Source organism: Mycobacterium sp. TY814 (assembly GCF_030755175.1).
In the GTDB taxonomy this organism is placed as follows: Bacteria; Actinomycetota; Actinomycetes; order Mycobacteriales; family Mycobacteriaceae; genus Mycobacterium.
On the sequence record NZ_JAUFRY010000002.1, the window covers coordinates 1,610,546 to 1,665,597 of the forward strand.

At 66.9% G+C, this 55,052-nt stretch carries 58 protein-coding genes (2 of these 58 running past the window's edge); 31 read left to right on the forward strand and 27 right to left on the reverse strand.

The features are described from left to right. Window positions 1-913, reverse strand: partial view of a PE family protein gene (locus QXH22_RS20715; RefSeq protein ID WP_306276815.1) — the 5' portion only. It extends 4,274 nt beyond the left edge of the window; only the first 913 of its 5,187 coding nucleotides appear in the window; the start codon lies at window positions 911-913; the stop codon falls past the left edge of the window. A 599-nt stretch (window positions 914-1,512) separates the two neighbouring features. Here QXH22_RS20715 and QXH22_RS20720 point away from each other — a divergent pair. Then, window positions 1,513-1,875, forward strand: coding sequence for a hypothetical protein (locus QXH22_RS20720; protein WP_306276816.1), 363 nt, complete (start codon window positions 1,513-1,515; stop codon window positions 1,873-1,875). A 201-nt stretch (window positions 1,876-2,076) separates the two neighbouring features. Here the strand turns inward: QXH22_RS20720 and QXH22_RS20725 are convergent, their stop codons facing one another. After that, window positions 2,077-2,382, reverse strand: a complete 306-nt coding sequence (locus QXH22_RS20725) for an MTH1187 family thiamine-binding protein (RefSeq protein WP_306276817.1) — start codon at window positions 2,380-2,382, stop codon at window positions 2,077-2,079. A 44-nt stretch (window positions 2,383-2,426) separates the two neighbouring features. On the opposite strand from QXH22_RS20725, the gene dtd reads away from it, so the two are divergent. Together dtd and QXH22_RS20735 are read left to right on the forward strand one after the other, a co-directional pair. Continuing rightward, window positions 2,427-2,858: a D-aminoacyl-tRNA deacylase gene (gene dtd / locus QXH22_RS20730; RefSeq protein ID WP_306240389.1), complete on the forward strand. Its 432-nt coding sequence runs from the start codon at window positions 2,427-2,429 to the stop codon at window positions 2,856-2,858. A 16-nt stretch (window positions 2,859-2,874) separates the two neighbouring features. Then, the gene (locus tag QXH22_RS20735) at window positions 2,875-3,783 is read left to right on the forward strand and encodes a class I SAM-dependent methyltransferase (RefSeq protein WP_306276818.1); all 909 of its coding nucleotides are present in this window, start codon (window positions 2,875-2,877) and stop codon (window positions 3,781-3,783) included. 4 nt (window positions 3,784-3,787) lie between these two features. Here the strand turns inward: QXH22_RS20735 and QXH22_RS20740 are convergent, their stop codons facing one another. From QXH22_RS20740 to QXH22_RS20750, 3 genes are read right to left on the reverse strand one after another with little or no spacing between them, the layout of a single operon-like run. Next, window positions 3,788-4,708: a carbon-nitrogen hydrolase family protein gene (locus tag QXH22_RS20740; RefSeq protein ID WP_306276819.1), complete on the reverse strand. Its 921-nt coding sequence runs from the start codon at window positions 4,706-4,708 to the stop codon at window positions 3,788-3,790. Window positions 4,709-4,717: 9 nt separating this feature from the next. Then, on the reverse strand, window positions 4,718-5,743 hold the full coding sequence (locus tag QXH22_RS20745) for a zinc-binding dehydrogenase (RefSeq protein WP_306276820.1): 1,026 nt from the start codon (window positions 5,741-5,743) through the stop codon (window positions 4,718-4,720). 4 nt (window positions 5,744-5,747) lie between these two features. Continuing rightward, window positions 5,748-7,679 carry an NAD(P)/FAD-dependent oxidoreductase gene (locus tag QXH22_RS20750; protein WP_306276821.1) on the reverse strand — a complete coding sequence of 644 codons (1,932 nt, stop codon included), beginning with the start codon at window positions 7,677-7,679 and terminating at the stop codon, window positions 5,748-5,750. A 135-nt stretch (window positions 7,680-7,814) separates the two neighbouring features. Between QXH22_RS20750 and QXH22_RS20755 the strand changes: the two genes are divergently transcribed. From QXH22_RS20755 to QXH22_RS20765, 3 genes are all read left to right on the forward strand, one after another. After that, window positions 7,815-8,213: a hypothetical protein gene (locus QXH22_RS20755; RefSeq protein WP_306276822.1), complete on the forward strand. Its 399-nt coding sequence runs from the start codon at window positions 7,815-7,817 to the stop codon at window positions 8,211-8,213. After that, window positions 8,213-8,671, forward strand: coding sequence for a hypothetical protein (locus tag QXH22_RS20760; RefSeq protein ID WP_306276823.1), 459 nt, complete (start codon window positions 8,213-8,215; stop codon window positions 8,669-8,671). Before QXH22_RS20755 ends, QXH22_RS20760 begins: the two co-directional genes overlap by 1 nt. Before the next feature lie 111 nt (window positions 8,672-8,782). Continuing rightward, the gene (locus QXH22_RS20765) at window positions 8,783-9,913 is read left to right on the forward strand and encodes a nitronate monooxygenase (RefSeq protein ID WP_055578921.1); all 1,131 of its coding nucleotides are present in this window, start codon (window positions 8,783-8,785) and stop codon (window positions 9,911-9,913) included. Window positions 9,914-9,915: 2 nt separating this feature from the next. On the opposite strand, the gene QXH22_RS20770 is transcribed toward QXH22_RS20765, so the two are convergent. From QXH22_RS20770 to QXH22_RS20785, 4 genes are all read right to left on the reverse strand, one after another. Continuing rightward, window positions 9,916-10,134: a hypothetical protein gene (locus QXH22_RS20770; RefSeq protein ID WP_055578922.1), complete on the reverse strand. Its 219-nt coding sequence runs from the start codon at window positions 10,132-10,134 to the stop codon at window positions 9,916-9,918. Between the two features lie 65 nt (window positions 10,135-10,199). Next, window positions 10,200-10,475, reverse strand: a complete 276-nt coding sequence (locus QXH22_RS20775) for a hypothetical protein (protein WP_306240396.1) — start codon at window positions 10,473-10,475, stop codon at window positions 10,200-10,202. Between the two features lie 13 nt (window positions 10,476-10,488). Then, a complete protein-coding gene (locus tag QXH22_RS20780; protein ID WP_306276824.1) occupies window positions 10,489-10,896 on the reverse strand; it encodes a hypothetical protein in 408 nt (135 codons plus the stop codon). A 150-nt stretch (window positions 10,897-11,046) separates the two neighbouring features. Further along, the gene (locus QXH22_RS20785) at window positions 11,047-12,465 is read right to left on the reverse strand and encodes a PE-PPE domain-containing protein (RefSeq protein WP_371934287.1); all 1,419 of its coding nucleotides are present in this window, start codon (window positions 12,463-12,465) and stop codon (window positions 11,047-11,049) included. Between the two features lie 204 nt (window positions 12,466-12,669). On the opposite strand from QXH22_RS20785, the gene QXH22_RS20790 reads away from it, so the two are divergent. From QXH22_RS20790 to QXH22_RS20800, 3 genes are read left to right on the forward strand one after another with little or no spacing between them, the layout of a single operon-like run. After that, the gene (locus tag QXH22_RS20790) at window positions 12,670-13,965 is read left to right on the forward strand and encodes a cytochrome P450 (RefSeq protein ID WP_306240401.1); all 1,296 of its coding nucleotides are present in this window, start codon (window positions 12,670-12,672) and stop codon (window positions 13,963-13,965) included. 15 nt (window positions 13,966-13,980) lie between these two features. Continuing rightward, window positions 13,981-14,994 (forward strand): alcohol dehydrogenase catalytic domain-containing protein, encoded by a 1,014-nt coding sequence (locus tag QXH22_RS20795; RefSeq protein ID WP_306276825.1) that lies wholly within the window; start codon window positions 13,981-13,983, stop codon window positions 14,992-14,994. A 3-nt stretch (window positions 14,995-14,997) separates the two neighbouring features. Next, window positions 14,998-15,555: a YceI family protein gene (locus QXH22_RS20800; protein WP_306276826.1), complete on the forward strand. Its 558-nt coding sequence runs from the start codon at window positions 14,998-15,000 to the stop codon at window positions 15,553-15,555. 3 nt (window positions 15,556-15,558) lie between these two features. Here the strand turns inward: QXH22_RS20800 and QXH22_RS20805 are convergent, their stop codons facing one another. Further along, window positions 15,559-16,698, reverse strand: a complete 1,140-nt coding sequence (locus QXH22_RS20805; protein ID WP_306276827.1) for a hypothetical protein — start codon at window positions 16,696-16,698, stop codon at window positions 15,559-15,561. Window positions 16,699-17,272: 574 nt separating this feature from the next. Here QXH22_RS20805 and ag85B point away from each other — a divergent pair. After that, complete coding sequence (gene ag85B, locus QXH22_RS20810; protein ID WP_306240406.1) at window positions 17,273-18,253, forward strand: diacylglycerol acyltransferase/mycolyltransferase Ag85B; 981 nt, start codon at window positions 17,273-17,275, stop codon at window positions 18,251-18,253. 69 nt (window positions 18,254-18,322) lie between these two features. Here the strand turns inward: ag85B and QXH22_RS20815 are convergent, their stop codons facing one another. Next, the gene (locus QXH22_RS20815; RefSeq protein ID WP_306240408.1) at window positions 18,323-18,889 is read right to left on the reverse strand and encodes a hypothetical protein; all 567 of its coding nucleotides are present in this window, start codon (window positions 18,887-18,889) and stop codon (window positions 18,323-18,325) included. A 48-nt stretch (window positions 18,890-18,937) separates the two neighbouring features. On the opposite strand from QXH22_RS20815, the gene QXH22_RS20820 reads away from it, so the two are divergent. The 6 genes from QXH22_RS20820 (at window position 18,938) to QXH22_RS20845 (ending at window position 23,170) form a co-directional block, all read left to right on the forward strand. Beyond that, window positions 18,938-19,534, forward strand: a complete 597-nt coding sequence (locus QXH22_RS20820) for a chorismate mutase (RefSeq protein WP_306240409.1) — start codon at window positions 18,938-18,940, stop codon at window positions 19,532-19,534. 98 nt (window positions 19,535-19,632) lie between these two features. Then, window positions 19,633-20,058 (forward strand): transglycosylase family protein, encoded by a 426-nt coding sequence (locus QXH22_RS20825; RefSeq protein WP_306244180.1) that lies wholly within the window; start codon window positions 19,633-19,635, stop codon window positions 20,056-20,058. A 51-nt stretch (window positions 20,059-20,109) separates the two neighbouring features. Continuing rightward, entirely contained in the window at window positions 20,110-20,574 is a 465-nt protein-coding gene (locus QXH22_RS20830) for an SRPBCC family protein (protein WP_306240411.1), read from the forward strand. A gap of 23 nt (window positions 20,575-20,597) precedes the next feature. Beyond that, on the forward strand, window positions 20,598-21,428 hold the full coding sequence (locus QXH22_RS20835; RefSeq protein WP_306240413.1) for an SDR family oxidoreductase: 831 nt from the start codon (window positions 20,598-20,600) through the stop codon (window positions 21,426-21,428). A gap of 19 nt (window positions 21,429-21,447) precedes the next feature. Next, window positions 21,448-21,852 carry a lipoprotein LpqH gene (locus QXH22_RS20840; RefSeq protein ID WP_306244181.1) on the forward strand — a complete coding sequence of 135 codons (405 nt, stop codon included), beginning with the start codon at window positions 21,448-21,450 and terminating at the stop codon, window positions 21,850-21,852. Between the two features lies 1 nt (window position 21,853). Next, complete coding sequence (locus QXH22_RS20845; protein ID WP_306240414.1) at window positions 21,854-23,170, forward strand: cytochrome P450; 1,317 nt, start codon at window positions 21,854-21,856, stop codon at window positions 23,168-23,170. Here the strand turns inward: QXH22_RS20845 and QXH22_RS20850 are convergent, their stop codons facing one another. After that, window positions 23,171-24,076, reverse strand: a complete 906-nt coding sequence (locus QXH22_RS20850) for a dienelactone hydrolase family protein (RefSeq protein ID WP_306240415.1) — start codon at window positions 24,074-24,076, stop codon at window positions 23,171-23,173. A 64-nt stretch (window positions 24,077-24,140) separates the two neighbouring features. On the opposite strand from QXH22_RS20850, the gene QXH22_RS20855 reads away from it, so the two are divergent. Together QXH22_RS20855 and QXH22_RS20860 are read left to right on the forward strand one after the other, a co-directional pair. Then, on the forward strand, window positions 24,141-24,593 hold the full coding sequence (locus tag QXH22_RS20855; protein WP_371934271.1) for a limonene-1,2-epoxide hydrolase family protein: 453 nt from the start codon (window positions 24,141-24,143) through the stop codon (window positions 24,591-24,593). A gap of 12 nt (window positions 24,594-24,605) precedes the next feature. Continuing rightward, on the forward strand, window positions 24,606-25,964 hold the full coding sequence (locus QXH22_RS20860; protein WP_306276828.1) for a phenylacetate--CoA ligase family protein: 1,359 nt from the start codon (window positions 24,606-24,608) through the stop codon (window positions 25,962-25,964). Here the strand turns inward: QXH22_RS20860 and QXH22_RS20865 are convergent. The 3 genes from QXH22_RS20865 to QXH22_RS20875 are packed head-to-tail and all read right to left on the reverse strand — an operon-like array spanning window position 25,948 to window position 28,984. Continuing rightward, window positions 25,948-27,105 (reverse strand): amidohydrolase family protein, encoded by a 1,158-nt coding sequence (locus tag QXH22_RS20865; protein ID WP_306240417.1) that lies wholly within the window; start codon window positions 27,103-27,105, stop codon window positions 25,948-25,950. The two genes, QXH22_RS20860 and QXH22_RS20865, sit on opposite strands and share 17 nt — an antisense overlap. Next, a complete protein-coding gene (locus tag QXH22_RS20870; protein ID WP_306276829.1) occupies window positions 27,102-28,454 on the reverse strand; it encodes a glutamine synthetase family protein in 1,353 nt (450 codons plus the stop codon). Before QXH22_RS20870 ends, QXH22_RS20865 begins: the two co-directional genes overlap by 4 nt. A gap of 35 nt (window positions 28,455-28,489) precedes the next feature. Further along, on the reverse strand, window positions 28,490-28,984 hold the full coding sequence (locus QXH22_RS20875; RefSeq protein ID WP_306240419.1) for a carboxymuconolactone decarboxylase family protein: 495 nt from the start codon (window positions 28,982-28,984) through the stop codon (window positions 28,490-28,492). A gap of 123 nt (window positions 28,985-29,107) precedes the next feature. On the opposite strand from QXH22_RS20875, the gene QXH22_RS20880 reads away from it, so the two are divergent. Further along, a complete protein-coding gene (locus QXH22_RS20880; protein WP_306240420.1) occupies window positions 29,108-30,850 on the forward strand; it encodes a PPE family protein in 1,743 nt (580 codons plus the stop codon). Here QXH22_RS20880 and QXH22_RS20885 read toward each other — a convergent pair. The 3 genes from QXH22_RS20885 to bfr all read right to left on the reverse strand — a co-directional run bounded on the left by QXH22_RS20885 (window position 30,834) and on the right by bfr (window position 35,567). Next, window positions 30,834-32,885 carry an MDR family MFS transporter gene (locus QXH22_RS20885; protein WP_306276830.1) on the reverse strand — a complete coding sequence of 684 codons (2,052 nt, stop codon included), beginning with the start codon at window positions 32,883-32,885 and terminating at the stop codon, window positions 30,834-30,836. The genes QXH22_RS20880 and QXH22_RS20885 overlap by 17 nt on opposite strands. A gap of 96 nt (window positions 32,886-32,981) precedes the next feature. After that, entirely contained in the window at window positions 32,982-35,042 is a 2,061-nt protein-coding gene (locus tag QXH22_RS20890) for an MDR family MFS transporter (protein WP_306276831.1), read from the reverse strand. A gap of 45 nt (window positions 35,043-35,087) precedes the next feature. Further along, window positions 35,088-35,567, reverse strand: coding sequence for a bacterioferritin (gene bfr, locus QXH22_RS20895; RefSeq protein ID WP_306244184.1), 480 nt, complete (start codon window positions 35,565-35,567; stop codon window positions 35,088-35,090). A 276-nt stretch (window positions 35,568-35,843) separates the two neighbouring features. Between bfr and QXH22_RS20900 the strand changes: the two genes are divergently transcribed. After that, window positions 35,844-36,041, forward strand: coding sequence for a bacterioferritin-associated ferredoxin (locus QXH22_RS20900; RefSeq protein WP_306244187.1), 198 nt, complete (start codon window positions 35,844-35,846; stop codon window positions 36,039-36,041). Here QXH22_RS20900 and QXH22_RS20905 read toward each other — a convergent pair. Genes QXH22_RS20905 through QXH22_RS20920 form a run of 4 tightly spaced genes read right to left on the reverse strand, consistent with a single transcriptional unit; the run spans window position 36,038 to window position 38,887 of the window. Continuing rightward, entirely contained in the window at window positions 36,038-36,793 is a 756-nt protein-coding gene (locus tag QXH22_RS20905) for an enoyl-CoA hydratase/isomerase family protein (protein WP_306276832.1), read from the reverse strand. The two genes, QXH22_RS20900 and QXH22_RS20905, sit on opposite strands and share 4 nt — an antisense overlap. Before the next feature lie 10 nt (window positions 36,794-36,803). Continuing rightward, the gene (locus tag QXH22_RS20910; protein WP_306240425.1) at window positions 36,804-37,247 is read right to left on the reverse strand and encodes a TIGR03618 family F420-dependent PPOX class oxidoreductase; all 444 of its coding nucleotides are present in this window, start codon (window positions 37,245-37,247) and stop codon (window positions 36,804-36,806) included. 8 nt (window positions 37,248-37,255) lie between these two features. Then, window positions 37,256-37,960, reverse strand: coding sequence for an EthD domain-containing protein (locus QXH22_RS20915; protein WP_306276833.1), 705 nt, complete (start codon window positions 37,958-37,960; stop codon window positions 37,256-37,258). Window positions 37,961-37,969: 9 nt separating this feature from the next. Then, window positions 37,970-38,887 (reverse strand): hydrogen peroxide-inducible genes activator, encoded by a 918-nt coding sequence (locus QXH22_RS20920; RefSeq protein WP_306240427.1) that lies wholly within the window; start codon window positions 38,885-38,887, stop codon window positions 37,970-37,972. A gap of 103 nt (window positions 38,888-38,990) precedes the next feature. Here QXH22_RS20920 and QXH22_RS20925 point away from each other — a divergent pair, with 103 nt between their 5' ends. Genes QXH22_RS20925 through QXH22_RS20935 form a run of 3 tightly spaced genes read left to right on the forward strand, consistent with a single transcriptional unit; the run spans window position 38,991 to window position 41,404 of the window. Next, window positions 38,991-39,578 carry a peroxiredoxin gene (locus tag QXH22_RS20925; RefSeq protein WP_306240428.1) on the forward strand — a complete coding sequence of 196 codons (588 nt, stop codon included), beginning with the start codon at window positions 38,991-38,993 and terminating at the stop codon, window positions 39,576-39,578. A gap of 9 nt (window positions 39,579-39,587) precedes the next feature. Next, window positions 39,588-40,124 carry an alkyl hydroperoxide reductase gene (locus QXH22_RS20930; protein ID WP_306240429.1) on the forward strand — a complete coding sequence of 179 codons (537 nt, stop codon included), beginning with the start codon at window positions 39,588-39,590 and terminating at the stop codon, window positions 40,122-40,124. Continuing rightward, on the forward strand, window positions 40,121-41,404 hold the full coding sequence (locus QXH22_RS20935) for an alpha-amylase family glycosyl hydrolase (protein WP_306276943.1): 1,284 nt from the start codon (window positions 40,121-40,123) through the stop codon (window positions 41,402-41,404). Before QXH22_RS20930 ends, QXH22_RS20935 begins: the two co-directional genes overlap by 4 nt. A gap of 10 nt (window positions 41,405-41,414) precedes the next feature. Here QXH22_RS20935 and QXH22_RS20940 read toward each other — a convergent pair whose 3' ends face one another. After that, window positions 41,415-41,828, reverse strand: coding sequence for a DUF1810 domain-containing protein (locus QXH22_RS20940; protein WP_306276834.1), 414 nt, complete (start codon window positions 41,826-41,828; stop codon window positions 41,415-41,417). A gap of 33 nt (window positions 41,829-41,861) precedes the next feature. Between QXH22_RS20940 and QXH22_RS20945 the strand changes: the two genes are divergently transcribed. Further along, window positions 41,862-43,094: an alpha-hydroxy acid oxidase gene (locus tag QXH22_RS20945; protein ID WP_306276835.1), complete on the forward strand. Its 1,233-nt coding sequence runs from the start codon at window positions 41,862-41,864 to the stop codon at window positions 43,092-43,094. On the opposite strand, the gene QXH22_RS20950 is transcribed toward QXH22_RS20945, so the two are convergent. Next, entirely contained in the window at window positions 43,063-44,190 is a 1,128-nt protein-coding gene (locus QXH22_RS20950; RefSeq protein ID WP_306276836.1) for a phytanoyl-CoA dioxygenase family protein, read from the reverse strand. The two genes, QXH22_RS20945 and QXH22_RS20950, sit on opposite strands and share 32 nt — an antisense overlap. Window positions 44,191-44,280: 90 nt before the next feature. Here QXH22_RS20950 and lon point away from each other — a divergent pair, with 90 nt between their 5' ends. From lon to QXH22_RS20985, 7 genes are all read left to right on the forward strand, one after another. Then, window positions 44,281-46,602 (forward strand): endopeptidase La, encoded by a 2,322-nt coding sequence (gene lon, locus QXH22_RS20955; protein WP_306276837.1) that lies wholly within the window; start codon window positions 44,281-44,283, stop codon window positions 46,600-46,602. Window positions 46,603-46,829: 227 nt separating this feature from the next. Beyond that, a complete protein-coding gene (locus QXH22_RS20960) occupies window positions 46,830-47,324 on the forward strand; it encodes a hypothetical protein (RefSeq protein ID WP_306240434.1) in 495 nt (164 codons plus the stop codon). Continuing rightward, window positions 47,276-47,698 (forward strand): nitroreductase family deazaflavin-dependent oxidoreductase, encoded by a 423-nt coding sequence (locus QXH22_RS20965; protein WP_306240436.1) that lies wholly within the window; start codon window positions 47,276-47,278, stop codon window positions 47,696-47,698. Before QXH22_RS20960 ends, QXH22_RS20965 begins: the two co-directional genes overlap by 49 nt. A gap of 6 nt (window positions 47,699-47,704) precedes the next feature. Then, the gene (locus QXH22_RS20970; RefSeq protein WP_306240438.1) at window positions 47,705-48,034 is read left to right on the forward strand and encodes a TfoX/Sxy family protein; all 330 of its coding nucleotides are present in this window, start codon (window positions 47,705-47,707) and stop codon (window positions 48,032-48,034) included. Between the two features lie 42 nt (window positions 48,035-48,076). Then, window positions 48,077-48,712, forward strand: coding sequence for an endonuclease (locus QXH22_RS20975; protein WP_306276838.1), 636 nt, complete (start codon window positions 48,077-48,079; stop codon window positions 48,710-48,712). Window positions 48,713-48,719: 7 nt separating this feature from the next. Then, complete coding sequence (locus QXH22_RS20980; protein WP_306276839.1) at window positions 48,720-49,454, forward strand: DUF72 domain-containing protein; 735 nt, start codon at window positions 48,720-48,722, stop codon at window positions 49,452-49,454. A gap of 6 nt (window positions 49,455-49,460) precedes the next feature. After that, window positions 49,461-50,681 (forward strand): NAD(P)/FAD-dependent oxidoreductase, encoded by a 1,221-nt coding sequence (locus tag QXH22_RS20985; RefSeq protein WP_306276944.1) that lies wholly within the window; start codon window positions 49,461-49,463, stop codon window positions 50,679-50,681. Between the two features lie 3 nt (window positions 50,682-50,684). On the opposite strand, the gene QXH22_RS20990 is transcribed toward QXH22_RS20985, so the two are convergent. The 3 genes from QXH22_RS20990 to QXH22_RS21000 form a co-directional block, all read right to left on the reverse strand. Then, complete coding sequence (locus QXH22_RS20990; RefSeq protein WP_306276840.1) at window positions 50,685-52,769, reverse strand: hypothetical protein; 2,085 nt, start codon at window positions 52,767-52,769, stop codon at window positions 50,685-50,687. Between the two features lie 88 nt (window positions 52,770-52,857). Continuing rightward, window positions 52,858-54,345, reverse strand: a complete 1,488-nt coding sequence (locus tag QXH22_RS20995) for an acetyl-CoA acetyltransferase (RefSeq protein ID WP_306276841.1) — start codon at window positions 54,343-54,345, stop codon at window positions 52,858-52,860. Window positions 54,346-54,437: 92 nt separating this feature from the next. Continuing rightward, window positions 54,438-55,052: the final stretch of an aldehyde dehydrogenase gene (locus QXH22_RS21000; protein WP_306276842.1), read on the reverse strand. 819 nt of this gene lie beyond the right edge of the window; only the last 615 of its 1,434 coding nucleotides appear in the window; its start codon lies beyond the right edge, outside the window — the gene reads right to left on this strand; its stop codon occupies window positions 54,438-54,440.

Below are 55,052 nucleotides of genomic sequence, written 5' to 3' on the forward strand. Positions count from 1 at the left end.
CGTCAAATCCGGCACCACCAACTCCACCTACGCCACCGACGCCGCCGACGCCGCCTTGTCCACCGGCTCCGCCCGAGCCGTACAGCAGGCCGCCGTTGCCGCCGGTCCCGCCCATACCGGCCGTACCTCCGTTGCCCCCCGGACCGCCGATTCCGCCTGCCACCATGGCGGTGCCGGGGGTACCGGCCGTGCCAACAGCGCCCGCCCCGCCGGACCCGCCGGTGCCGCCGGCCCCGCCGCTGCCGAACAGCAGTGCGCTGCCGCCCAGACCACCGGTGCCGCCACTGCCTCCGATGGCGCCGACGCCGCCGGATCCGCCGGCGCCGCCGTTGCCCCACAGCCAGCCGCCGGTGCCGCCCGCACCGCCTGACCCGCCGCCGACACCACCCGCGCCACCGACTCCGCCATTGCCGAATAGGCCCGCGGCACCCCCGGCTCCGCCCGGCCCACCGGGTGCGCCGGAGCCGCCGGCGCCGCCGTTGCCCCACAGGATGCCGCCGCCACCGCCGTTTTGGCCCGTCCCTGGTGCGCCGTTGGTGCCGTCACCGATCAGCGGACGCCCCAACAGCAGATTGGTGGGTGCGTTGATCACGCCGAGCACGGCGTCTTCGATGAGTCCGAGGGGGGATGTGCTCGCCGCCTCCGCCGCGGAGTACGCAGTCCCGGCGTTGTTCAACGCCTGGACGAACTGCAATTGAAACGCGGTCGCGCGGGCACTGAGCGCCTGATAGTCCGCACCGTGACGAGTGAAGAGTGCCGCGATCGCCGCCGACACTTCATCCCCGGCCGCAGCCAGCACTCCGGTCGTCGACGCCGCCGCCGCGGCATTGGCCGCGGTCACCGAGGAACCGATTCCCGCCGCCTGCGATGCCGCCGCTGCCAACAATTCTGGTGCTGCAATCACAAACGACATCAGGGGACTCCCAACGGATACCTAGGGAAAGGAAGGTAGCCATTAGTATCACGCGTACAAGCCGAAAACGCGGTACATTCAGGTAAAGTTCGGCTGCGTCAGCGAGCAAGGCGACATCCCGGATAGTGCGAAGCCTGAGCACTGGCGATTCGTGGGTATCGCCGCGACCAGATGCAATATCGACCGTATCGCGACAGTATCTCAAAGCTGTTGTAGGGCAGGGTATTTGCCGAGTCGGGTTCACATGATGCGCTGGGCCTGGGATCCCCTGACGGCGATATTCGAGAGGCGCATCGGAATCCGCAGCCGATTCAGAACCGCGTTCTAAAAGCCTGGGCGTCAGCAGAATATTTGGTAACGCCGGTTAATTGTCACGCGCCAAATGAATTCATAATCCAGACACTCGAATTTCGGTGCTTTCGAGGTCAACGGGCCGATAAAGCATAATTAGTCCACACCTGATTCACATATACGCCAGCGGAACTGGAGAATGCAGTGTAGAAAATCTATTGCCGCAGGCAGAGCATGCGAGTCGTCATCAGCGCACGCAGGGGCGACGCCTGCCGCGCCGCCGGGTTCGTTGTGGCAGCCGGCGACCGTTGACGACGTCCGCGAGCTATGCGGTCGTCGGCGCGCCCACCGTCACGACGCCATCGACCAGCAAAGTCAATTCAGCCGGGCTGCCCGGGCTGCCCGGGACGCCCCGGCTCCCCAGGCTGACCCGGCTCGCCCGGCTGACCCGGCTGCCCCGGCTGACCGGGCTGGCCCGGCTGACCGGGCTCACCACCGCGGCCGGGTTCACCGCCGGCGCCTCCGGCTCCACCGGGCCCACCGGCGCCCCCGGGGCCTCCGTCGCCACCGCGACCACCGTCACCACCCCGCCCGCCGGCACCACCCCGGCCGCCCGCACCACCGGCACCGCCGGCACCACCGCGGCCGCCCGCACCACCAGCACCGCCTAGACCGCCGTCGCCACCGCGCGCGACATCTTCTGCCGGATCAGTCATGAGACTCGCACCAGCATGTGTGCAGACGACCTGGACATCCTGCGGCCTCCTGAGGCTTGACCCAATGTGATCGGGTTCACGCTACGCCCACCGGCCACGGGCTGGGCATTCCGGGCTGGGGTGGCCATCAGAACGATGGAGGGTCGCCACCCCGGCCTAGCCGTCGGAAAGGTACCGCTCGACGGATTGCACCTTCTGCGTCATCGCGTCGGTCACTCCGGAACGCATGTCCGCCTTGATCACGGTGCTGACCCGGGGCGCCCGCGCGGCCACCGCCTCCACCGCGAGTTGCACCACGGCCATCACTTCCGCCCAGCTGTCGCCTTCGATCACGGTGAACATCGAATCCGTCTTATTGGGTAAGCCCGACTCGCGGACCACCCGGACCGCCTCGGCGACGATCTCGCCGACGGCCTCCCCCACGCCCATCGGAGTGACCGAAAACGCAACCAGCACAGACACCTCACGAGCCTCGCACACGGACGAGCATGGCAGCATCAGGGGCCATGCGGGTTCTGGTGCAACGGGTCTCCTCGGCAGCGGTGGTGGTGGACGACCGGGTGGTCGGCGCCATCCGCCCGCCGGGCCAGGGTCTGCTGGCCTTCGTCGGCGTCACCCACGACGACGGACCTGAACAGGCTCGGCGGTTGGCCGAAAAGCTCTGGACGCTAAGGATTCTCGACGACGAGAAGTCCGCCTCCGATGTCGGAGCCCCGATTCTGGTGGTCAGCCAGTTCACCCTGTACGCCAACACCGCCAAGGGCCGTCGCCCGTCCTGGAACGCGGCAGCGCCCGGCGCGGTCGCCGAACCGCTCGTCGCCGCGTTCGCCGACGCGCTCCGCACACTGGGCGCTCACGTCGAGACGGGAACCTTCGGCGCGCACATGCAGGTCGAGCTGACCAACGACGGGCCGGTGACCGTGTTGCTGGAACTCTGAGGGGTACGTTCGCTGTATGACGACACCTGAATTCGGATCCCTCCGTTCGGAGGACGACCAGTGGGACATTGTCAGCGGTGTCGGCTACACCGCCCTGCTCGTGGCGGGTTGGCGCGCGGTACATGCGTTGAGCGCCCGGCCACTCGCGCGTGACGACTATGCACAGCACTTCATCACCGCGACTGGAGACCCTTACCTCACCGGGCTGCTCGACAATCCCGGCACCTCGGAGGACGAGACCACCTTCCCGCGCCTGTACGGCGTGCAAACCCGATTCTTCGACGACTTCTTTACCAACGCCGGTGAAACGGGCATCGAGCAGGCGGTGATCGTTGCAGCCGGCCTCGACACTCGGGCGTATCGCCTCGATTGGCCCACCGGGACAACGGTTTTCGAAGTCGATTTGCCAAAGGTCCTGGCATTCAAGTCACGGGTGCTCGACGAACTCGGTGCGCAGCCCAGGGCGCGCCGGGTCGAGGTCGCGGCGGATCTGCGCACCGACTGGACCGCTGAACTCGTCAAAGCCGGCTTCGACCCCGGGGTCCCGACCGCCTGGTCGGTGGAGGGACTGCTGCCCTATCTGACTGGCGACGCCCAGGAGGCCCTGTTCGCCCGCATCCACGAACACAGCGCGTCCGACAGCCGGATTGCGACCGGTGCATTGGGCTCTCGCCTGGACCACGACCAGCTCGCGGAACTGGAACAGGCGCACCCCGGCGTCAACATGTCCGGCGACGTCGACTTCTCCGCGCTCACCTACGACAACCCGGCGGATCCGGCGCAGTGGCTCCGGGACCACGGGTGGTCTGTCGAGCCGGTCCGGAACACGCTGAACCTGCAGGCCGGATACGGGATGACCCCGCCCGCCGTGGACGTGAAGATCGACAGCTTCATGCGCTCGCAGTACGTGTCGGCCACCCGTTGAGCGGTTACGACGCGGCGACGTGATGTCGGTAGTAGCGGCGACCGTGCACCCGCTGGTAATGCCACACCACCGCCGGCAGCGCGCCCCGCGGGTGCAACCAGAACCGTTCAGGGACAACAGAACTCGGCGAAACTCGGCCTACCGACACGTCAGCCACGACGACGCCCTCACCCTCGTCCGCAGCTGCCAGCACCCTGCCGTCGGCAGCCACGATCATGGTGCCGCCCTCGAAGCGGCCCGAGTAACCCAACGGCAGCCACGGCATGCGGCACCGCACGGCTCCCACGTGCGCCGCGTGCAGAACAGGAGCGCCCACGAAGCCCGCGAACGACGCCGCGGCCTCCCGCGCCGTCGCCGAATTGCGCCGTTCCATCCGGCGAAAGGCGGCGCGCGGCCACCAGTCGGGGATCGACCACCAGCCTGACCCAGTCATCGCCAGGTCAATCCGGCCCCGCAGGCGACGCGCGGTCTCGGTGCGCATCAATTCCCAGCACACCGCCGCGCCCACTGTCAGATCACCGACCTCGATGACCCCGTCGTCGTGGCCGCCTACGTAGAAGGCGTTCTCCCACATGGTCGGAAGGTCCTTGTCATGCCGCCCGACAACGCCCTGCGGGGTGACAACCAGATACGCATTTCGCACGTCTCCGTCGGTGTCCCGGATCAGCAATGAGCCGCCGATCATCACCTCGTGCCGGGCCGCCAGAGCCAGCAGCAGTTCAGTGGCTTTTCCGTCGGCCGGCAGCGCCGCATCCGCCAACTCGGGCCAGAACCCGACGCCGGTGGTGAAGAACTCCGGCAACGCGATGGTCTGCGCGCCGGCGTCGACGGCCTGCTCGACCAGACGTTCAACGGTGGCCAGATTGGCGTCGACGTCGGCCGGCACCGCCTCGAGTTGGATTGCGGCACAGCGCATAGACGCCATGCTGCCACACTAAGGCGTCAACAGGACCTTGACGTCGTCGCCGGAACGCGTCGCGGCGGTCGCGTAGCCCTTGGGGGCCTCATCGAGCGGCAGCGTCGTGGTGAAAATGCCGTCGACGGCTAACCGGCCGGACTGGAGCAGCGGGATCAGCTCCGGCCAGGTGCGCTGCACCGGTGCGGTGGTCCAGCGCACCGTGATGCTGCGGATCAGGCACGCCAGAGCCGGGAACGGAAAAGGCTGCAGATTATGCACACCGACCACCGAGACGGTGCCACCCGGCCGTACCGCGTAGAGGGCGTCGGTCAGGGACGCGTCCGTCGCGACGGCATCGATCACCGAGTCAGCACCCCGTCCGCCGGTGGCTGCCAGGATCGACTCCACTGTCGACGACGGCACCGGTGTGGCGCCCCAGTCAACCGCGCGCTGCAACCGTCCCTCGACCCGATCGACGGCGAAAACCGTTGCTGCCCCTTGAGCGAACGCACTGCGCAGCGCACAGAGACCGACCGCGCCAAGCCCGATCACCGCCACTGTGCCACCGAGTGGGATGTCGGCCCGCTGGGCCGCCGCCCAGCCAGTGGCCAGGTTATCGGTGAGCAGCAGTGCCTGTTCGGTACTGATGCCCTCGGGAATTCTGCGCACCTGGAAGTCGGCGGCGTGCACGGCGAGCAGATCGGCCTGAGCCCCGGGAAGCGCTCCGCCGCCGAAGATCTGCAGACCTGAGTGGCACATCACCGGGTCGTTGGTGGCACACCCCGGGCACGCACCGCACCCGGCCACCGAGGACACCATCACCTCGTCGCCGACCTTGACGGATCGCACGTCCGCGCCGGCCTCGACGACGGTGCCGATGGCTTCGTGACCCAGGGGTACGGGTTCGGCCAGCGGGTAATCGCCCTCATAGAAGTGCAGGTCGGATCCGCAGATGCCGGCAGCGCGCACCGCGACGATCACGCCGTCCGGTCCGGTGAGTGCGGGATCGGGTCGGGTGTCCACCCGGATGGCGCCGGGCCCATCGATGACTACCGTGCGCATGGCCTCACTTCTCCTGTCGCAGAACGAAATCCGACCACTCCGGTTCGCGCACCGCGGCCCAGTATTCGTTGAGCCGCCACGGGCTGACCGTGTGAATCTCGCCGTTGGCATTCTTGAAGTAAGAATGTTTGACGGCCGGGTGCGACCACACCATCTGCTTGATCTCGGCTTGGGTCCGCTGATGCCATCGCTCGGCGGCCTCGGCGGTGGGCTCCATCGCGACGATGTGTTCCTCGGCCATGTGCTGCAGACACAGGTTGACGTAGCGCATCTGCAATTCGGACTGGAAGATCAGGCTGCCACCGTGTGCGAGGTGTGTGCCCGGTCCGTAGATCAGGAACAGGTTGGGGAATCCGGGCACGGTAATGCCCAGGTGCGCGAACGGCCGGCTCCCCCACAGCTCGTGCAGGTCAATTCCGTTGCGGCCATTGATCTTCAGCGGCCATAGCACGTCGGTGTGCCGGAAACCGGTGGCGTAGACGATGATGTCGACGCCGTGGGTGACCCCGTCGTCGGTAACGATGCCGCCCGGCGTGATCCGCTCGATCGGTGTCCGCACCAACTCGACGTTGTCGCGCTGCAGGGTTTTCAGCCAACTACCGTTGTCCTGCAGCGTGCGCTTGCCGGTGGCCGGGTAGTCCGGCAGCACTTTGGTCAACAGTTCAGAGCCCTCGTCCACCTGGCTGGTGATCCACTGGCTGAACATCATTCGGGCGGCCGCGTTGATGTCGCTCACCGCATAGTCCTGGTCGGCGTAATTCGGGTCCCCGCGCGCCGCGTCCAAGCCTTTGTCGGCACCCGGCCAGAGCAGCAGGAACCGGTACCAGCGGCCGTAATACGGCAGGTGCCGCATCGCCCAGCGCACGCCGTCACCCACTTCGTCGTGGTACATCGGGTTGGGAAACATCCATTGGGCGGTGCGCTGGAAAACCGTGAGGTGCTTGACGGATTCGGCGATGGCGGGGGCGATCTGGAATCCGCTGGCTCCGGCGCCCACGAGGGCGACCCGTTTGCCGGCCAGGTCCACCGAGTGATCCCAGGCGGCCGAGTGGAACGACGGCCCCGCAAAGGACTCGGCGCCCTCGAACTCGGGAACATACGGCCTGTTCAACTGACCGACCGCCGTGATCACCGCTCGGGCCTGCACCGTGCTGACCGTGCCGTCCACTGCGCGTAGCGCCACCCTCCAGACCCCGGCAGCGTCGTCCCATTCGGCGCCGAGGACCTCGGTATTCCAGCGGACATTGCCGCCCAGATCGTGCTTGGCCATCACCTGGGTGAAGTAGCTCTGCAACTCGTGCTGCTCGGCGAAGAAATGGGTCCACTCGTTGTTGGGTTCGAAACTGTAACAATAGAAGTGGTTCGCGACGTCCACCCGGGCACCGGGATAGCTGTTCTCCCACCAGGTTCCGCCGGGGCCCGCGTTCTTCTCGATGATGGTGAACGGAATGTTGGCCTGCTTGAGCCGGATTCCGGCCAGAATGCCGGATTCGCCACAGCCGATCACGACGACCGGAAAATCCGACACGCTGTCGACAGGCAGTGTCGCCGGCCTGCGCGGGTCCACGCCCTCGAGGTCCATCTCCTCGCGCGCCAAGGGCAGATAGTCGTCGGGAACGTGTTCGCACGCCGCCCAATCCATCATCTCGCGGATGAGGTCGTCGCTCAGCGGCGGCGGTTCCGGGCAGCCGCGGTCGCGGTACTCGCTGAGCACCGTCAGCGCCTCGGCCCGCGCCCGCGCCTTGTCCTCCTCGGACATGAATCCCTGTACCTCGTTGAGGAACAGGCCCATCTGCTTGAAGTCTCGGATGAACCGCGGATCGCCGGTGATATGTACCAGCGACAGCAGCAGCGTCGGGATGCTGACGTCCTCGAGCGCAGCCGCGATGTCTGCGGTGGGCGTGGTGAAGGGTTCCCCGGCGTACCGGCTGCGCATCGCGAGCGATCCTTTCGACGGAATGCAATTACGCTACGCGTCGTTTCGTAATTGGCAGCCCTACGGTACCCGCGGTGTCGCGCCGCGGGCAAGGGCGTACCGGCCCTACTGAGCGCGGCGTGCGAGGATCTGCCGATGAAATGGCGCGACATGTCAGCGGGTCAGCCACGCCGGCGCGGCGGCCGGCTCGGTGAGACGGTCGTCAAGGTGGCACTGCTCACCGGGATCTGCGTGGGCGGCGCGGCGGCGTTGACCTCAGTCGTGCCGGCCAGCGCGTTATGGACGAGCCCGTTTGTCTGCCACCGCGGCTACGAGCTGGCCTACGCCACCGCGCGGTACACCCAGTCGTCCAAACGAACGAGCACCAGCGTGCACTTTCAATGCGTCGCCGCGGCGGACGGGTACGACGCGAATGTCGTGCTGATCGGCGCGTTGCAGACGGTGTTGGTGGCGGTGGTGCTGGGCGCTGTGCTGTTCGTTCTACGGGTGCGAGCACGGCGGGGGGACGCGACGATCGGAGAGGCGGACGTCTGATGGCACCGCTGCTGACGGCCTGCAGTGGTTTTCTGCTGGCCGTGCTGTGGATGGATCTCATCTTCGACGTGCAGACGCTCGGGCACGCCGGGCCGGAATTGCCTGAGACCGTATTGGAGTCGGTCGCGAGCTACTACCGCCGCGCCACCACCACCTCCCAACCGATGAGCCGGTTGATCGCCGTCGTGATGGTGATCTTGTTGGGCTCGCTGGTATTTCAGGCCGCAAACGGCCGCGACCCGGTATGGGTGTTGGTGACGTCGGGGGCCACCGCAGGCATTCCGGTGACCCTGGCTCTGATGCGCACCGTCCCGAACGCGATCCGGTTGGGCAGTCGTGTCGACCCGCCGGACGAGCAGAGCCGCCTCGCCCGTGCGGTGTGCCGCGATCACCTCATCTGCTTCGCCTGCATGCTCGGCTTTCTGGCGCTGTGGGTGGCCCGCGGCCTGCTGATCTGAAGGGGCCTAGTCCCTACAAACGGGACCTGGCTGGTCTCGTCGGCGATATTCGTATTAAACTAGAACACGTTTCAATTTCTTGCATCGGTCTCGCGCCCCACAGGAGTAGGCATGCACACCGCCCTATGCGATCAACTCGGTATCGAGTTCCCGATCTTCGCGTTCACCCACTGCCGCGATGTCGTCGTCGCTGTCAGCAAAGCCGGCGGGTTTGGCGTGCTGGGCGCCGTCGGCTTCACCCCCGAGCAGCTCGAGATCGAATTGAACTGGATCGACGAGAACATCGGAGACCACCCCTATGGCGTGGACATCGTCATCCCCAATAAGTACGAAGGCATGGACGCCCACCTGTCAGCCGAGGAATTGGCCGACACCCTGCGCAAGATGGTGCCGCAGGAGCACCTGGACTTCGGCAAGAAAATCCTTGCCGACCACGGCGTTCCCGTCGAGGACAGCGACGGCGACAGTCTGCAGCTGCTGGGCTGGACGGAGGCTACCGCCACCCCCCAGGTCGAGGTCGCGCTCAAGCACCCGAAGGTGACGATGATCGCCAACGCGCTGGGCACTCCCCCGGCGGACATGATCAAGCACATTCACGCCGAAGGCCGCAAGGTGGCGGCGCTGTGCGGGTCGCCGTCGCAGGCCCGCAAGCACGCCGACGCGGGCGTCGACATCATCATCGCCCAGGGCGGTGAGGCCGGCGGGCACTGCGGCGAGGTCGGCTCAATTGTGTTGTGGCCTCAGGTTGTCAAGGAGGTCGCGCCGGTTCCGGTCCTGGCCGCCGGCGGCATCGGCAGCGGCCAGCAGATCGCCGCGGCGCTGGCGCTGGGCGCGCAGGGCGCCTGGACCGGTTCGCAGTGGTTGATGGTCGAGGAATCCTCCAACACGCCCGTGCAGCAAGCCGCGTACATCAAGGCAGGCAGCCGGGACACCGTGCGCAGCCGGTCGTTCACCGGCAAACCGGCCCGGATGCTGCGTAACGACTGGACCGAGGCGTGGGAGCAGCCGGACAACCCCAAGCCGCTGGGAATGCCGTTGCAGTACATGGTTTCCGGCATGGCCGTTCGCGCCACCAACCGGTACCCGAACGAGTCGGTCGACGTGGCGTTCAACCCGGTCGGGCAGGTCGTCGGTCAGTTCCAGAAGGTGGAGAAGACTGCGACGGTCATCGAACGCTGGGTGCAGGAATACCTCGAGGCCACCACTCGCCTCGACGAACTCAACGCCGCCGCCGCTATCTGAGCTCAGTCCAGGTCGTCGTCTTTACCGGTGAAGACCTCTTTCACCCGGTCGACGGCGTGCGTGCCGATCTCGATGGAGTTCTGGACGATGCCGCTGGCGCCGCCGGCGATGTCACCACGGATGATGTCGCTGGCGTGCTCGACGATGTCCGAAGCCTTCTCGACGGCGTTGGTGGCGATGTCGCGGACGGCGTCTACGGCATCTTTGGGGTCGAACGCCATGATGAATCTCCTCTTCGTGGGCTGCTCGTTGATATGACGGGTGGATACGACTGTAGGCGCTGGCGTCAGTAGTCGACGAGGGTGCGCCAGTAGTCTTCGGGGATCTCGCCGCCGGAGCGTAGTACCCGCGCCAGCCCGGCGGCCATCGCGATTCCCAGCAGACCGAGCCACAATCCTGCCAGGCCGATCACCCACCACAGCACAGTGGTCACCGTCGGCCACGGTGACAGCACCGCCAGTACGGGGGCGAAGAAGAACCCGGTGCCGATGTACCACGCCGAACCGGCGCGGTCAGACGCCAGCACGAACCGCAGCCATCGCGGAATCGGGGCGTCGGCCATCGCTTCGGCCCTGTCAGGGTTCGGGCGGGAAGAAGCCGGCTCCGGTGAACCAGCCCTCCTGCCAGCCCTGCGCTCCCAGGCACAGCATCGGCAGACCGGCCGGCGACTGGGCCGCCACCTTCGGGCCGGGGCATGGAGCACCGATCTGCTGAACACCGCGAAGCGGGTAGGAGATGACCCAGTATCCGGTGGTGGCGGCCGGGAACTGGTTGGGCGGCGGGAAGTGGCAGGCTTCGGCCTGTCCGCTGGGGCCGCGACCGAAGATGAAACGTTCGTAGTTGTCACACGGCGCACCGAGCGATGCGTCGTAGTTCATCCCCGGGACATCGCCCTCCCAGCGACCGTTATCGGCATTGGCGACCGGTGCTACCCCGATCATCGAACCCGTGATCGCAGCGGCGGCGAGTAATTCGCGAATCATGTCTTCGCTCGTCCTTTCCTGGCACCGGTGCCTCGTTCCTGAAGAGCATATCGTTTGCTGCAGTCGCCACAAGGCCGTATCGGCAGCCGGAATCCGTGCTCATCGGCATAGCCACATATGCCGCCCGCCGGAAGCGGCCGGCGGCCGCGGCTAAGTGAGAACCGGAGCCAGAACCGGGCAGGTGTTCACCGGCGGGATCAGATGCAGGATCGATCCGAGCGCACAGCTCAGCACGGACAGCCCGGTGACACTCGGCTGGCCAAAGCTCAACGACAATCCGGGATTCAGCGACGGCACATAGGGATAGGTGTCCGGCAGATACGACGGCGGCAACAACCCGATGTCGACCAGGGCGGCCTGCGGTCCCTGCACCGCGCCCTTGGCCAGGTCGAAGGTGACGGTGAAGGGGTCGATCACCTGCCACAGCCTGGCCGGCGTGGGCACGTTCGGGTAGTCGGCGCCGATGCCGATGTTGCCGTAGCCGAGATCCACCAGCACCCGCAGGTCCGGTTGGATCAGGTCGGCGAGGGGCGGCCCCAGCAGCGGAATGTCGCGGATCGGCTGCACCAGCGGCAGATTCTGCGTCAGCAACATGTAGTACTGGCTGCTGCCGGTGTACCCCGGCGACGTCGGCAGCAGCACGGCGCCGGCGACCTGGGCTGCCGTCAGGTGCTGATAGGTGTCGTGCAGATAGAAGTAGCCCATGATGGCGTTGAGGTCGGACAAGATGTGCAGGGGGTATTGCGGGGCGTTGGCCACGCCTTCGTACTGAATCCCGTACATGGAGGTCGGATAGGGGCTGTTCGGTGGGGTTGCCCCGGTGAACGGCACGTCGAGGAACGGGATATAGAAGCCGGGGAACCGCGCGAGTATGCCCCCGTCGGGAGTGTTGGGGTTGCTCGCCAGCACGAAGGACAACTGGCCCGCATACGGGTTGCCCATCGCCATCAGCGCGTTGATCTCGTTGGTGGCGATGGCGGCGCTCTGCGAGTAGCCGAACACGACGACGGAGTTGCCCAGCGTGCTGATCTGATGATTGATCTCGTTGTTGAGCAGCGTGACGCCCTGGGCGACGGACTGGCCGAAGGTCAGGTTTCCGGTGACCGGCCAGAATTGCTCGGGCGTGAACAACCCTTGTGGCAATGCCCCCGGAAAACGGGGCTGGATGTAGGCGTCGTTGATTGCCGCCACGTACTCGGGAAGGGGTAGCGGATTGTCGGTGCCGCCCATGATCAGTGCCGTCAGGGGATCCGCGGCCGCGATCGGCGCGAACCCCGCAACCAGGGATGCGTTCGCGGCCTCTGCGTCGGCATACCATCGCGCCGCCGCCGCAAGCGTCTCGCTGAACCGGGCGTGGAACGCCGCCGCCTGCTCGGCCACAGCTTGATATTGCTTGCCGTACAACGACATTGCGTTCGCGATGGCGGCTGAAACTTCGTCACCCGCCGCGGCGATCACGCCGGATATCGGTGCCGCCGCAGCGGCGTTGGCGCCGGCGACCGCCTCCCGAATCTCGGTGAGATCCGCGGCGGCGGTCGCCAATACTTCGGGGGCGCTCAGCACCAGCATGTCGGCCATCGGTTCAATGAAACGGCCGCCGTGACGCGCCTGCTAGTGCCGAAAGTCCCCGTCGGGGTGCCGGATCAGGGGTGCCGCCTGAACACGTTTCAGTTCGGCTTTGGCGTCTTTTGTTCCCAAGCTTCCCAACTGTGGTGTAGCAAGGAATTATTGGCACGGGACGCCCACGTGAACACGGTTACGAGGAGTAGGCAATTGTCAACGACGCCAGCCGAACCGAAAGCAAAGCCCAACCTGCCCCCCGGGTTCGATTTCACCGACCCGGACATCCACGCGGAGCGTCTGCCCGTGGAGGAACTCGCCGAGCTACGCCGAACCGCACCGATCTGGTGGAACGAGCAGCCCTATGGCGCCGGTGGTTTCGATGACGGCGGCTTCTGGGTGGTGACCAAGCACAAGGACGTCAAGGAGATCTCCCGGCGTAGCGACGTGTTCTCCAGCCTGGCCAAGACCGCACTCCCCCGCTACAAGGATGGCACCGTCGGGGAGCAGATCGAGCGCGGCAAGTTCGTCCTGCTCAACCAGGACGCCCCGCAGCACACCCACTTGCGCAAGATCATCTCCCGCGGCTTCACCCCGCGCGCCGTCGAGCGGCTGCGCGACGACCTCGCCGAACGTGCCCGCCGCATCGTCGAGGTAGCGGCCTCGCAGGGTTCCGGCGACTTTGTCGAGCAGGTGTCCTGCGAGTTGCCGTTGCAGGCGATCGCAGGTCTGCTGGGGGTGCCGCAAGAGGACCGGATGAAACTGTTTCACTGGTCCAATCAGATGGTGGGTGACCAGGATCCCGAGTTCGCCAGCAACGACGCCATCACCGCCTCGGTGGAACTGATCATGTACGCGATGCAGATGGCCGCCGACCGGGCGCAGAACCCCGGCGAAGACATCGTGACCAAGCTGGTTCAGGCCGACGTCGACGGCCACAAACTCAGCGACGACGAATTCGGCTTCTTCGTCATCCTGCTCGCGGTGGCCGGCAACGAGACCACCCGCAACTCCATCACCCAGGGCATGATGGCTTTCACCGACTTCCCGGATCAGTGGGAGCTCTACAAGCGGGAACGTCCGGTCACCACGGCCGACGAGATCGTCCGCTGGGCCACGCCGGTGACCTCCTTCCAGCGCACCGCGCTGGAGGACTACGAGCTCTCCGGTGTGCAGATCAAGAAGGGCCAGCGGGTGGTGATGGTCTACCGCTCGGCCAATTTCGACGAAGACGTATTCGACGACCCGTTCACCTTCAACATCAAGCGCGATCCCAATCCGCATGTGGGCTTCGGGGGTACCGGCGCGCACTATTGCATCGGCGCCAATCTGGCCCGCATGACGATCGACCTGATGTTCAACGCGATCGCCGACGCGATGCCCGACCTGGAATCGGTCGGCACACCCGAGCGGCTGCGTTCGGGCTGGCTCAACGGCATCAAACACTGGCAGGTGGATTACCACACCGAGGGAACAGCTTCCGGTCAGCAATGTCCGGTAACCCACTGAGCGACAGAGAGACCCATGCCCACGCATAAGGCTGTACACGTTCAGTCCGCCGGTGCGCCGCTCGAGCTCACCGAAGTCGAGACCTCGCCGCCCGGGCGCGGCGAGGTACGCATCGCGGTGACCGCCTGCGGCATCTGCGGCACCGACGCGCACTTCGTCAACGGCGGATTCCCGGATATGTCATGGCCACTCACCCCTGGCCACGAGATTGCCGGAACCATCGCCGAACTCGGCGACGGTGTCGAAGAATTCGCGGTCGGTGACCGCGTCGCGGTCGGCTGGTTCGGCGGCAACTGCAATCATTGCGACCCGTGCCGAAAAGGCATCCTGATCCACTGCGCCAACGGGAAGGTGCCGAGCTGGCAATACCCCGGCGGCTACGCGGAATCCGTGACGGTGCCCGCCACGGCGCTGGCGCGTATTCCCGAAGGGCTCAGCGACGTCGACGCCGCCCCGATGGGGTGTGCGGGCGTCACCACCTACAACGCGTTGCGCCACACTCGGGCACTGCCCGGTGACCGGGTCGCCGTCCTCGGGGTCGGGGGTCTGGGGCACCTCGGCGTGCAGTGGGCCCGTGCCATGGGATTTGAAACGATCGCCATCGCGCGGGGCACCGGCAAAGCCGAAGACGCCAAGAAGCTGGGCGCTCACCACTACATCGACTCCACCGCGGTGAATGTCGCCGAAGCGCTGCGCACCCTGGGCGGCGTCGCGGTTGTCCTTGCTACAGCGGGCAATTCGAAGGCCATGGCCGACACCGTCGGCGGCTTACTGCCGCAGGGCGAGCTGGTCACCATCGGGGTGACGCCCGAGCCGCTTCCGATCAGTCCCGTGCAATTGATCACGCCCGGGCTCAGCATCATCGGCCATCCCTCGGGAACTGCGAAAGATATCGAGGAGACAATGCATTTCGCGCTGCTGTCAGGAGTGCGCGCGTGGATCGAGGAGCTGCCCCTGCCGCAGGCCGCCGAGGGGTACGCGGCCCTGGAGCAGGGCAAGGCCCACTACCGCACCGTCCTCACGGTCTGATTCGTGGCCACCGACGACAACGCCGCGTGGACGTTCGATGCGGCCGACGGCGAATTGACTTTGCAAACCGGAGTTGCCGGCCGCGCTGCCAGGATGGGGCACCGGCTCACCATCGCGATGACGCGGTGGCAGGCGACCGTGAATTGGCATGACGGACAGCCTGATACGGCCAACGTGGTGGTCGAGGTGGATTCGTTCGAAGTGTTGCGCGGCGAAGGCGGCGTCAAGGGCCTGTCCGGGCCGGAGAAGGCGCTGGTGCGTTCGAATGCACTGAAGTCGTTGTCCGCGAACCGGTTTCCGGAGATTCGCTTTGACACCGACTCGATCGAAAAGACCGACGACGGTTACCGGCTGAACGGGAAGCTGCAGATCCGCGGCAAGGAGCGCGACCACTCCGTAGACCTGCACACCGAGGAACTCGCGGACTCCTGGCGCCTGTCGCTGCAGTCCACGGTCCGGCAGTCGGATTTCGGCATCAAGCCCTACTCGTTGCTGATGGGATCGCTGCAGGTAGCCGATGACGTCACGGTGTCCTTCACCGCGACCCGGCCCAAAGCCTGACCGTTATTCGGGCGGACGCCCCGGTTCGGCGAACGTCCCCGGAATGTGTTCGAGCACCCGGCTGAGCCGTAGCGGCCCGCTGTTGGGGTCGGTGGCGTCGGGTTCGGGCGCCGCGACGGTCGGCTGACCGCCTGACGTCGTTTCCTCGGCCTGCTCGCCCGCGGTGAGTCGCACCGGCTCCTGCTGCACCGGAGGAGCGGCCGGAATCGCTTGCGCCGGAGGCGGAACGGGTGGCGCGACCGCCTCGGCCATCGGTGGCGTGGACTTGTGCGCGGGCTGGGACGGAGAGGAATCCTTCGGGGCGAGTTGCAGACCGACAGCCAGTGAAACCGACGCCACGAAGGTCACCGCAGCGGCCGCCAGTGCGGTCGCCGCGCCGGCGTATTGGAGCGACCGCTTGGGTGCCGCGGCGACGGGAGCCGCCGCACCGGCCGCCACGAGTTCGGCATCGGTGAATTCCGTGCTCTGTGCGGCCGCCAGGGCCGCTCCGCGCGCCACGGTCACTTGCGCCATGGTCTGGGAGAAGACGGGGACCGGCAGCGCATTCTCCAACTGCCACGAGAAATCGCCGACATCATGTTGGGAGCCGACCACCACCACGCCGCCCGGGCGCCAGCTGCTGCGGTCGAACATCCCGGTGAGCCAGGACGCCAGGCCGTCGTAGCCGCCGCGAACATGCTTGACGGCGGTCTGGGTCTCGCCGTCGTGGGTGTCCACCATGACGACGGTCGCCCACTCGCGCTCGAGGATGCACACGGCGGTCTGCTCGTAGCCGATCACCGGCGCGATGGCCCGCGCCAGTGTTTCGACGGCGTCGAGCTGGCGGACGGGCACGACGTTGTCGAAACCCGCGTCGGTCAGTGCCTCCAGCAGGAGTGCGGCCTGGGCCGAAGCCTCGTCGCTCCAGGTCACTCCGACGACGCGCAACCGGTGATCGTCGGCGTTGGCGACCTCGCTGGCCTGTATCGCTTCGGCGGTGATCTGCTGTGCGGTGCTCACGGCGCGGACTCCGGGGCTGTGCTGCACGCCATCCTGCAACTGCACTTCACGGTGATCGAGAATGGCGCCGTCGGCGCCATGTCCTTCAGCAAGGACCCAACCAACGCTGGTCGGCGTCACCGATAGCCCAAGTACCGTATCCAAATCTCGCACCTCAATCATTCCCGCGGCCGGCCGCGCATTCTTGCGCGCGGTGCACCAAGGGGCGAGGTGCTGTAGCGCGGAAGTGCCGGAAATGCCCGGGATAGCTGTCTGCAGTCGGATTGCTCCGAGCGAGCCTACGCGTTCTGAGCAAGATCGTCTTGGTCGGTGCAGAACTTGCCGGGAAACCCGCAGGTGGCTCTCAACCACCCGTGATCTGCGCAATCAACCGGCCGAAAAATGGCCCCGTCGACGGCGGTAAATCATGCGAAGGTTGCTCGACGGGACCGTGGTCGCGCCGCCACGGGCACGGTGCACCCCCTTGCGTCGTTGCGACTCTGCCCGATGTCAACTGCGTAACGCCTGCATAACGCCGCGGCGTGTGTCGCGTTCGGGCGTGTCGGGCTCGGGCTATAACGAATGCGGCGATCCGGCGCGGGTCCCGGTAACACAGTTGCTGTATCCGCGGCGGTAACCGATATGGAACTGAAATGTGATTGCGTCCGAATCGACATTCTGCCCAGTCACGCGGTAAGTTCTGCCGGGAACAAAAGACATAAGGACAAGGGGCACAGGTATGACAGACGTGAGCGGGAAGATACGGGCCTGGGGTCGCCGACTCCTGGTCGGTGCGGCTGCGGCCGCGACCCTGCCGGGCCTGATCGGACTCGCCGGCGGTGCGCCGACCGCGGGAGCGTTCTCCCGGCCAGGTCTGCCAGTCGAGTACCTGCAGGTGCCGTCAGCGGCGATGGGACGCAGCATCAAGGTGCAGTTCCAGAGCGGCGGCGACAACTCTCCTGCGCTGTACCTGCTCGACGGCCTGCGCGCCCAGGACGACTACAACGGCTGGGACATCAACACCCCGGCGTTCGAGTGGTACTACCAGTCGGGCATTTCGGTGGTCATGCCGGTCGGTGGCCAGTCCAGCTTCTACAGCGACTGGTACAGCCCGGCCTGCGGCAAAGCTGGCTGCTCCACCTACAAGTGGGAGACCTTCCTCACCAGTGAGCTGCCGTCGTACCTGCAGAGCAACCGCAGCGTCAAGCCGACCGGAAGTGCCGCGGTGGGTCTGTCGATGGCCGGTTCGTCGGCCATGATTCTGGCCGCCTACCACCCCGCTCAGTTCATCTACGCCGGCTCGCTGTCGGCGCTGTTGGACCCGTCCCAGGGCATGGGGCCGTCGCTGATCGGCCTGGCCATGGGTGACGCGGGCGGTTACAAGGCCGCCGACATGTGGGGTCCGTCCAGCGACCCGGCGTGGCAGCGCAACGACCCGACGATCCAGATCCCGACCCTGGTCGCCAACAACACCCGCCTGTGGGTCTACTGCGGCAACGGCAAGCCCAGCGAACTGGGTGGCGCGAACCTGCCCGCCGAGTTCCTGGAGAACTTCGTCCGCAGCAGCAACATCAAGTTCCAGGACCAGTACAACGCGGCCGGTGGCCACAACGCCGTCTTCAACTTCCAGAACGACGGCACGCACAGCTGGGAGTACTGGGGTGCTCAGCTGGTTGCCATGAAGGGTGACCTGCAGGGCGCGCTGGGCGCCCGGGGCTGACCCGCACGACAACTGCTACTACTGCGCTTGACGGCCGCATGCCGTCAAGCGCAGTAGTGCTTTCTGGGGTCAGCCGCCGATCTCGCCGGTGACATCGATCCATCCGGTGGCGTCGGTGCGGTGGTCGGTCGTGTTGCGGCATTCGCCGTACACCCGTGCCACTCCCACATTCGCGTTGTCGTCGTCGCGGTAGATCAGCGCGGTGACCGCACCCTTGGACACCGACCTGCTGTACGGGTGCCCTCCGGGTGACAGGCCCTCCACCCAGCCGTCGGCTGCCAGGGCCTTGACGACGCCCGGCAGATAGACGTCGGCCCGGATGTCGGTGGGAATCGTGAAGGAGAGGTACACCGCGCCCTGATACGGCGGGTTGTCCCGGTCCCGGCACGACATCAGCAGATAACCCGCCGTCGTCGTGTGCAGCTGCGCGGCCGAGACGACATCCTTGGCGGCATTCACCGCCTGGGCCCGGCTCTGCTGGTCGGATACCGGCGGGCCGGAATGGTTGAGCGCGTCCGCGGACGTGGTGTGCAGTTGGTCCACGGCCAGAAACGCCCCACCGAGCAGCAGCGACGTTCCGAGGGTGGCAGCGAGCAGGGACCGGGCCTGGGTCGAGCGCAACCAGTCTGCACGCATGCCACCATTGTTCGTCAGTGCCTGATCAGTCGCCGAGGGAGGGCCGGGATGCTGCACGGCGCGTCTCGCGCGATTCTGGTCACGGTGGCCGCCGTGTTGGTGGGCACGTTGGGAGGGGCCGTTGCGCCGCCACAAGGCAAAGCCGAGGGCCCCGATTCGCTGGTGATGCTGGTGGATGCACTCGCCGAACGGCTCGCGGTCGCCGAACCGGTGGCTGCCTTCAAGTGGGGTGCCCACGCCCCGATCGAGGATCCGGCGCGTGTCGAGCAGGAGCTCGTGGCACTGCGCGAGGACGCGGCGTCGACTGACGTCGACCCCGACCTCGTCGCCCGCGTGTTCCGCGACCAGATCGACGCCACCGAAGCCATCGAGTACCAACGGTTCGCGGAGTGGAAGCTCGACCCCGCCACGGTGCCGCCCGCACCGGCCGATCTTGCCGCGTCACGGGCCGCCATCGACGCACTGAACACTAAGATTTTGTCTCACATAGCGCTTAATCGGAGTTTGCTGGGATCGCCGGCATGCCCGGGTCTGCTGCGGCAGGCCCGCGCGGAGGTGACACGGCAGCGCGGCTTGGACAACCTGTATCAACGTGCGCTTTCGACGGCGACCGCCTCCTACTGCCAGCCGCAACCACACACCTGAGACGCGCCTGAGAACGGCGTTTGCGCCAATCTCAATGCGGTAGACAACTGATCTCATAATTTTTTCTCTTGGGTAACGCTTTGAACACGCCCGGCGAAATGCCGGACATGACGCACATCACAAAGCCCCTCATCAAGTCCGCGATCACCGCGGGATTCATCGCCACGGGTATGTCGCTGTCCACCGGTGCCGCCGACGCCGACACGATGAACTGGGAAGCCGTCGCGCAGTGCGAGTCCGGCGGGAACTGGGCCGCCAACACCGGCAACGGTGCGTACGGCGGTTTGCAGTTCAAGCAAGCTACGTGGGAGGAGTACGGCGGCGTCGGAAACCCGGCGAAAGCCTCCAAGCAGCAACAAATCGACGTCGCGAACCGGGTCCTGGCCGGTCAGGGACCGGGCGCCTGGCCGAAGTGTGCCAGCGCGGGCGGGACGGGGCCGGGGATCGCGCAGCTGCCCAAGCCCGGTCAGACGCTGACCCAGACCATCACCCAGATCATCGGGTTGTTCACGCCCAAACAATGATTATCGGTGGGGCGCCGCGTTTCGTTACACGTGGCGTGATTGGATCCTTCTATGGAGGGTTCAGCAACAGTTCATATGGCGGCGCCGGCAGACAAGATCTGGGATTTAATAGCCGATATTCGAAATACCGGACGCTTCTCACCGGAAACCTTCGAGGCCGAGTGGCTCGACGGAGCGACCGGTCCGGCACTCGGCGCCCGGTTCCGCGGGCACGTCCGGCGCAACGAGATCGGGCCGGTGTACTGGACCACCTGCGAGGTGACGGCATGCGAGCCCGGTCGCGAGTTCGGGTTTGCTGTACTGGTCGGCGACCGGGTGGTGAACAACTGGCATTACCGAATGGTCCCGACCGGCCCAGATGGCCAGGAGACGGATGTCACCGAGTCGTTCCGGCTCGCGCCGTCCCCGTTCAACAATGTCTACATGGTGTTGGGAGGCTTCTTACGTAAACGTCGCAACATCCGAGACATGACGAAGACGCTGCATCGCATCAAAGATGTGGTCGAAGCAGGCTGAGGGGCTGGGCGGAGATCAGGTCGATGAAGACGATATTCATCACTGGTGCGGGCAGCGGGATGGGCCGGGAGGGCGTCAGGCTCTTCCACCGCAAAGGCTGGCGCGTCGGCGCCGTGGACCGCAACGACGAGGGTCTGGCGGCACTCAGTGTGGAGCTCGGCGCCGGGTTGTGGACCCGTGTGGTCGACGTGACCGACAAGGCCGCGTTGGACACGGCGCTGGCCGACTTCTGTGCCGGTAACGCCGGCGGCGGACTCGACATGATGTGGAACAACGCCGGCATCGGTGAAGGCGGCTGGTTCGAGGACGTGCCGTACGAGGCCGCGATGCGAGTCGTCGATGTCAACTTCAAGGCCGTGCTGACGGGCGCCTACGGGGCACTCCCCTACCTGAAGAAGGCGCCGGGCAGCCTGATGTTCTCGACGTCGTCGTCTTCGGGCACGTATGGCATGCCGCGCATCGCCGTCTATTCGGCGACCAAGCACGCCGTCAAGGGGCTGACGGAGGCGCTGAGCGTCGAATGGCAGCGCCACGGCGTGCGGGTCGCCGATGTGCTGCCCGGCCTGATCGACACCGCCATCCTGACCTCGACGCCCCAGCACTCCGACGGACCGCGGACCCAGATGTCCCCGGCGGACTTGCGTGCCGCGGCGCCCAAAAGAGGGATGTTCCGTCTGATGCCGGCTTCCAGCGTGGCCGAGGTGGCGTGGCAGGCCTACCAGCATCCGACGCGGCTGCACTGGTACGTGCCCAGGAGCATCCGGTGGATCGACCGGCTCAAAGGCATCAGCCCGGAGTTCGTGCGAAATCGCATCGTGAAAGCTCTGCCCAGGCTGGACCCCAAGCGGCCATAATGTTCTGGTGCAGAACCGGATGGTCGCAGCGGCAGGAATAGCAATAGCTCTCACGGTGTCTGGTTGCGGGGGCGCCCAGATCATGCCCCGAAAGGCGGCGCACCTGACTATCGACGGCTCCGCCCACACCACGCGTCCGCCGGCGTGTAGCCAGATCCAGGCCTACCGGACCATCGACATCCGCGATCGCGACGGCCAGGTGCAGGCGGTGGTGATGATCAGCGGTGACCGGGTGATACCGCAGTTCGTCAAGATCCGCAATATCGACGGTTTCACCGGCAGCTACTACGAGGGCGGGGTGGGCGACGCACACGTGGATGTCAACAAGAACGCCTACACCATCACCGGCAGCGCGTCCGGCATCAACAGCAGCAACCCGAACAAGGTTGTGACGACGGACTTCAAGATCAGCGCCGAGTGCTGACGTGAAGGACAGACTGCACTGGTTTGCCATGCATGGCGTGGTCCGCGGGGTGGCCAAACTCGCGGTACGGCGCGGCGACCTGCAAGCCCGGTTGATCGCCGACCCGGCTGTCGCGGATGATCCGGTGCCCTTCTACGACGAGGTACGACGCCGCGGCGGGTTGGTGCGTAACCGGGCGAATCTGATGACGGTCGACCACCGCCTCGCGCACGATCTGCTGCGATCCGACGATTTCCACGTCGTCAACTTCGGGGATAGCTTGCCGAAACCGTTGCGCTGGTTGGAAATTCGCACCCGTGATAACCGGCTGCACCCGTTGCGGCCGCCGTCGCTGCTGGCGGTGGAACCGCCCGATCACACGCGCTACCGCAAGACGGTCTCAGCCGTGTTCACCTCACGCGCGGTGGCCGCGCTGCGCGACCGGGTTCAGCAGACGGCCGACGAACTGCTCGATCAGCTGGTCGACCGGCCCGGCGGGGTAGACATCGTCGGCCGCTATTGCTCTCAGCTGCCCATCACTGTCATCAGCGAGATCCTCGGTGTGCCGGAATATGACCGCCGGCGCGTCCTGGAGTTCGGCGAACTGGCCGCCCCGAGTCTGGACATCGGGCTGCCCTGGCAGCAGTACGTCCGCGTGCGGCGGGGCGTCGCGGGCTTCAACGCATGGCTGGTTCAGCATCTGCGTGAACTGCAGCGCAACCCGGGTGACGACCTGATGAGCCAGCTGATCCAAACCGCCCAAAGTGGCAGCGAGGACAGCTATCTCGACGACAACGAGCTGCAGGCCGTAGCGGGTCTGGTGCTGGTCGCCGGTTTCGAGACCACAGTCAACCTGCTGGGCAACGGAATTCGGATGCTGCTGGACCATCCCGACCAACTGGAGAAGCTGCGGGAACGGCCGGAACTGTGGCCCAACGCCGTGGAGGAGATTTTGCGCCTCGACTCCCCCGTGCAGCTGACGGCGCGGGTGGCCGGCCGCGACGTCGAGGTCGCGGGGATGCCGATCTACCGCGACGAGGTCGTAGTGATCTACCTGGCCGCCGCTAACCGTGACCCGGCGGTGTTCGCCGACCCGCACCGATTCGACATCGAAAGGGCCAATGCGGGAAGGCATCTGGCGTTCTCCACGGGACGCCACTTCTGCCTGGGCGCTGCGCTGGCCCGGGCCGAGGGCGAGGTCGGACTGCGCACCTTCTTCGAGCGCTTCCCCGACGTGCAGGCCGCCGGCGCCGGAAGCCGGCGCAGCACGAGGGTGCTCCGGGGCTGGTCGACGTTGCCGGTGCAGCTCGGTCCGGCCAGGTCGATGGCCGCGCGGTAGTCAGCGCAGGTAACGGCCGAACCAGTCCAGCATTCGCTGCCACGCGTCGGCGGCCGCGACGGCGTTGTACCGCGGACCGGTGTCGTTGAAGAAGGCGTGATCGGCATCCGGTTCGACGACGAACTCGTGCACCAGCCCGGCGCGGGTCAGCGCGGCTTCGGCGGCCGGCCGTGAACTCGTCACCCGATTGTCGAGCGCCCCGTAGATCCCGAGCACCGCGGCCTTGGCCCCGCCAAAATTCGGGTTCTCGGGCAGCGGCCCGTACCAAGGCACCGCGGCGGACACGTCCGGCCCGCCGGCCGCCAGCAGCTGCCAGACCAGTCCCCCGCCGAAGCAGAACCCCACCACGCCGATCTTCTGGGTGGGGGCCCACTTTCGCAGTTGGCCGACGCCCGAATTGAGGTCGCCGACGAACTGTTCGGGTGCGATGCCGGCCAGTGCGGCGGTGGCTTGCGCGGGATCGCCGAATGCGCCGGTCCCGCCCTTCTCCGACAGCAGGTCGATCGCCAGCGCCGAATAGCCGGCGCCGGCCAGCCTGGCCGCCACCGATCGCACCCAATCGGTCAATCCCTTGTTCTCGTGGATGACCAGCACCGCGCCCTTCGGGTCCGCCGCCGGCGCCCAGGCCCCTTGAAGCTGGCCCTGGGGCCCGGGCCAGGTCACCGGCGAGGTGGTCGGTGCGCCGACCGTGCCCGGGGGCTGCGAAGCGGTGGTGCCGGTCGGGGTGGACGGCGACTCCGTGGGTTTGGCATTCTCCGGGCGGGCGCACGCCGCGATCAGCGCCGCCGCCGCGGTGGCACTCAAGCCCAGCAAGCCCAGCCGGCGCAGCGCTTCGCGTCTGGTGAGCAGACCGTCGAGATGGTCGGTGGCGATTTCCTCGGCGATGTAGCGCTGCAGTCCCCTCACGAGCCGAGTATGCGCCGCGAAGCTGTGGTTGACACTCGTGCGGCGGCCGAGTTAATTGACGGGTATGACAGAAGTGATCACCGCTGGGAACGTCGTAACCGGAATGTGGCAGGCACTGTCGCGGCGGGACTGGGATGCCGTCAAGACATTCCTGTCCGACGACTGCCTCTACGTCGACATGCCGGTCCCGGCGGTCTCGGCCCGTGGTCCCGAGAACATCGTCACACGGCTGAAGATCGGACTAGAGCAGTTGGCCGGTTACGAGAATCACGCCGGTGTATTGGTGTCCAACGGCTCCGACGTCATGTACGAGCACTCCGAGACGTGGACCTTCCAGACCGGCGAGCAGGGCGTGCTCAGGTTCGTCACGGTGCACAAGGTGGTGGACGGCAAAATCACGGTCTGGAAAGACTATTGGGACATGAACAGCCTGGTTGCGTTCGCGCCGCCGCAACACTTCGAGAACCTGGCCGGCGGCGACACATCCTGGATCTTCGACGCCAGCGCCCTGGTCTAGAAACCGACGCGGATGGCGCACGCCTACGAGGCAACGCGCGCAGCCCATCTCGGGGCGGTGCAGGCCGCGCTGAAAGACCATGTCGCGCGCCTGGACTGGTCGCGCCCCCAGATCGAGCAGTACCAGCAGCGCCGACTCCGGGCACTCCTGTCGCACGCCAAGGAGTGGTCGCCGTTTCATGCGCGGCGACTGGCGGGGCTTGACCCGTCGCGCGCCACCGTCGCGGATCTGGCGTCGGTGCCCATGATGACCAAGCCTGAGGCTCAACAGAATTGGGATGCGATCTGTACGGCGCCCGGATTACGGAGGGCCGGCGCCGAAGGGTTCCTTGCCGGGCAGCAAGGGTTCTCGTATCACGGCGACTACCAGATCTTCAGCTCCGGCGGATCGAGCGGGGTGCGCGGGATCTACATCTGGGACTGGGACTTCTATACCTCGGCGGCTTGTCTGGCATGGCGGGTGCAGGCCCGCGAAGAACAACGCACGCAGCTGGTTTCGTCCCGGTTGGCGGTCGTGACAGCGGGAGTTCCCCCCCATGCCAGCACCCCGTTGTTCGATGTACCGACCGCCCCGGGCATGCAGACCGTCGTGATCCCCGCGGGCGCCCCGTTCGCCGAGGTGCTGGCGGCGGTGGCCGCCGCGGGACCGACGCACCTGGTGGGCTACCCGACGGTCATCGGTCGCCTGGCCCGCGCCACCATCGCCGGGGATCTGGACATCGCGCCGGTGCGGGTGAGCACCAACTCAGAGCCGCTGCTCGACGAGGACCGCGAGGCGATCACCAGAGCCTGGCACGCGGTCGTTATCCATAACCTCTGGGGATCAACCGAAATCGGGGTACAGGCGGTCGGCTGCGGACGCGGTGCGGGGTTGCATGTCTGCGAGGACGAGGTGATTCTCGAGCGCGTGGACGCAGACGGTGTGCCGGTGGGCCCCGAGGAACCCGTGGTGCGCACGCTCGCCACCGGACTCGCCAACCGCACGTTCCCGTTCATCCGCTACGACCTCGGCGATCAGGTGGCGCCGCTGCTCGGCGACTGCTCCTGTGGCAGCGCCTTCGCCCGCGTCGCCGATATCGGCGGCCGCCGCGACGACGACTTCCGGTACGGCGAACTCACGGTGCCGCCGATCGTCTTTCGTCATGTCCTGGGAACGGACGCCCACATCTCGGAGTATCAGGTCGTCCAAACGGCCACCGGCGCCGACATCGTGGTCGTCGGGGCACCCGACACTGAAAAGCTCACTGCTGCAGTGGTTACGGCGCTGCGCCGCTACGGACTGGAGCAACCCGCCGTGCGGATCCGAGTGGCCGACAGCCTGGAACGTCACCGGGGCAGCGGGAAATTGCGCCGATTCATCCCGCTGGGGTGATCGGCCCGCGAGGATCGCCACTGGCCAGGCGGTAGATGCGTGCGGCGTTGTGGTGGGCGATCAGGTCGACCACCCGGATCGCGTCCTTCTCGCTCCAGTCGCCGGTTTCGACGAACCCGTGCAGTACACGGTCGATTGCGTTGCGCCACAGGACGGCTCCGAGGTAATGCAGTTCGGCCGGCCCATAACCGTCGGACGAGTACAGGATCTTGCGGAACGGCGCGAGTTCCAGCAGGCGGGCGACGAATGCCGGCGCCCGCGCGCCGAGATGGTTCACGGCCAGTCCGCCGTCGAGGTAGACATTGTTGAAGGCCTGAGCCAGGTAACCGGCTTCGCGCTCATAGGGATAGCAGTGCAGCAAGACAATCGGGGTGTCGCCGGAGTTGCGCAGAAATTCAAGCAGATGCAGCGGATTGGTCTGGTGCAGATCGCAGTCGCGGTCGCCGAAGCCCACATGGAACTGCAGCGGTTTGCCCAGCCGCAGCGCCTGGTACAACCCGAATCGCAGTAACACCCGATCGTGCAGTCGGACGCCACCTTCGTCGCGCCAGCGCTGCGCGGCGGCCCCGACCTCGGTCGCGGACGGCTCGCTCAGGTCTCCTTCGAACCCGCCGCGGTAGGCCAGGATCGACTTGGTGCCCACGGCGCCGGCGGCGCGGCGGTTCAGGACCTCTTCGAACGCCGCCGCGTAGTCGCCGCCTGCCTGCACCGCTTCCTCGGCCACCTGCTCCAGCCGCACCACTTCGTAGGCACGGCGGCCGGACAGCGCCGCGAATTCCGCGAGATCGGTTACCCCTGCGGCGAATCCGGTGTCGACCAGCCAGTTGCTCACTCCGGCGGCGGGCAGGAATCGCTGGGCCAGCTCGGACTCGCTGAACTGGCTGCGACGATCCCAATAGTCCTGGGGATCGGCGTGTCTGGGTAATCCGAGGACGGCCGCGCAGTGGTTGCGCACCGCGAAACCGAGCTGAGTATCGAAGCCGGAGTCGAAGTCGGCGAGCGGTTGCGTGTTGGCCTCGTTGAGCGCGTTCTCGAATCGTCGCCGGTCCCCGGTTCTCGACCAGCAGCCGTGCACGTGCTGGTCGATCAGCGCCACCTCGCGAACATGGTGGGACAGCGCGGAATCCGACCGAGTGGTCATACGCTCCAGGCCATCCGGAACTTGTCGGCGAGCGCTGCGGGTTCCAGGTCGGCGTAGCGGTCGTGCTCCATCCGCCGCACCGCGGTCACCACGTCGACTACCGGGTCGCCCAGCAATTTCCGCATCAGCGCCGAATCATCAAGGGCCGCAATCGCCTGCATCTGGTCGTCGGGCAGCAGCCGGGTTCCGGCGGCTGCCCGGTCCGCTTCCGACAGCTGTGCCGGGTCCACCGTCGTCTCCGGCGGTAGCGACTCTGCGCGCGTGATGCCGTCGAGCGCCAGCGCGAGAATCGCCGCCGACGCCAGACACGGGTTTGCCGAAGGATCGATGATCTTCACTTCGACGTTGGCGCCGTGCGGATTTCCCGGTCCGCCCTCGATGAAGCGGACGGCGGCTTCCCGGTTCTCGATCCCCCAGCACACATAAGCGCCGGCCCAGTTGCCCGGTCGCATTCGCAGGCCGGACACGATCGAGCCGGACAGGATTCCCTGCGCCTGCGGCAGGCCGCGCAACACGCCGGCCACGGCGGCCTGTCCCGCCTCCGTCATGCCGCCGGGGCCGGAGCCGCCGGAGAACAGCGGCCCCTGCGGCATCGTCAGCGAAAAGTGTTGATGTGCACCGGATCCCACACTGCCGGCGAACGGCACCGGCGACAGGCTGATCCGCATCCCGTGGCGGCGGGCGGCCCGGCCGATGATGATCCGCATCAGCACCAACTGGTCGGCCGCGGCCACCGGCGGCTGCGGCGCCAGCGAGAGCTCGAACTGATTGGGCCCGTACTCCGGATGGAACTGCTCGATGACCACCCCGGCCGACATTGCGCTGGCGATGACGTCGCGGACGAATGCCTCGTGTTCGAGCACTCCGGCCAGGCCGTACTGTGCCCACATGGTGGCGGGCAGCCTTCCGCCTTCGGAATCCACCACCAGGAACTCGATTTCGTGTCCGACCGCGGCCTCGATGCCGGCGTCGGCGAGGGCGGACTCGATCCTGCCGAGGGTGCCCCGGCTGCAGGCCGGAACCGGGGTGCCGTCCTGTTCGAAGAAGCCGGCCGGCGCCCATGCCAACCCGTCGCCGATGATGCGCAACGCGGACATGTCGATGCGCAGGCGTTGGTCTCCGACCACACTGACGTCGTCGGTGAACGCGATGCCGGTCTGGTCGATCGCGAAGGCATGCCACGTCGGACTGGCACCCAGGCCCGGGTCGGCGAATGTGTTGGTACGGCGAAGCGGCACCGTTTTGGCCAGGGTGAGCCCCGCAGAGTTCACCACGGTGCCGATGACGGTGTCGACGCCCTCGGCCTCGAGTTGGGCGATCGCCGCAGCAGCGAGCGGAGTGGCGGTCATGGCAGCCATTCTGCGGTTTCGGTGGACTCCCGCTGTCAGGCCCGGCTCGGCAGGGTCAACTTGCACGCCTGGCCGATGTCCAGGGTGCGCAGCACCCGACCCATGCCGACCCACAGGGCGCATGAGATGGCCAGGTCGGCGAGCAGCTCATCGGAGAAATGTTCGGCGGCCCGGTTCCAGAAGTCCTCGTCGTCGCGCAGCGCGGTGTGGTCGGTGGAGAAGCGGTGGGCGAACTCCGCCGCCAGCCGCTCCTGGTCGCTGTAACCCGGCCAGGTTCGCCACTCGGTCGCGTGGTGGTAGAGGTCCTCGTCGACGCCGGCCGCCGGGCCGTCGGCATCGCGGGTGTTGGCACACACGATGCATTCGTTGTTGTTGGCGATCACGGCCCGTGCAATCTCACGGGTGCGCAGCGGCAGCCGGTTGCTGGTGTAGACCGCTCGGCTGAAATTGGCCATCGCGCCGCCGAGTTCAGGGGATTTCAGGACCCAGCCGGCGACATCGTCGTCCGCGAAACTTCCGATTCGGCTCATGGCGAGATGGTACGCCCGGCCGATCTGCCCTTGTCCTGAACACCTCCGACAGGCTAGCTTGGTGCAAATGAAAACCATGTTCAAAACATGCGGTTCTCATAGAATGCCTGGTGGAATGCGGTCATGACGGGGTTCGGCGGGTGGATGGCCGCGCCTCCCGAGGTGCATTCGGCGCTGCTGAGCAGCGGCCCCGGGCCGGGCGCACTGCTGGCCGCGGCGTCCGCGTGGTCGGCGCTGAGCACTGAATACGCCAGCGCGGCAGACGAACTCGTCGCGGTGCTGGCCGGCGTGCAGGGGGCAGCCTGGGCGGGCCCGAGCGCAGAGCAGTACACGACTGCCCACGTGCCGTACCTGGCCTGGCTGATGCGGGCCAGCCAGATCAGCGCGGACAACGCGGCGCGCGAAGAGGGTATCGCCGCGGCCTACCTGTCGGCGCTGGCCGCCATGCCCACGCTGGCCGAACTGGCCGCCAATCACGCCGTGCACGGTGCACTGGTGGCGACGAACTTCTTCGGCATCAACACGATTCCGATTGCGCTCAACGAGGCCGACTACGCCCGCATGTGGACTCAGGCAGCGACCACGATGAGCGGCTATGAGGCCGCGTCCGACGCGGCGCTGGCCGCGACACCTGCCGCTGAGCCGGCGCCGCAGATCACCAGATCCGACGCTGAAGCGAATCCCGCTTCGAGTACCAGCCCGTGGCAGGACTTCCTGCAGCAGATCGAGCAGTTTCTGCAGAATCCGCTGCAGGCCTATCAGGACTTCATGAGCAATCCGCAGCTCAATCCGTTCACGCAATTCGAGAACCTGGTGAACAACCCGCAGCTCGATGCGATCCTGCAGCAGTTCGGCATTGGAAACGACACCATTGCCCACGACCCGTTGGTCGACAATGCGCTGGACGACTTCGTCGCCAACATCTTGCGAAACTTCGGCTACGACTGGAGTCCCGCCGACGGCACCCTCAACGGACTCGAGTACGACTACTACACCGATCCGACCGTCGCGGCGTTCTGGGTGGCTCGGACGCTGGAGCTGGGCGAGGACTTCCAGCAGTTCTTCGTCTACCTGCAGACCAACCCGGTGCTGGCCGTCCAGTATCTGGTCAGTCTCGAGTTGTTCGACTTCCCCACCCACCTCGCCGAGGTCTTCACCCTGACGAGTCAACCCCTCGCGCTGGCCGCGGCGTTCCCACTGGCTGCCGCCCCGCTGGCCTCGGTAGGCGGCCTCGCCGGACTGGCGGGCTTGGCCGCCCTGCCGCAACCCGTGATGGCTCCGGCGGTGGTCCCGATCGGGCCGCCGCCTCCCCTGCCGGTGGTTGGGCTGTCGTCGGTCACCGCGCCGGCCGCGGCTCCCGCTTCGGTACCCGCGCCGACACCCAATTCCACTGCGGGCCCGCCACCGCCGTCCCCTTCGCCTCCGGCGCCGGCCGGCGCAGGCGGGGCCGGCTTCACACCTCCCTACGCCGCCGCCCCGCCCGGGATCGGATTCGGTTCCGGGCTCGGCGCAAAGGCCAGTTCGGGTGCGAAACGGCAGGCCTCAGAGCCTGACAGCGCTGCCCAAGCGGCCGCCGCGGCGGCCCGCGAGCAGGCGCGGGCGCGGCGCCGGCGCGCCGCCAAAGGTCGAGGGTTCGGTGATGAGTTCCTGGATATGGATGTCGACGTCGACCCCCAGTGGGACGCGCCGCCGTCGACGCAGGCCTCCGAGCGGGGGGCGCAGACCATGGGGTTCGCGGGTACCTTGTCCGACGGCCGCGTCGACAGTGCCGCCGGATTGGCCACGCTGGCGGCGGACGAGTTCGGTGACGGGCCTACGATGCCGCTGTTGCCGGGCAGCTGGCGCCCCCTCAGCGACTCGCAATAGCCTCCGTTGCCGAATCATCGTTCCAATCTCGTTGTGCGATAACCCGATACGCGACCCGGCCGAGTGCGGCCTCGACTTGTGCGCGGTCAGGGCGGACGGCGAAACCGGGCGATCGGGACAGCTTGTCGATGATCCAGGCCAACAGCAGTGAATACACATACTGCACCTGCTCGACGCCCGCGGGTGTGAGCCACAACCGGTCGCCGTCACGCATCACATAGCCGGTGGTGACCAGCCGGTTGAACGTGGGTTCGAGCACCTCGAACGGGATCTGCAGGTTCTCGCCGATATCGGTGAGGCGCGCGGAGCCGAAGAACTGCGTGTAGCGGTTGACTCGCAGCAGCGCCCAGAGCGCCGCGACGTCGAGCCGGCAATCCGGCCGCATCGCGATGCTGCGCAGCCGCACCCCGGGTTCCCCGCGCAGCATGCGCGCAATCGCGTTCTCCAACAGGCGTTCCGGGGTATCGGTGGTCGGCATGCCGAAGCCGTCACCGAGGTCGACGGCGCTGTTGTGGATATCGCGCAGCGGCACTTCGCGCAGGAACAGAGCCAGGACGAACCCGGCCGCCGCGACCGGGGCGGCCCACAGGAAAACCTGGGACAACGACTCGGAGTAGGCGTGCACGATCGGCGCGGCCACGGCCGCCGGTTGCCGGTGCAGCGCGGCCGGCGAACTCACCGCGTCCCGCGATGCCCCGGTCTCCGCCAGCGCCGCGGTCAGTCGCGAGCTGAGGAAGTTGACGAACAGCGAACCGAAGATGGCCGCCCCGAACGAACTGCCGATGGTGCGGAAGAAGCTCACCCCCGAGGTGGCCACACCCAGGTCTTCGAAGTTGGACGTGTTCTGCACGATGAGCACCAGGACCTGCATCGACAGACCGATACCGGCTCCCAGAATGAGCAGGTACACCGACTGCAGCAGCGCCGAGGTCGACCCGTCCATGGTGGACATCAACAGAAAAGCGAGCGTCATCAGCGCGGTGCCGACGACGGGGAAAATCTTGTAACGCCCGGTGCGGCCGACCACGCTGCCGCTACCGGTCGAGGTGATCAGCATGCCGACCACCATCGGCAATGTCCGCAGACCGGAGGTGGTGGCCGACACACCGTTGACGTACTGCATGAAAGTCGGCAGGAACGTCATCGCGCCCAGCATCGCGAATCCGACGACGAACGAGAGCACACAGCAGACGGTGAACACCGGACTGCCGAACAACCGGATCGGCAGAATCGGTGCGGCCGCGCGGTTTTCCACCCAGACGAACACGCCCAGGGCAACCGCGGCACCGACGAAAAGCCCGATGATCGTCGGCGAACCCCAGGGATGCACGGTGCCACCCCAACTGGTGGCCAGGGTCAGGCCGGCCGCACCCAGGCCGATGAAGACGATCCCGGCGTAATCCACGACGGGTTTGGTCTCCGCCTTCAGGGCCGGAATCGCCGCGGCCGCCACGCAAATCACCACCAGCGAGACCGGCAGATTGATCCAGAAAGCCCAGCGCCAGGTCAGATAGTCGGTGAAATAGCCGCCCAGCAACGGGCCTACGACCGTGGTGACGCCGAAGACCGCACCCAGGATTCCCTGGTAGCGACCTCGTTCGCGCAGTGGCACCACCTCGCCGATCAATGCGCTCGCGGTGACGGTGATGGCGCCGCCGCCGATGCCCTGCAGCGCTCGCGCGCCGACCAGCATGGTCATGGAGTGCGCCAGCCCGCACAGCACCGATCCCAGCACGAAAAACAACACCGCAACCTCGAAAACCCTTTTGCGGCCGAAGATGTCGCCGAGTTTGCCGACCAGGGCTGTGACGATCGTCGAGGCCAGCAGGTAACTGGTGACCACCCAGGACTGGCGACCGGCGTCGCCCAGGTCAGCGACGATGGTCGGCAGTGCGGTGGCGACGATGGTCTGGTCGAGCGCCGCGAGCAGCATGCCGAGCGCGATCGCAGCGAAGATGAAGTTACGTCGCTGAGGAGTGATCAGCGCGCTGCCGGATCCCGTGTCGGCTGGTGCGGCAACTGTCGTGGTGCTCATTCCCGTCTTTCGGTCGGCGCGCAGGCTGAAGCGCACCCTCCCCACGCGACGGCGGACAGGGCGGCCAGCAGTGTGGATGCCCCAGATCGGCTCCGTTTAACCCGCCCGCGCACGCGGCTCAGCCAGGTCATCCAGGTCGTGGTACCAGTCACGTTGCACCAGCACTCCGTCGGTGATGCGTTGCAGCGCAGCCTCGAATTCGTCGTGACCCGGCTGGTCGGCGAAGTCGGCCGATACCGCCAGATGGTCGATCAGCCACCGGCGGATCAGTGCTGACAGCGAGACGACCTGCTGCCGCCCGGCCGGGGTGAGCGACAGTGCGTCGCCGTCGCGCTGGGCGTACCCGCTCTCGAGCAGGCGGTCGAAGACGGGCTCCAGTACCTGAGGGGGCACGTGCAGATGACTGGCGATGTCACTGAGCTGCGCAGTTTCGAAGAACCGCTGGTATTGGTAAATCCTCAGCACGCCCCACAGACCGGCTACGTCGAGCTCACACCCGGGTTGGTTGGCGATATCGTCCAGTCGCACCGTGGGTGCTTCGGCCAGCAAGTGCCCGACGGCGATCTCCAGGACGTCCTCGGGCGATTTGTTTCTCGGCACCGCGAAGCCGTCCCCCAGGCAGCCCGGGCTGTCGTGAATATCGGTCAGCGGAGCCTCCCGCAAAAACAGCGCGAAGATGAATCCGACCAGGGCGATAAACGCGGCGCAGAGAAATACCTGCGTCAAAGATCCGGCATACGCCCGCACAATTGGGGCGGCGACTTCTTTCGGAAGCCGATGCAGCGCGCCCGGAGAATGCGCCGCGGGCGCCGGCACGCCGCCGGAAAGCGCTGCCGCGTCCATTCGCCGACTCAGGAAGTTCGCGAACAGCGCCCCGAATATCGCGGCGCCGAAGGACCCGCCGACCACACGGAAGAAGGTGACACCCGAGGTGGCCACGCCCAGATCCTCGAATGGCGTCGTGTTCTGCACGATGAGAATCAGCACCTGCATGGAAAAACCGATACCGGCTCCCAGGACGACCAGGTAGAACGCCTGCACCGGCCACGGCGTCGCCTCGTCCATCCGCGCCATCAGCAGGAACCCGACGGCCATCAGTGCGGTACCGGCCAGTGGGAAGATCTTGTAGCGGCCGGTCCGCCCGACCAGGATGCCGGCGGCCAACGACGTGGTCAGCAGGCCGAGCACCATGGGCAACGTGCGCAGACCCGAACTGGTCGCGGAGACGCCGTCGACGTAGCGCAGGTACATCGGCACGAAGGTCAGCGCGCCCAGCATCGCGAATCCGACCAGCAGCGACAGGACCGAGCACACCGCGAAAACGGGGCTGCGGAACAGCCGCGGCGGCAGGATTCCGGCCGCAGCGCGGGTCTCCACCCAGACGAAGACACCCAGCGTCACCACGGCCCCGATGAACAGCCCGATGATCGGTGCCGAGTTCCAGGCGTAGTTGGTTCCGCCCCAGCTCGTGGCCATGATCAGTGCGGTCATGGCCGCGGCGATGAGCAGTATCCCGAGGTAGTCGATGGCGGGCTTGGGGCGGTGGGGCAACGCGGGGATGGCGGCCGCGGCGAGCACGAGTATCGCTATCGTGATCGGCGCATTGACCCAGAACGCCCATCGCCAGTTCAGGTAGTCGGTGAAGATGCCCCCGAACAACGGGCCGGCGACCGTGGTGACCCCGAACACCGCGCCCAGGATCCCCTGGTAACGGCCCCGGTCGCGAAGCGGGAACACCTCGCCGATGAGCGCGGCTGCGGTGACCGAAATCGCGCCAGCACCGATTCCCTGCAGGGCGCGCGAGATGGACAGCATCGCCATCGAGTCCGCGAGGCCACACAGCATCGAGCCGACCAGGAAGATCGCGACCGAACTCTGCAGCACGCGTTTGCGACCCAACAGGTCACCGAGTTTGCCGGCTACCGGAATGACGACGATCCCACCGAGCAGATAGGCGGCTACGACCCAGGACTGGTGAACGGAGTCACCGAGGTCTTCGACGATCGTGGGCAGCGCGGGCACCACCATGGTCTGGTCGATGGCCGCCAACAGAACCGCGAACATCAGCGCCGCGAAGATGAGATTGCGGCGCAGCGGACTGATCGCAGCGCACGGAGAGACCGTGCCAGGGGTTGTCGGTGCGGTCGGGCTCGTCATCGTTGACTCCCGTCGATGCCGGAGCCCGCGCGCCGCGGCCCCGGTTTACTTGGGCGGCCGGGAGACGCACTGCGCCGAGTACAGCGCCTCTCCGAGTTTGTCCATCAATTCCAGCTGTGTCTGAAGATAGTCGAGATGCAGTTCTTCGTCGGCAACGATTTTTTCCAGTAGCTGCGCGCTGGTGCTGTCCTGCTTTTCCCGGCACATGATGATTCCCGGCTTGAGCCTATTCAGCACCTCTATTTCGATCGCCATATCCGCTTCGAATTGCTCACGCAGTGTCTGGCCGACCCGCAAAGAGCCGATCCGCTGGTAGTTGGGCAGGCCGTCGAGCAACAAAATGCGGTCGGTGATCTCCTCGGCGTGCCGCATTTCGTCGAACGACTCCGCGCGGGTGTGCTGCGCCAGTTCGGTGAACCCCCAGTTCTCCTGCATCTTCGCGTGCAGAAAGTACTGGTTGATGGCGGTCAGTTCGCTGGTCAACTGCTCGTTGAGAAGACGGAGAACGTCCGGATCGCCTTGCATGGTCACTCCTACGGTGTGAAGGCTGACAGTCGATCCGCAGGCGGACTGGGCTGTAGCGCGCCGTGCGGGTGGAGCGGCACCGTTGGTGCCGTTTTCAATCTAGTGCAGTAAAGGCAAGTGAGCCCACGCTTAACTGGACCATCGGCGCGTCTCGCCGAGGCGTAATCGTGATCACCTGTTTTAAGTTAGGTTAGACTCCACTAACCGACTTAGGTTAGACTCCACTAATATGACCACACAGTACGCGCTCACCGCATGTGCGGGTGGTCTTCGCTGATGTACGTGTGCCTGTGCGTCGGAGCCACCAATCAAACGGTGTGTGACGCCGTGGCGCGGGGCGCATCCACCTCGAAAGAAGTAGCCGCATTGTGCGGTGCCGGTGGCGATTGCGGACGGTGCCGCCGCACGCTGCGGGCGATCATCTCCGCCGCTCGCGTGAACCAGGCCGAGCTGCAGCCCGCTTCCTCCGCCTAGCTCCGCCGTTTCCCGAAATCTGCCAGCGCCGCCGCGTTGGCCTGGGCGCCCATCAGTTCGGCGAAGTGCGCGTTCTCCCGCGCCGTCGCGGCCGCGATCTCCGGGCGGATCGGCTCCACCATGGTGTGCTTGACCGCCATGAGGCTCGAAATCGGCCGCCCCGCAAGGATGTTGGCATGACGGCGGGCCTCCGGCAGCAGTTCGTCGGGCTCACAGACCCGCCACACCAGACCCATGCGCAGCGCATCTTGGGCGTCGATCCACTCCGAGGACATCAACAGCCACGCGGCGTTCTGCCGCCCGACCAGTTGCGGAAGCAGGTAGGAGGACGCTGCTTCGGGCGCCACTCCCAGGCTGGTGAACGGGCATTTCAGCCGCGCGCTGGTCGACATGAAGGCCAGATCGGCGTAGCCGAGGATGGTGGTCCCGATACCCAGACCCAGACCGTTGACGGCGCAGATCAGCGGCTTCGGGAAGGCGCTGAGCGCCTCGACCAGGCCGCGGAAGCCGTACTTGCCGGGCTTGAAGTCCGGGTCGCTGATCATGGCCTGCATGTCGGCCAGGTCGGTGCCGGCGCTGAAGGCGCGGCCCGCTCCGGTCAGCAGGACGACGGCGACCTCGGGATCCTCCGCCGCGTCCAGCAGCGCCTGGGCGGTGGCGTCGTAGAGCGCTTCGTTGAAGGCGTTGAGCGCCTCCGGCCTGTTCAGAGTGAGAGTGCGGACCCGTTTGTCGTCATCGACCAGCAGCGTCACGCTTGGCAGCCTATCTGTTGGTGTAGACGCGGGTCGGCGCGATCAGCACCACCGCACGCCGCTCGCTGGCCATTACCCGGTCGTACTCGTCCCAGTCGTCGTGGCTGCCCCCCGCCGCGCTGAAGACGTCGCGCAGCAGCAGCCGCAGCTGGTCCGGGTCGGACAGCCACGGCTGGGTGTCGTCGGGACCGGCCAATTCCGCCCGGCCTTCGACAGTGGCCCATTGCCAGCCCTTGCGGAACGTCACTGCCAGCTGCGGCCGGGCGCGCAGGTTGGCGAGTTTGACCTTGCCGTAGGTGGTGAAGCCGAGCACAGGTTCTCCCCCGGCCGGGTGCGGCAACAGGCCGACGTTGACCAGCGATGCCTGCACAGTGCCGTCGGCGCGCACCGTGGAGATCACGGCCAGGCCGTTTTCGGACGCTGCCAGCGCCACCGCATCCTCGAGTGTCGTCATTTGCTTGCTCACCTCTCCCGAAACGGTGTCCGGACGACGTAGCGGCTGGTGGGCACCGTGTCGATGTTCTGGTTTGCGCCGAAGGCCGACGTGCTGGCCACCATGCGGCCCACCCGGTCCTGCAGGTCGGCGTCGTCGGCGGCACCGAAGAACGCCTTGATATCGGTGACCGCCTCCAGCGGGAACAACTCTTCGACGATGGCCGAGATTCCCGGAGCGTCCGGAGTGAGAGCACGGACCACCCAGTTCTGGGTGTAGCCGAACGTCGACTGGGTATCGATGGCCACCTGGGTGTGGTTGAGCTGCCAGCGATCGAGCCAGGTGGCCTGATCGAGGTCTTCCGGCCGGCGCAGCAGCGCGATGTTCGGCAAACCCGCTGTGCGGGCACCTGGTTCGTCCTGCGGGCCGGGCATCGGGACGGATTCGGTCACCAGGTAGGCCGCGAGCAGTTCGCATTCGGCGCGCAGCACACGCAGCGCCGCCGTCAGTTGCTCGCCGTAGCACTGCTGGGTCCACACACTCACGACCGCCGCGGCCGGTGGGTCCAGCGTCGTCAACGTCATCAGTGAGTCGCGCACCGCGCTGTCGCGGACGTTGACCGTCAGCCCCGGCAGGCCCAATTCCGACAGCTCGGTGGCCACGGGGCCGCGTAACCGGGCGCACCAGTCGTCGTCGAACTCGGCCCGCCGCAACACTACGATCACTTTCTCCATCGGCCGAACCTAACGCGTGTCGGCGATCAGTTCGGAGAGGATCCCGGCCAGTCGGCGATAGGAGTCGTCGCGCGCCGGTGAGGAACGGAACACCAAACCTATTTCGCGATGCGGGCGCGGTGCGGCGAACCGGGCGAGACCCACACGACTGCGGGCGGTTTCGACGGCGACCGCCGTCTCGGGAATCAACGTCACGCCCAGTCCCCCGGCCACGCACTGCACCGCGGTCGCCAGGGAGGCCGCCCGGGTGTCGGCCGGCTCGGCGCGCACCCCGGCCTCCCGGCACGCGTCGAGCGCCTGATCGCGCAGACAATGCCCCTCATCGAGCAGCAACAGAGGCAGCTCCGCCAGCACCCCAGGCGAGACCCGCCGCTTTCCCGCCAGCGGATGGCCGGGAGGCAGAGCGAGCACAAAATCCTCCTCGTACATCGCAACGGCGGTGAGGCCCGGGGAATCGGCGGGCAGCGCGATCAGGGCCGCGTCCAGGGTGCCCTCGCGCAGCAGACCCAGCAGTCGCTCGGTCTTGTCCTCGACGACCCGCAACGTCAGGCCGGGCAGGCGGCGAGGCATCCCGGCCAGAATGGCCGGTAGTACATAGGGCGCCACGGTGGGGATCAATCCCAGCCGGACCGTGCCGGCCAGCGGGTCGCCCGTGCCGGCCGCAGCCCGGGTGAATGCCTCGGCCGCCTCGACCACCGCCCGAGCCAGCGGCAACAACTGCTCGCCCTCGGGCGTCATGCGAACCCGGCGGGTGGAACGCTCGACGAGGCTGGTGCCCAAACCCGTCTCCAGCGTGGCCAGCGCCTGCGATAGAGTCGACTGACTGACACCGAGAAGCGTTGCGGCGCTTCCGAAATGCTGCGTCCGCGCGACGGCGGCGAAAGCCCGCAAGCCGGCCAGGGTAGGCTGAAAACTCTTATCGGACATGCCTATCAGTCTAGTGCGACAAATCACCTTTACTTCACAACCGGTGCGAGGCAACATGGTGGCAGTCTGAACTAATCTTGAATGAGTCCAAATAAGGAGTGCGATGTCACTGTTGACGATTGGCCAGCAATTTCCGGCGTACCAGCTGACCGCGTTGATCGGCGGCGACCTGTCCAAGGTCGACGCGAAGCAACCGGGCGACTACTTCACCACCATTTCCAGCGACGACCATCCCGGAAAGTGGCGGGTGGTGTTCTTCTGGCCGAAGGACTTCACCTTCGTGTGCCCCACCGAGATCGCTGCCTTCGGAAAGCTGAACGACGAGTTCGCAGACCGCGACGCGCAGATCCTCGGTGTCTCCATCGACAGCGAGTTCGTCCACTTCCAGTGGCGGGCGCAGCACGAGGATCTCAAGAAGCTGCCCTTCCCCATGTTGTCGGACATCAAGCGTGAACTGTCTCAGGCCACCGGGGTGCTCAACGCCGAGGGCGTCGCCGACCGCGTCACCTTCATCGTCGACCCGAACAATGAAGTCCAATTCGTCTCTGCCACGGCCGGTTCCGTCGGGCGCAATGTCGACGAGGTGTTGCGGGTGCTCGACGCGCTGCAATCCGACGAGCTGTGCGCGTGCAACTGGCGCAAGGGTGACCCGACGATCGACGCGGGCGAGCTGCTGAAGGCTTCGGCGTAAGGAGGCCTGATGAGCGTCGAGAACCTCAAAGCCGCCCTGCCCGAGTACGCCAAGGACCTCAAACTGAACCTCGGCTCGATCACCCGCACCACGGCGTTGACCGAGGAGCAGTTGTGGGGCACCCTGCTGGCGTGCGCCGCGGCGACCCGCAACGCTCAGGTACTGGGCGAGATCGGCGCCGAAGCGGCTGACACCCTTTCGGAGCAGGCCTACAACGCCGCGCTCGGAGCCGCGTCGATCATGGGTATGAACAACGTGTTCTACCGCGGTCGTGGCTTCCTGGACGGCGCCTACGACGACCTGCGTGCCGGATTGCGGATGAACATCATCGGCAATCCCGGAGTGGACAAAGCGAACTTCGAGCTCTGGAGCTTCGCCGTGTCCTCGATCAACGGCTGTGGTCACTGCGTGGTCGCCCACGAGCACACGCTGCGTGAATCGGGTGTGGGCCGGGAGGCCATCCTGGAGGCGCTCAAGGTGGCGGCTATCGTTTCTGGTGTGGCACAGGCAATCAGCGCCGCCCAGACGCTGGCGGCGGTCGGCTGAGTACGACCGGACCCTCCTGGATCGAACACGCGATCTGGTGGCAGGTGTATCCCCTGGGCTTCGTCGGGGCATTTCCTTCGGAAGCCCCGCCGGACCCGGGGGAACACCGGTTGCGCCGGCTCGTCGACTGGTTCGACCACGCCATAGCCCTAGGTGCCTCCGGCGTCGCGTTGGGGCCGATCTTTCACTCCCGCACTCACGGGTACGACACCACGGATCACTTCCGGATCGACCCGCGCCTGGGTGACGACGCCGACTTCGACCATCTCATCGAGCAGGCGCGGCAACGGGGCCTGCGGGTGCTGCTCGACGGCGTCTTCAATCACGTGGGCGTGGATTTCGCGCGCTACGGTGACCCGGAATCGGCACACTGGTTCAGCGGTGGCACCTTCGAAGGCCATGCGGAGTTGATCACCCTCAACCACAAAGACCCGGCGGTCGCCGAGTACGTCACCGACGTGATGTCGCACTGGTTGGACCGGGGCGCCGACGGCTGGCGCCTCGATGCGGCTTATACGGTGCCGCAACGATTCTGGGCGGAGGTGCTGCCCAGGGTCCGTGACCGCCACCCTGATGTGTGGTTCGTGGGGGAATTGATCCACGGCGATTACGCCGCGGTCGTCGAAACGGCGCGGTTCGACTCGGCCACCCAGTACGAGCTGTGGAAGGCCATCTGGAGCAGCCTCAACGACGGCAATTTCTTCGAGCTGGACCACGCGCTGCAACGCCACAACACATTTCTGGAAACCTTTGTGCCGCAGACGTTCATCGGTAACCATGACGTCACCCGGATCGCCAGCCGCCTCGAGAACCCGGCCCATCCGGCCCACGCACTGGTGATCCTGCTGACCATCGGCGGTGTGCCCAGCATCTACGCCGGTGACGAGTTCGGCATCCGCGGAGTCAAAGAAGAACGCTACGGCGGCGACGACGCGGTACGCCCCGAATTCCCCTCTCCCCCGCTGCCATTGGATGAATCCGGAGCCGACGTCTGGGCGCTGTACCAGTACCTCGTCGGTCTGCGTCGCCGCCATCCCTGGCTGCACACGGCGACGACCAGCGCGGTGCGGCTGGAGAACAAGTGCTATGTCTACGAGTCCCGCAATGGTCAGGACGCGATCCTGGTCGCGCTCAATATCGACGACGAGCCGCTGACGGTGTCGCTACCGAAGCTCGGCACGCCGCGCGCCCGCCTGGTCGCCGGCTCGACGGCGCCCCCTGAGGAGGTCGTCGACATGGTGGAAATCGAAGCGCACGGCTGGCGAATTCTGCGTCCCTGATTCAGGGACCCTAACCCAGTCGCGACAGCGTCAGCGGATCCTGCTCGCCGCCGTAGTACTTGTCGAGCAACGCGAGGAAGTCCCGGTTGTCCTCAGTGGCCCGGGCGAACAGCGTCACCGACGAACGTAGCTTGAGGTGGTCGGGCCAACCGAAGATCTGCTCGGCCGAGCGGCCGTCGATCTCGTTGACCAACCGGACGCACTCGAGAAGTCGCGGCCCCAGCACAGCGTGGTCGAGGTAGGCCCGGGCCTCGGCCAGCGAGGCGATGCCGTAGTGGTTAGCAGTCGGACTACTGCCCAGTCCCCGCAGTTGTGGAAACACGAACCACATCCAGTGGCTGCGTTTACGGCCGGCCCGCAGTTCGTCGAGCACGGCGTCATAGACCCGGGCCTGCGCGTCCACGAAGCGCTGTAAGTCAGACATCCCTCCACGGTCGCACACTGGTTAGATGAAATGATGGCGGTGAAGCGGCAGGTGCCCAGAGTTCGGGATCTCGCCCCACTGCTGCAGTTCAAGAGGCCGCAGTGGGACCGCACCGCGCGGCGGTTGGATGCTGCGTTGACCATTGAGGATCTGCGGCGAATTGCCAAGCGGCGCACCCCGAAAGCGGCGTTCGATTACACCGACGGTGCCGCCGAGGGCGAGTTGTCCATCGGGCGGGCGCGACAAGCGTTCCGCGACATCGAGTTTCACCCGACGATCTTGCGCGACGTGAGCACGGTGAACGCCGGCTGGGACGTTCTGGGCGCCCCGGTGGACCTGCCGTTCGGAATCGCCCCGACGGGCTTCACCCGGTTGATGCACACCGAGGGCGAGGTCGCCGGCGCGCGGGCGGCAGCGGCGGCCGGTATCCCGTTTTCGCTGTCCACGCTGGGCACGACCGCGATCGAAGACCTGGTGGCCGCTGCTCCACAGGGCCGCAAGTGGTTTCAGCTGTACATGTGGCGTGATCGTGAGCGGTCGATGGCGTTGGTGCAGCGGGCCGCCGACGCGGGATTCGACACCATGTTGGTGACGGTCGACGTTCCGGTGGCCGGGGCCAGGCTGCGCGATGTGCGCAACGGGATGTCGATACCGCCGGCGCTGACGTTGCGCACCGTGCTGGACGCGGTCCCCCACCCGCACTGGTGGTTCGATCTGCTGACCACCGAACCCCTGTCCTTCGCATCTCTGGATCGCTGGTCGGGCACCGTCGGCGAGTATCTCAACGCCATGTTCGACCCGAGCGTCACCTTCGACGACCTGGTCTGGATCAAGTCGAGGTGGCCGGGCAAGCTTGTCGTCAAAGGGATCCAGACGCTTGACGATGCCCGGGCTGTCGTCGATCGTGGCGTGGACGGGATTGTCCTGTCCAATCACGGTGGGCGCCAACTCGATCGGGCCCCGGTGCCGTTCCACCTGCTGCCGGTGGTGGTCCGCGAGCTGGGCAAGGACACTGAAATCCTGATGGACACCGGCATCATGTCCGGCGCGGACATCGTCGCGGCGATCGCCCTGGGGGCGCGTTGCACGCTGGTCGGGCGCGCTTACCTGTACGGGCTGATGGCCGGTGGTGAGGCCGGTGTCCGGCGGGCGATCGCGATTCTGCAGAGCGGTGTCACGCGGACCATGGCGTTACTGGGTGTGACGTGTCTACAGGAACTTTCGCCCGGGCACGTCACTCAGCTGAGACGGCTTCAGGCGCGATGACGCGGTTGCGCACCAGGTCGTTGAACGCCTGACCGGGCCCGACGTATTCGAAGAGGCGCGGCGGATAGTGGGTGACGTACATGGTGCGCCGCCCGCCGGGTCCGGTCGGCTCCGGTGAGGCGTGCATCAGGTCCTGGACGTGCACGGTGACATCGCCCGGCTCGGTGTCGATGGCCACGACCGGTACCCGATCGAGTCGCTGCTCCCACCGGTAGTGGATGGCCTGGCCATGGCTGCCCGGTACGACCCGCAAGTTGCCGGTCGAGGAGTCCGATCCGGTGAGCTGGATGCCGACGCTGACCGCCGGGCACATGATGGCGTGGCCACCCATGCCGCAGTCCTGGTGCCAGGGAATGTTGGCCAACCCCTTCGTCTTTCCCGGCACCTTGAGCAGTACCGCGCTGCCCTCCATCCGGTCCGGTGCCACCCGCAGCGCGGGATCGAGCAGGGTGCCGAGCCTGCGCACCCGCGGATCGCTTTCCAAAGCAGCGAGTACCGGCGAGCGCAACGTGGCGTACACCAACCGGCACAGCGCATCCGCACCGTCTTCGGTGGTGACCCACCAGGACTCGTCGTCGCCCGGACGGGCCTGTGCCGCAAGCCGGTCGATTTCGCGGTTGGCCGTGCGCATCTCGTCGGCGCTGAAAACGGAGCGGAGGTGCAGATAGCCCATGGTGCTCAGCTGGACGGCCAGTTCTGCGTCGTCGGTCTCCGGCGTGAAGGTGGCGGCCGGGTCGCGGCCGCGCAGGTCGGCGCGGGCCGGGTGGTACGGCGGCACGCCGGCATGCAGGTAGCGCAGGATCGGGTCCCAGTCGGCCAGCTGATCGAATCCCCCCCGCTCGAAGACGAGTTCGTTGCTCAGCAGCAGGTTGATGGCAGTGCGTATCTGGCCCACCAGGTCGTCCCAGGCCGACCGGGACAGGCGCACCACGACAGCTGAGTCGGCGTGTTCGTCGTCCACGCGGATCGTTGCACCGTCGACGGCGTAGGTCACTGCGTCCTCGTCAACGAGGAAGGTGACCGAGGCCGTCGGACCGAGCTCCGCAGCCGCGGACCGCAGGATCTCCGGATCCAGCGCAGGTGGTGTGAGCGGCATTACCCGATTATGGCGCGGCCTACCGCCTCATTCGGAACAAATGGGCCCCCAGCTGGGTTTAGCGAAGCAGACTCAACTTTTGGAGGATTGATGGCTGAAGCCAAATCAGTTCCAGTGCTGTTCGTCACCGACACCATCGTGTTACCCGGGATGGTGGTGCCGATTGCACTGGATGACGCCGCACGAGCGGCTATCGACGCTGCGCGGGCAAGCGATTCAGGACAGTTGCTGATCGCGCCCCGGCTGGATGACCGGTATCCCTCGCATGGTGTGATCGCGAAGATCCTGCAGGTGGGACGGATGCCCGGGGGTGGCAGCGCCGCGGTGGTGCGGGGTGAGACCCGTGCACAGATCGGCGCAGGTGCCTCCGGCCCCGGTGCCGCGCTGTGGGTGGAGGTGACCGAGGTCCCCGAGGCCGAGGTGACCGACGAGGTCAAGGCGCTGGCAGCGGAATACAAGAAGGTGCTGCTGGCCATTCTGCAGCGGCGCGAGGCCTGGCAGATCGTCGACTACGTCAACAGCCTGACCGACCCGTCCGCGCTGGCGGACACGTCCGGATATGCCTCCTACCTCAGCGATGTGCAGAAGCGGCAGTTACTGGAAACGGTGGATGTGGCCGAGCGGCTGCGCGTGCTGATCGAGTGGACCGGCGAGCACCTGGCCGAGACCGAGGTCAACGACAAGATCGCCGAGGACGTCCGCGAGGGGATCGAGAAGACGCAGAAGGAGTTCCTGCTGCGTCAGCAGCTGGCCGCGATCCGCAAGGAACTCGGCGAGGGTGAACCCGACGGATCTGATGACTACCGTGCCCGGGTCGAGGCGGCCGAGTTGCCCGAGAAGGTGCGCGAAGCCGCACTGCGCGAGGTCGGCAAGCTCGAACGGGCCAGCGACCAGAGCCCGGAAAGCGGCTGGATTCGCACCTGGCTGGACACCGTGCTCGACCTGCCGTGGAATGTCCGGACTGAGGACTCCACCGATCTGACCGGCGCGCGGGCCATCCTGGACGCCGATCACCACGGGCTGGACGACGTCAAGGACCGCATCGTCGAATACCTGGCCGTGCGGACCCGCCGTGCACAACGGGGTCTGCAGCTGGTCGGCGGCCGCGGCTCCGGCGCGGTGATGGTGCTGGCCGGTCCCCCCGGGGTCGGCAAGACCTCGCTCGGCGAGAGCGTGGCCCGTGCGCTGGGTCGCAAGTTTGTCCGCGTCGCCCTCGGCGGCGTCCGTGACGAGGCCGAGATCCGCGGCCACCGGCGCACCTACGTGGGCGCGCTGCCGGGCCGCATCGTGCGGGCCATCGGTGAAGCGGGTTCGATGAATCCCGTTGTGCTGCTGGACGAAATCGACAAGGTCGGCTCCGATTACCGGGGCGACCCGAGTGCGGCGCTGCTCGAGGTGCTCGACCCGGCGCAGAACCACACCTTCCGCGACCACTACCTGGACCTGGATCTGGACCTGTCCGACGTCGTGTTCCTGGCCACCGCCAACGTGACCGAGAACATTCCGTCGGCGCTGCTGGACCGCATGGAGCTGGTGCAGATCGACGGCTACACCGAGGACGACAAGGTCGCCATCGCCCGCGACTACCTGCTGCCCCGGCAGCGGGAACGGGCGGCACTGACCGAGGACGAGGTCATGGTCACCGACGCCGCGTTGCGCAAGATCGCGGCGGACTACACCCGGGAACCCGGGGTGCGGCAATTCGAAAGGCTATTGGCCAAGGCGTTGCGCAAGGTGACCACCAAGCTCGCGCAGGACAATTCGTCGATCACGGTCGACGAACCCGACCTGGTCGGCTACCTGGGCCGTCCGCGCTTCACGCCGGAATCGGCCGAACGCACGGCGGTGCCGGGCGTGGCCACCGGCCTGGCCGTCACCGGTCTGGGTGGGGACGTGCTCTACATCGAAGCCGGAGCCACCGACGGGGAGCCGGGATTGCAGCTGACAGGCCAGTTGGGCGACGTCATGAAGGAGTCGGCGCAAATCGCGCTGTCCTACGTGCGCTCGCACGCCGACGAGCTGGGCGTGGACCCGAAGCTGCTGGACCGTCGCATCCACGTGCACGTGCCGGCCGGCGCGGTGCCCAAAGACGGGCCGTCCGCCGGGGTGACCATGGTGACCGCGCTGGTCTCGATGGCCACCGGACGCCAGGTCCGCTCGGATGTCGGCATGACCGGTGAGGTCACGTTGAACGGCCGCGTGCTGCCGATCGGCGGTGTCAAGCAGAAGCTGCTCGCTGCTCAGCGGGCGGGACTGTCCACGGTCTTCATCCCGGCGCGAAACGAGCCCGATCTGGACGATGTGCCCGCCGAGGTCCTCGGAATGCTCGACGTGAGGCCGATGACAGATGTCGCGGACATCGTCGCGCAAGCCCTGGAACCAGCGGCGCAGACGGCAACCGTCGCCGCGTGAGACCCGCCGGGGCCTTCCCGCCACCTGGATCGCGCCAGGCACTGATGTCGCGCTTCCAGTCGTGTTCAACGCCTAGGTGGGAGCCTGGGGTGTGTACACGAGCACTGGTTTCGTCGCCATCAACACGTAGGACCTGCCACGAGACAGCCGCCCCCGGTGGGGGCGGCTGTTTTCGTCTGCAGAGATAAATGCGCAATTTCCGCTGTGCGGAGCTTTAAGGTCCACCCATGGCAGTGTTCATTCGCAGAATGTTCGGGATCGGCAAGATGCCCGCGGACCTGCGGGCCGACCTCGCGACCGAGAACGTCATCCATCTCGCGGAGTTCGTCCCCGTCACGTTCCGATTTAGTGGCTCGGTGCCCGGCAAGCTTGCCACCAGAGGAAACATCCGCAGCTACGTCGGTGCCCTGGCCATCACGTCACAGCGTGTGGTGGGCACGCTGTCGACGGTGCCCCGGCTCGCGGGGCGCGCCATCGACGTGCGCTGGGACGCGCCGAGCGAAGGCCCGGTCCACGCCGAACTTTCCGCTGACGGCCTCAAATTGGACGTCGATATCAGCGAGGTCGACCCGGAGTTCTCCGGCCGGTTGACACTCACCTACAAAACCGCGATTCCCGAAGCGGTCTTGACCACCATTCCGCGCCGGACGTTGTCCTACCACGTCCCGCGGGAATGGGTGCTGCGCGCTCTCGGTGTTCCGGTGGCAAAATCATCCCTGTGAGCCTGAAACGGCAGATCGTGCGCCGGGTACAGCGGCTGGTCGCCAATCCCCTCGGCCGCAAACTCCCGGTCACCATGTTGGAGACGACTGGGCGCAAGTCGGGCAAGCCCCGGCTCACCGCGGTAGGTGGCGCCGTAGTAGACAACCAGTTCTGGATGGTCTCCGAACATGGTGACCATTCGGATTACGTCTACAACATCAAGGCCAACCCCCGGGTCCGGGTGCGCATCGGCGGCCAGTGGTACACCGGGGCCGCCCACCTGCTCCCCGAGGACGATCCGCGGCAGCGCCTGCGAAAGCTGCCGCGCTTCAACGGCGTTGGCGTTCGCACCATGGGTACCGACCTGCTGACTATCCGAGTGGATCTGGACTGACCGTCCATGGGCTACGACACCGATCTCGCCAACCGCATCCGGGAACTGCTGGCCGCCGAGCCGACGGACGAGATGCAGATGTTCGGGGGGCTGGCGTTTCTGATCGGCGGCAACATGGCGGTGGCCGTCAGCAGTCAGGGCGGACTGCTGGTACGGGTGCCGCGTGACGACACCGAGAAGCTGCTCCGGCATGCGCACGTCAGTCCGATGGTGATGGCCGGGAGAGAAACCCGCGGCTGGCTCCGCGTTGCCCCCGACGGGGTGAAAACCCAACGGCAGCTTCGCACTTGGGTAACCCGCGGCGCTGACCATGCCCGCAGCTTGCCGCCCAAGTGACCGGGTGCGTTTGCCCGGTGCCGTTGCGGGTACGCCGCCGATATGGACGCTTCGGAGCAGCGGGTACGGCGGCTGCTCAAGGTGGCGGGTACCACCTACGCGGAAGAGGCGGGCATCCGGCTAGCCGACAAGCCGATGCCTTTGTTCCAGCTGTTGGTTCTGTGCATGCTCGCCAGCAAACCGATCGACGCGACGATCGCGACAACCGCCGCGAAAGAACTCTTCGCCGCGGGCCTGCGTACACCGAAGGCAGTACTGGCGGCCGACAGGCGCCTCATGATCGAGGCCTTCGGCCGTGCCCACTACGTCCGCTACGACGAGAGCTCCGCCACGCGGCTCGCCGACATCGCTGAGCGCGTGCGCGACGAATTCGGCGGCGACTTGCGCGAAATCGCCGGACGCAGTGACCACGATCCGCAGCAGGCAGCCCGAATTCTCAAAACTTTCAACGGTATTGGCGACACCGGCGCCTCCATCTTCCTGCGTGAGGTGCAAGACGTCTGGACGTGGGTGCGCCCATATTTCGACGACCGGGCCACCGCCGCCGCCGAAGCGCTCGAACTTCCCGCCGAGCCGGCCAAGCTTTCACACGTTGCGCCGCGCACCAACGCACGACTGGCCGCGGCACTGGTGCGTGCCTCGCTGGACGACGGGGTGTGCCGGCAGGTAACGGGTTGACACGTCGATGACCACCGTGCGGATCGGCACTTCCGGGTGGTCCTATGACCACTGGACGGGCGTGCTCTACCCGGCCGGCCTGCCCGCAGCGCGACGGTTGCACCGCTACGCCGAGGTGTTCGACACGGTCGAGTTGAATGCCAGCTTCTATCGCTGGCCCAAGGATTCGACGTTCGCGGGATGGCGGGATCAGCTGCCGGCCGGGTTCGCCATGTCGGTGAAGGCTCACCGGGGTCTGACTCACTACCGCCGGCTTGCCACCGCCGGCCCGTGGATCGAACGCTTCGAGCGCTGCTGGCAGGCGCTGGGTGACCGGCACGGGGTGCTGCTGGTGCAACTGCATCCGGACCAGGAGCGTGACGACGCCCGCCTCGACGCGTTTCTGGCGCTGGTGCCGCCGTTCATCCGGACCGCCGTCGAGTTGCGGCACCCGTCCTGGAACGATCCTGCGGTGTTCGCGGTGCTGGAGCGCCATCGCGCCGCATACGTGGTGATGAGCGGCCCGGGACTGGCGTGTGTACCCCGCGCCACGACAGACCTGGTGTACATCCGCATGCACGGACCCGGCCAGGACAGCATGTACACCGGTTCCTATCCCGGTGATCAACTGCATTGCTGGGCAGATCGCATCGCCGAGTGGACCGCGCAGGACCGCGACGTGTGGATGTATTTCAACAACGACCTGGGCGGGCACGCGGTGCGAAACGCGTTGTCTTTGCGGGAGATTCTCGACAACAGGTAAGGAGTGATCATGACCTCGACTACCTTCGTCATCGTCGGCGGTGGGCTGGCTGCGGCCAAAGCGGTAGAGGCGCTGCGCGACAGTGATTTCGACGGGCAGATCGTGCTGTTCGCCGACGAGGAATACCTGCCCTATGAGCGTCCGCCGTTGTCGAAAGACTATCTGGCAGGTGCGAAGTCGCTGCACGATTTCACCGTGCAGAACTCGGACTGGTATCTCGAACGCCGCGTCGACCTGAGGCTCAACACGCGGGTGGACTCCATGGACATCGGCGAGCACACCGTCGGCTTCGGCGACGGTGCGACGCTGCGCTACGAGAAGCTGCTGCTGGCAACAGGATCAGCGGCACGGCGCCCTCCGATCCCCGGCCGTGATGCAGACGGGGTGCACTACCTGCGCACCTACCGGGATGCCGTCGCGCTGAATTCTGTTCTCGTGGAGGGAGCTTCGCTCGCCGTCGTGGGCGCTGGCTGGATCGGCCTGGAGGTGGCGACCGCAGCACGTCAGCGCGGCGTGGACGTCACCGTGGTGGAAGCCGCGAAACAACCGTTACTGGGCGCACTGGGCGAGCAGGTCGGTGCGGTGTTCGCCGATCTGCACCGCGACCATGGGGTCCAGCTACGCCTGGAAACTCAGGTGGAACGAATCACGGTTGAGGACGGCCGGGCCACCGGCCTGGAATTGGCCGACGGGTCCCGCGTCACCGCCGACGCGGTGCTGGTCGCGGCGGGCGCCACCCCCAACGTCGAGCTCGCAGAGCAGTCCGGTCTCGAGATGGCCGACGGCGGGGTGGGAGTCGATGCGTCGCTGCGCACCAGCGACCCGGATGTCTTCGCCGTCGGCGACATCGCCGCCGCCCAGCATCCACTCTTCGGCGTCCGCATCCGCACCGAGCACTGGGCCAATGCGCTCAAGCAGCCCGCGGTCGCGGTAGCCGGAATGCTCGGCAAGCCAGGCGAATACGGCGAACTTCCCTACTTCTTCACCGATCAGTATGACCTCGGCATGGAATATGCCGGCTACGCGTCCGGCTCCGACAAGGTGGTGTTCCGCGGCGACGTCGCGGGCCGCGAATTCGTCGCGTTCTGGCTCGACGACGATGACCGGGTGGTGGCCGGCATGAATGTGAACGTCTGGGACGTGCTCGACGACATCAAGGATCTGATTCGGTCGCGGGCGCCGGTCGACGCCGGCCGTCTGGCCGATGCGGGTGCGCCGTTGCGCTGACGTTCAGGGATTCCAGGTGTGATCGATGATGTCGGGCGGGTGCTGGGCCTGCAGGCGCTCCCGCTCGGCGCGCCGGCGCTTGATCCTGAGCCGGGCGTCCACCGGCATGGCGACGTGCTCATCGCAGACCAGGTAGTACATGTCGTCCACAGTGTCGATCAGATCCGCCTTCACCCGGCGAGCGCCCAACTCCCGCAACGTCATTCGCAATTCGTGGGTGAACCGGATGGTGGTGTCGTGAGCCTGTTCGCGGGAATTGCGGGCGCTGTCGGCCAATCGCTGCGCCAGCGAAGCGGGAGCCGTCGGAGGTTCGGGTTGCGCGGCGGCTTCGGCGGCCAGCTCCAGCAGCAGTCCGGGGTCGTCCCCGAATGCCGGATTGGCCAGCTCGGCTTCACCGCGCCCACGGTGTCCGAGGGAGGCGACGGCGGCGTCGAGCGCGGAGGCGGCTGCCGGGGACAACGCGCGGATGCTGCCGACGTTGCCTTCGGCAGCCAGGGCGCACAACGGCGGGTCGGCACGCAGCAGCGCCGCCAGCGCCTTGACTTCAGCCGCGATGCGCTCGCTTTCCATGATCACGCCGACACCGGAGATGCCCGCTCCCGCCCGGGAGCGCTCCAGGGCGGCCGCGGTGATGCCGGAGTCGATCACCCAGAGGCCGGTCAGCGTCCAGCCCTGGTGGATACGGTCGCGCAGGAGCCGGATGCGGACTTCCAGGGCGGCGTCAGGCAGCGCGGACAGCGCCTTGGGATCGAGATGCTCCCCGGTCGCGGCGGCGACGTACGCCTGCGTGTCGGCGCGCAGGTGACGCAGCAGGGCCAGCGACCGCGCGGTCACGACGGCCTTGGCGACCGATCCGCGTGGGCCATTGCTGAGTTCTGGTCGGCCGAACGGCAGCAACTCGTCGGCCGGCGGTTCGGCACCGAGGGTGCGCCGGGCCACGGCATGCTCGTCCCAACCGGGCAACTGGGCGGCCGCGACGATGTTGGCCGACACCCCGACGTAGGGCCGGTGGCCGAAGACCGCGATGGCCCGCTCCGCCCATTCCTGCGCGACCACCTCGCCCAGCGCCAGCACCCGTCCCATCGCCTGTCCGGCAGCGCGCAGGCCGCTGCACTGCACGTCCAGGGTGATGGGGGTCAGCGGCCCGGGCAGCGAGTCCGTGAGGCTGGCCGTGCTGAATACCGGGAAACGCGGGTCGACGCGGTCGTCGAACTCCCCCTCCAGCCCCTCGGGGGCCATGCTGCGCAGTGATTCGTCGACCGGGCGGGGAAGCGTTTCCACCGGCAGCGGAAACTGGCCCGGCGCGGTGATCGCGCCGCCGGGGTCAAGCTTGCGACCGGCCAGCCCGCGGCCGGTGTCCACCACCGCGTCCAGCGCCAGCCAACCGTAGTGGAAATTCCACTCTTCTTGCGCCGCAGCAATATCCAACTCCGGGACCAGGTTCTCCCAGCCGCGCACGCCGTGCAGGCGCAGTCTCGGGTCGACAGACCGCAGCACCCGCCAGGCGGTGATCAGGTTGGTGGTGTCCGGGGTGGCCAGATCGACGGCGCCGGAACGGTCGGTGTTCAGCGCGTGGACCAGGAACCGGGCCAGGTCCTCGATGTGCAACACCCTGATGGGGCGCGCGGACACCTTGGCACGCATCAGCGTGGCCACCGTGCGGCAGGTCATCCAGTCGAGCTGGCGGCCGAGCGGCGGCGCGATGCGGATGACCAGACTCGGGGCCCACCCGGTGGTTACCAGCGTCTCGGCCGGCCGGTACAGCTCGGCTCGGCCGGCAGCCTGGGATACGAACAGCAGCCTGGCCCCCGCCCGTGCGGCCGCGTTCGCGACATGCGCAACGCCGGTGAGGCCGGCGCCGCCCGGGGCGCTGGTGTCGACCGGAGCCAGGTGGATCACCGCGTCGGCATCGGCGGCCAGCTGCAGCAATACCGGGTCGTCCAGCGGGGCGCAGACGAAGTCGACGGCGGGATCGAGGTGGTCGTGCGGGTAGGGGCCGATACCGCTGACCGTGTGCCCGGCCGCGATCAGCTGGCGTGCGGCCAGCCGCCCGACGGTGCCGGCGGCGTCGGTCAGCAACACGTGCACGTGGCGTCACCTCCCGGGGGTATGCCAACGACAATAGGCACGCAGGGCCATCTTGCGCATGTTTGAGTCTGTACCGTGACCCGGCCGGTCAGTGCAGTTTTGCGGTGCCGTCGGCCGCGACGACGACCTTGACGCCGGCGATGTCATCGCGCACCGTGTCCGCCGCGGCGGCGGGATCGGTGATCACGGCCAGCACACGCGCGTCGTCGGGGGTGCGGACGGCGAGGAACGCCTTCTCCGGCTGTCCGTCCCGGTCGAACGGCGTGGTCCACGACTCGACGGTGCCGGTGCCCTCCCAGTCCACCAGGCCGACGGTGGTGGGCTCGGAATCGACTTCCGCTTGAACGTCTTCCCAGCGGAACTCGCTGCTGCCGGGCTCGGTGCTGTAGACGCCGAAGCTGTGCTTGGTCAGGTAACCGCCGTTGGCGGTGATCAGGCCACGCCGACCCGGGTTGGCGGTGAGCAATTCGGCCATGGTGGCAATGGAGTGCGTGACGTAGTTGCTCCACGGCCCGCCGGCGAAGGTCAGGCCGCCGGTGACGGTGAGCGGACGGGCCGGGTCGTCGGTGGCCAGGCCCAATTCGGCGGCCGCGACCTGGACGGCCGACGGAAAGCATGAGTACAGGTCGACGTAGTCGACGTCGTCGATGCCCAGCCCGGCCAGTTCGAGAGCCCTGCGTCCGCCGATCCGGATCGCCGGTGAGCGGTGCAGTTCGCCGCGCTCGGCGATCGCCGAGGTGTCGTGGGCGTCGGTGCCCGCCTGGGGGTACACCCAGCGTTCCGGGGGTACCTGCAACTTCCTCGCCTGCTCCACCGAGGTCAGGATCAGCGCGGCGCCCTGGTCGACCATGTTGTTGGAGTTCATCAGCTTGGTGTACGGCCAGCTGATCATCCGGTTCTGCGGGCCGGGTTGCCGGATTTCCTCGGCGGTATGGGGCCGGCGAATCCACGCGTGCGGATTGTCGGCGGCGACAGCGCTGAACCGCGCCCACAATTCGCTGACCCGCGTGCTGTGTTCAGCCACCGATTCCCCGTTGGCGATCCGCAGCGACTGTTCGAACAGCGGGTAGACGAAGGAGGGCCGGTCCAACTTGATCTTGATCTCGGCGTCACCGGCCATCGGCACGTCGTCGCCCGCGACCTCGGGCATCGGCACGGAGTTGTCCTGCTCGGTCCACACCAGGCGGCGGCCCTGCTTCTTCAGCGCGTTGCGGGTGCGCCACGTTTCGGCGGCCGAAATCAGCACGACGCCGGCGTGGCCCCGCTGGATGTCCAGGCAGGCCCGGTTGACCAGCGACTGAGGAGTGTTGCCGCCGACGCTGCTGTAGCTCGCGGTGAACTTCGTCAGGCCCAGGCGCTCACCGAGCAGCTGGCCGGGATTGCGGTAGTGCGCCGACAGCATATGCACCGCTCGGATGGAATCGACCGCCTCGATCACCCGGGCGTCCGCGGCCTGCCTGGTCGCGGTGACCATCAAATCGACCGGTTCGATGGACGGTTGGTCGGGGTCTGGGTCGTCGCGGTGGTTGACCTGGCCGTAGCCGATCAGCACCGGAGTCCTGGGATCCACGGGCATGGCTCGAACCTATCGCGGCGGGGTTAGGCCCGCATCGCCGCCCGAGTGTGAAGCCAGCTTCACGCTCGGGGGTCGAGGTCAGGCGGGAGAGATCAGGCCGGGCCGGTCCGGTAGATCGACTTCAGCGTGCGGTAGGCCTCCAACCCTTCGGGGCCCAGCTCGCGGCCCATCCCGCTGGCCTTGACGCCGCCGAAGGGGGCGCGCACGTCCAGGGCGTAGTCGTTGACGCCGATGGTGCCGGTGTGCACGGCCCGCGCCACGGCGGTAGCACGGTCGACGTCGGTGGACCACACGGTGCCGGCGAGGCCGAATTCGGTGTCGTTGGCCAGTGCGATCGCCTCGTCGTCGCTGTCGTAGGCGCTGATGGTGAGCACCGGGCCGAAGATCTCCTCGCGGGCCAGCCGGTCGGAGTTGTCGACGTCGGCGAACACTGTCGGTTCCACGAACCAGCCGCGCGGTTGCTCCTTGGGAATCGACCCGCCGGCGACCAGCCTGGCGCCGCTGTTCTTGCCGACGTCGATATAGCCCAGCACCCGTTCGCGTTGCCGCGAGCTGACCATGGGACCGATTTCGGTGCCCGGATCCAGCGGGTCGCCTACCGCCATGCTCGCGGCCAGTGCTGCGACGGCGTCGACGATCTCGTCGTAGCGCGATTTCGGGGCCAGGATGCGTGAGCTCAGGTGGCAGGTCTGGCCGTTGTTGACGAA

Coding starts and splice junctions, on each gene's coding strand:
- dtd (WP_306240389.1), top strand. CDS start 2,427: ATGCGGGTTCTGGTGCAACGGGTCTCCTCGGCAGCGGTGGTGGTGGAC.
- QXH22_RS20840 (WP_306244181.1), top strand. CDS start 21,448: ATGGTCGCAGCGGCAGGAATAGCAATAGCTCTCACGGTGTCTGGTTGC.
- QXH22_RS20745 (WP_306276820.1), bottom strand. CDS start 5,743: ATGCGCACGGTAGTCATCGATGGGCCCGGCGCCATCCGGGTGGACACC.
- QXH22_RS20965 (WP_306240436.1), top strand. CDS start 47,276: ATGGGTGCTGCGCGCTCTCGGTGTTCCGGTGGCAAAATCATCCCTGTG.
- QXH22_RS20900 (WP_306244187.1), top strand. CDS start 35,844: ATGTACGTGTGCCTGTGCGTCGGAGCCACCAATCAAACGGTGTGTGAC.
- QXH22_RS20835 (WP_306240413.1), top strand. CDS start 20,598: ATGAAGACGATATTCATCACTGGTGCGGGCAGCGGGATGGGCCGGGAG.
- QXH22_RS20930 (WP_306240429.1), top strand. CDS start 39,588: ATGAGCGTCGAGAACCTCAAAGCCGCCCTGCCCGAGTACGCCAAGGAC.
- QXH22_RS20880 (WP_306240420.1), top strand. CDS start 29,108: ATGACGGGGTTCGGCGGGTGGATGGCCGCGCCTCCCGAGGTGCATTCG.
- QXH22_RS20875 (WP_306240419.1), bottom strand. CDS start 28,984: ATGAGCCGAATCGGAAGTTTCGCGGACGACGATGTCGCCGGCTGGGTC.
- QXH22_RS20870 (WP_306276829.1), bottom strand. CDS start 28,454: ATGACCGCCACTCCGCTCGCTGCTGCGGCGATCGCCCAACTCGAGGCC.
- QXH22_RS20960 (WP_306240434.1), top strand. CDS start 46,830: ATGGCAGTGTTCATTCGCAGAATGTTCGGGATCGGCAAGATGCCCGCG.
- lon (WP_306276837.1), top strand. CDS start 44,281: ATGGCTGAAGCCAAATCAGTTCCAGTGCTGTTCGTCACCGACACCATC.
- QXH22_RS20770 (WP_055578922.1), bottom strand. CDS start 10,134: ATGGCGTTCGACCCCAAAGATGCCGTAGACGCCGTCCGCGACATCGCC.
- QXH22_RS20815 (WP_306240408.1), bottom strand. CDS start 18,889: ATGCGTGCAGACTGGTTGCGCTCGACCCAGGCCCGGTCCCTGCTCGCT.
- QXH22_RS20750 (WP_306276821.1), bottom strand. CDS start 7,679: ATGCGCAGCCGGTACGCCGGGGAACCCTTCACCACGCCCACCGCAGAC.
- QXH22_RS20760 (WP_306276823.1), top strand. CDS start 8,213: ATGGCACCGCTGCTGACGGCCTGCAGTGGTTTTCTGCTGGCCGTGCTG.
- QXH22_RS20780 (WP_306276824.1), bottom strand. CDS start 10,896: ATGATTCGCGAATTACTCGCCGCCGCTGCGATCACGGGTTCGATGATC.
- QXH22_RS20830 (WP_306240411.1), top strand. CDS start 20,110: ATGGAGGGTTCAGCAACAGTTCATATGGCGGCGCCGGCAGACAAGATC.
- QXH22_RS20975 (WP_306276838.1), top strand. CDS start 48,077: ATGGACGCTTCGGAGCAGCGGGTACGGCGGCTGCTCAAGGTGGCGGGT.
- bfr (WP_306244184.1), bottom strand. CDS start 35,567: ATGCAAGGCGATCCGGACGTTCTCCGTCTTCTCAACGAGCAGTTGACC.
- QXH22_RS20755 (WP_306276822.1), top strand. CDS start 7,815: ATGAAATGGCGCGACATGTCAGCGGGTCAGCCACGCCGGCGCGGCGGC.
- QXH22_RS20820 (WP_306240409.1), top strand. CDS start 18,938: ATGCTGCACGGCGCGTCTCGCGCGATTCTGGTCACGGTGGCCGCCGTG.
- QXH22_RS20890 (WP_306276831.1), bottom strand. CDS start 35,042: ATGACGAGCCCGACCGCACCGACAACCCCTGGCACGGTCTCTCCGTGC.
- QXH22_RS20945 (WP_306276835.1), top strand. CDS start 41,862: ATGGCGGTGAAGCGGCAGGTGCCCAGAGTTCGGGATCTCGCCCCACTG.
- QXH22_RS20950 (WP_306276836.1), bottom strand. CDS start 44,190: ATGCCGCTCACACCACCTGCGCTGGATCCGGAGATCCTGCGGTCCGCG.
- QXH22_RS20910 (WP_306240425.1), bottom strand. CDS start 37,247: ATGACGACACTCGAGGATGCGGTGGCGCTGGCAGCGTCCGAAAACGGC.
- QXH22_RS20940 (WP_306276834.1), bottom strand. CDS start 41,828: ATGTCTGACTTACAGCGCTTCGTGGACGCGCAGGCCCGGGTCTATGAC.
- QXH22_RS20735 (WP_306276818.1), top strand. CDS start 2,875: ATGACGACACCTGAATTCGGATCCCTCCGTTCGGAGGACGACCAGTGG.
- QXH22_RS20860 (WP_306276828.1), top strand. CDS start 24,606: ATGGCGCACGCCTACGAGGCAACGCGCGCAGCCCATCTCGGGGCGGTG.
- QXH22_RS20765 (WP_055578921.1), top strand. CDS start 8,783: ATGCACACCGCCCTATGCGATCAACTCGGTATCGAGTTCCCGATCTTC.
- QXH22_RS20915 (WP_306276833.1), bottom strand. CDS start 37,960: ATGGAGAAAGTGATCGTAGTGTTGCGGCGGGCCGAGTTCGACGACGAC.
- QXH22_RS20785 (WP_371934287.1), bottom strand. CDS start 12,465: ATGCTGGTGCTGAGCGCCCCCGAAGTATTGGCGACCGCCGCCGCGGAT.
- QXH22_RS20740 (WP_306276819.1), bottom strand. CDS start 4,708: ATGGCGTCTATGCGCTGTGCCGCAATCCAACTCGAGGCGGTGCCGGCC.
- QXH22_RS20970 (WP_306240438.1), top strand. CDS start 47,705: ATGGGCTACGACACCGATCTCGCCAACCGCATCCGGGAACTGCTGGCC.
- QXH22_RS20925 (WP_306240428.1), top strand. CDS start 38,991: ATGTCACTGTTGACGATTGGCCAGCAATTTCCGGCGTACCAGCTGACC.
- QXH22_RS20795 (WP_306276825.1), top strand. CDS start 13,981: ATGCCCACGCATAAGGCTGTACACGTTCAGTCCGCCGGTGCGCCGCTC.
- QXH22_RS20825 (WP_306244180.1), top strand. CDS start 19,633: ATGCCGGACATGACGCACATCACAAAGCCCCTCATCAAGTCCGCGATC.
- QXH22_RS20995 (WP_306276841.1), bottom strand. CDS start 54,345: ATGCCCGTGGATCCCAGGACTCCGGTGCTGATCGGCTACGGCCAGGTC.
- ag85B (WP_306240406.1), top strand. CDS start 17,273: ATGACAGACGTGAGCGGGAAGATACGGGCCTGGGGTCGCCGACTCCTG.
- QXH22_RS20885 (WP_306276830.1), bottom strand. CDS start 32,885: ATGAGCACCACGACAGTTGCCGCACCAGCCGACACGGGATCCGGCAGC.
- QXH22_RS20920 (WP_306240427.1), bottom strand. CDS start 38,887: ATGTCCGATAAGAGTTTTCAGCCTACCCTGGCCGGCTTGCGGGCTTTC.
- QXH22_RS20855 (WP_371934271.1), top strand. CDS start 24,141: ATGACAGAAGTGATCACCGCTGGGAACGTCGTAACCGGAATGTGGCAG.
- QXH22_RS20865 (WP_306240417.1), bottom strand. CDS start 27,105: ATGACCACTCGGTCGGATTCCGCGCTGTCCCACCATGTTCGCGAGGTG.
- QXH22_RS20775 (WP_306240396.1), bottom strand. CDS start 10,475: ATGGCCGACGCCCCGATTCCGCGATGGCTGCGGTTCGTGCTGGCGTCT.
- QXH22_RS20980 (WP_306276839.1), top strand. CDS start 48,720: ATGACCACCGTGCGGATCGGCACTTCCGGGTGGTCCTATGACCACTGG.